The sequence below is a fragment of the Skermania sp. ID1734 genome (assembly GCF_007489285.1).
Lineage (GTDB): Bacteria > Actinomycetota > Actinomycetes > Mycobacteriales > Mycobacteriaceae > ID1734.
In genome coordinates this window covers 171,279-214,586 of record NZ_VLIY01000010.1, presented here as the reverse complement: position 1 = coordinate 214,586, position 43,308 = coordinate 171,279, and the positions used below count along the sequence as shown (strand labels likewise).

Annotated in this window: 47 protein-coding genes and 1 pseudogene (1 of these 48 cut by a window edge); 38 read left to right on the top strand and 10 right to left on the bottom strand. The window is 66.7% G+C overall.

From position 1 onward, the window contains the following. Positions 1-245, bottom strand: a pseudogene (locus tag FOS14_RS14530) (IS3 family transposase); the annotation flags it as partial. A gap of 18 nt (positions 246-263) precedes the next feature. Then, the gene (locus tag FOS14_RS14525; protein ID WP_143771518.1) at positions 264-1,055 is read right to left on the bottom strand and encodes a DUF222 domain-containing protein; all 792 of its coding nucleotides are present in this window, start codon (positions 1,053-1,055) and stop codon (positions 264-266) included. A gap of 182 nt (positions 1,056-1,237) precedes the next feature. Between FOS14_RS14525 and FOS14_RS14520 the strand changes: the two genes are divergently transcribed. From FOS14_RS14520 to FOS14_RS14480, 9 genes are all read left to right on the top strand, one after another. Next, positions 1,238-1,732 (top strand): hypothetical protein, encoded by a 495-nt coding sequence (locus FOS14_RS14520; RefSeq protein WP_143771517.1) that lies wholly within the window; start codon positions 1,238-1,240, stop codon positions 1,730-1,732. Between the two features lie 56 nt (positions 1,733-1,788). Next, positions 1,789-2,517, top strand: a complete 729-nt coding sequence (locus FOS14_RS14515) for a Clp protease N-terminal domain-containing protein (RefSeq protein ID WP_143771516.1) — start codon at positions 1,789-1,791, stop codon at positions 2,515-2,517. Then, entirely contained in the window at positions 2,518-3,663 is a 1,146-nt protein-coding gene (locus tag FOS14_RS14510) for a serine hydrolase domain-containing protein (RefSeq protein ID WP_143771515.1), read from the top strand. It abuts the gene before it with no gap. Between the two features lie 16 nt (positions 3,664-3,679). Further along, positions 3,680-4,825: an alpha/beta fold hydrolase gene (locus FOS14_RS14505; protein ID WP_143771514.1), complete on the top strand. Its 1,146-nt coding sequence runs from the start codon at positions 3,680-3,682 to the stop codon at positions 4,823-4,825. A gap of 28 nt (positions 4,826-4,853) precedes the next feature. Then, entirely contained in the window at positions 4,854-6,122 is a 1,269-nt protein-coding gene (locus FOS14_RS14500) for an adenosylmethionine--8-amino-7-oxononanoate transaminase (RefSeq protein WP_370512236.1), read from the top strand. Between the two features lie 32 nt (positions 6,123-6,154). Continuing rightward, positions 6,155-7,294, top strand: coding sequence for an 8-amino-7-oxononanoate synthase (locus FOS14_RS14495; RefSeq protein WP_143771512.1), 1,140 nt, complete (start codon positions 6,155-6,157; stop codon positions 7,292-7,294). Continuing rightward, positions 7,291-7,977 carry a dethiobiotin synthase gene (gene bioD / locus FOS14_RS14490; protein WP_143771511.1) on the top strand — a complete coding sequence of 229 codons (687 nt, stop codon included), beginning with the start codon at positions 7,291-7,293 and terminating at the stop codon, positions 7,975-7,977. Before FOS14_RS14495 ends, bioD begins: the two co-directional genes overlap by 4 nt. A gap of 32 nt (positions 7,978-8,009) precedes the next feature. Beyond that, on the top strand, positions 8,010-9,422 hold the full coding sequence (gene sthA, locus FOS14_RS14485; protein ID WP_221936719.1) for a Si-specific NAD(P)(+) transhydrogenase: 1,413 nt from the start codon (positions 8,010-8,012) through the stop codon (positions 9,420-9,422). A 121-nt stretch (positions 9,423-9,543) separates the two neighbouring features. Further along, the gene (locus FOS14_RS14480; protein ID WP_143771509.1) at positions 9,544-9,786 is read left to right on the top strand and encodes a hypothetical protein; all 243 of its coding nucleotides are present in this window, start codon (positions 9,544-9,546) and stop codon (positions 9,784-9,786) included. Between the two features lie 9 nt (positions 9,787-9,795). Here FOS14_RS14480 and FOS14_RS14475 read toward each other — a convergent pair whose 3' ends face one another. Together FOS14_RS14475 and FOS14_RS14470 are read right to left on the bottom strand one after the other, a co-directional pair. After that, the gene (locus FOS14_RS14475) at positions 9,796-10,299 is read right to left on the bottom strand and encodes a VOC family protein (protein WP_143771508.1); all 504 of its coding nucleotides are present in this window, start codon (positions 10,297-10,299) and stop codon (positions 9,796-9,798) included. Positions 10,300-10,333: 34 nt separating this feature from the next. Next, positions 10,334-10,873, bottom strand: coding sequence for a TetR family transcriptional regulator (locus FOS14_RS14470; RefSeq protein WP_143771507.1), 540 nt, complete (start codon positions 10,871-10,873; stop codon positions 10,334-10,336). A gap of 154 nt (positions 10,874-11,027) precedes the next feature. Between FOS14_RS14470 and bioB the strand changes: the two genes are divergently transcribed. The 7 genes from bioB to FOS14_RS14435 all read left to right on the top strand — a co-directional run bounded on the left by bioB (position 11,028) and on the right by FOS14_RS14435 (position 17,966). Then, a complete protein-coding gene (bioB, locus tag FOS14_RS14465) occupies positions 11,028-12,041 on the top strand; it encodes a biotin synthase BioB (protein WP_143771506.1) in 1,014 nt (337 codons plus the stop codon). Beyond that, entirely contained in the window at positions 12,038-12,247 is a 210-nt protein-coding gene (locus FOS14_RS14460; RefSeq protein ID WP_185981781.1) for a hypothetical protein, read from the top strand. Before bioB ends, FOS14_RS14460 begins: the two co-directional genes overlap by 4 nt. Then, on the top strand, positions 12,244-12,891 hold the full coding sequence (locus FOS14_RS14455) for a DUF2567 domain-containing protein (protein ID WP_255450336.1): 648 nt from the start codon (positions 12,244-12,246) through the stop codon (positions 12,889-12,891). Before FOS14_RS14460 ends, FOS14_RS14455 begins: the two co-directional genes overlap by 4 nt. Positions 12,892-12,911: 20 nt before the next feature. Next, positions 12,912-14,531: a LuxR family transcriptional regulator gene (locus FOS14_RS14450; protein ID WP_143771504.1), complete on the top strand. Its 1,620-nt coding sequence runs from the start codon at positions 12,912-12,914 to the stop codon at positions 14,529-14,531. A gap of 92 nt (positions 14,532-14,623) precedes the next feature. After that, entirely contained in the window at positions 14,624-15,718 is a 1,095-nt protein-coding gene (locus FOS14_RS14445) for an NAD(P)/FAD-dependent oxidoreductase (protein ID WP_143771503.1), read from the top strand. Between the two features lie 114 nt (positions 15,719-15,832). Then, complete coding sequence (locus FOS14_RS14440) at positions 15,833-16,384, top strand: hypothetical protein (RefSeq protein WP_143771502.1); 552 nt, start codon at positions 15,833-15,835, stop codon at positions 16,382-16,384. 10 nt (positions 16,385-16,394) lie between these two features. Continuing rightward, positions 16,395-17,966, top strand: coding sequence for an MFS transporter (locus tag FOS14_RS14435; RefSeq protein WP_255450335.1), 1,572 nt, complete (start codon positions 16,395-16,397; stop codon positions 17,964-17,966). Positions 17,967-17,989: 23 nt separating this feature from the next. On the opposite strand, the gene FOS14_RS14430 is transcribed toward FOS14_RS14435, so the two are convergent. Beyond that, positions 17,990-18,688 (bottom strand): NUDIX domain-containing protein, encoded by a 699-nt coding sequence (locus tag FOS14_RS14430; protein WP_143771500.1) that lies wholly within the window; start codon positions 18,686-18,688, stop codon positions 17,990-17,992. Positions 18,689-18,745: 57 nt separating this feature from the next. Between FOS14_RS14430 and nadA the strand changes: the two genes are divergently transcribed. The 3 genes from nadA to nadC are packed head-to-tail and all read left to right on the top strand — an operon-like array spanning position 18,746 to position 22,233. Further along, positions 18,746-19,813: a quinolinate synthase NadA gene (gene nadA, locus FOS14_RS14425; RefSeq protein WP_143771499.1), complete on the top strand. Its 1,068-nt coding sequence runs from the start codon at positions 18,746-18,748 to the stop codon at positions 19,811-19,813. Between the two features lie 5 nt (positions 19,814-19,818). Next, a complete protein-coding gene (locus FOS14_RS14420) occupies positions 19,819-21,375 on the top strand; it encodes an L-aspartate oxidase (RefSeq protein ID WP_143771498.1) in 1,557 nt (518 codons plus the stop codon). A gap of 3 nt (positions 21,376-21,378) precedes the next feature. Next, positions 21,379-22,233, top strand: coding sequence for a carboxylating nicotinate-nucleotide diphosphorylase (nadC, locus tag FOS14_RS14415; protein WP_143771497.1), 855 nt, complete (start codon positions 21,379-21,381; stop codon positions 22,231-22,233). Positions 22,234-22,239: 6 nt separating this feature from the next. Here nadC and FOS14_RS14410 read toward each other — a convergent pair whose 3' ends face one another. Further along, on the bottom strand, positions 22,240-22,848 hold the full coding sequence (locus tag FOS14_RS14410; protein WP_143771496.1) for a bifunctional 2-polyprenyl-6-hydroxyphenol methylase/3-demethylubiquinol 3-O-methyltransferase UbiG: 609 nt from the start codon (positions 22,846-22,848) through the stop codon (positions 22,240-22,242). A gap of 106 nt (positions 22,849-22,954) precedes the next feature. On the opposite strand from FOS14_RS14410, the gene FOS14_RS14405 reads away from it, so the two are divergent. From FOS14_RS14405 to FOS14_RS14350, 12 genes are all read left to right on the top strand, one after another. Beyond that, positions 22,955-24,043: a winged helix DNA-binding domain-containing protein gene (locus FOS14_RS14405; protein WP_255450334.1), complete on the top strand. Its 1,089-nt coding sequence runs from the start codon at positions 22,955-22,957 to the stop codon at positions 24,041-24,043. A gap of 56 nt (positions 24,044-24,099) precedes the next feature. Next, on the top strand, positions 24,100-25,428 hold the full coding sequence (hisD, locus tag FOS14_RS14400) for a histidinol dehydrogenase (RefSeq protein ID WP_143771494.1): 1,329 nt from the start codon (positions 24,100-24,102) through the stop codon (positions 25,426-25,428). Next, positions 25,425-26,537, top strand: coding sequence for a histidinol-phosphate transaminase (locus FOS14_RS14395; protein ID WP_143771493.1), 1,113 nt, complete (start codon positions 25,425-25,427; stop codon positions 26,535-26,537). The genes hisD and FOS14_RS14395 overlap by 4 nt, the downstream gene beginning before the upstream one ends. Beyond that, on the top strand, positions 26,534-27,175 hold the full coding sequence (hisB, locus tag FOS14_RS14390; protein ID WP_143771492.1) for an imidazoleglycerol-phosphate dehydratase HisB: 642 nt from the start codon (positions 26,534-26,536) through the stop codon (positions 27,173-27,175). Before FOS14_RS14395 ends, hisB begins: the two co-directional genes overlap by 4 nt. Positions 27,176-27,177: 2 nt before the next feature. Continuing rightward, complete coding sequence (gene hisH / locus FOS14_RS14385) at positions 27,178-27,813, top strand: imidazole glycerol phosphate synthase subunit HisH (RefSeq protein WP_143771491.1); 636 nt, start codon at positions 27,178-27,180, stop codon at positions 27,811-27,813. Further along, complete coding sequence (locus FOS14_RS14380; protein WP_143771490.1) at positions 27,810-28,061, top strand: hypothetical protein; 252 nt, start codon at positions 27,810-27,812, stop codon at positions 28,059-28,061. Before hisH ends, FOS14_RS14380 begins: the two co-directional genes overlap by 4 nt. 22 nt (positions 28,062-28,083) lie before the next feature. Beyond that, positions 28,084-28,818: a bifunctional 1-(5-phosphoribosyl)-5-((5-phosphoribosylamino)methylideneamino)imidazole-4-carboxamide isomerase/phosphoribosylanthranilate isomerase PriA gene (gene priA, locus FOS14_RS14375; RefSeq protein WP_143771489.1), complete on the top strand. Its 735-nt coding sequence runs from the start codon at positions 28,084-28,086 to the stop codon at positions 28,816-28,818. Continuing rightward, a complete protein-coding gene (locus tag FOS14_RS14370; protein WP_143771488.1) occupies positions 28,815-29,633 on the top strand; it encodes an inositol monophosphatase in 819 nt (272 codons plus the stop codon). The genes priA and FOS14_RS14370 overlap by 4 nt, the downstream gene beginning before the upstream one ends. Then, positions 29,630-30,439 (top strand): imidazole glycerol phosphate synthase subunit HisF, encoded by an 810-nt coding sequence (gene hisF, locus FOS14_RS14365; RefSeq protein WP_143771487.1) that lies wholly within the window; start codon positions 29,630-29,632, stop codon positions 30,437-30,439. Before FOS14_RS14370 ends, hisF begins: the two co-directional genes overlap by 4 nt. After that, a complete protein-coding gene (gene hisI, locus FOS14_RS14360; RefSeq protein WP_143771486.1) occupies positions 30,436-30,774 on the top strand; it encodes a phosphoribosyl-AMP cyclohydrolase in 339 nt (112 codons plus the stop codon). The genes hisF and hisI overlap by 4 nt, the downstream gene beginning before the upstream one ends. 83 nt (positions 30,775-30,857) lie before the next feature. Beyond that, a complete protein-coding gene (locus FOS14_RS14355) occupies positions 30,858-31,037 on the top strand; it encodes a tautomerase family protein (RefSeq protein ID WP_143771485.1) in 180 nt (59 codons plus the stop codon). A gap of 50 nt (positions 31,038-31,087) precedes the next feature. Further along, positions 31,088-31,867, top strand: a complete 780-nt coding sequence (locus tag FOS14_RS14350) for a dioxygenase (RefSeq protein ID WP_143771484.1) — start codon at positions 31,088-31,090, stop codon at positions 31,865-31,867. Here the strand turns inward: FOS14_RS14350 and FOS14_RS14345 are convergent. The 4 genes from FOS14_RS14345 to FOS14_RS14330 form a co-directional block, all read right to left on the bottom strand. Then, a complete protein-coding gene (locus tag FOS14_RS14345; RefSeq protein ID WP_143771483.1) occupies positions 31,851-32,315 on the bottom strand; it encodes a peroxiredoxin in 465 nt (154 codons plus the stop codon). The genes FOS14_RS14350 and FOS14_RS14345 overlap by 17 nt on opposite strands. A 20-nt stretch (positions 32,316-32,335) precedes the next feature. Further along, positions 32,336-34,561, bottom strand: coding sequence for a SulP family inorganic anion transporter (locus tag FOS14_RS14340; protein ID WP_370512235.1), 2,226 nt, complete (start codon positions 34,559-34,561; stop codon positions 32,336-32,338). A gap of 146 nt (positions 34,562-34,707) precedes the next feature. Next, complete coding sequence (locus tag FOS14_RS14335; protein WP_221936717.1) at positions 34,708-35,760, bottom strand: cell wall metabolism sensor histidine kinase WalK; 1,053 nt, start codon at positions 35,758-35,760, stop codon at positions 34,708-34,710. Between the two features lie 53 nt (positions 35,761-35,813). Next, a complete protein-coding gene (locus FOS14_RS14330; protein WP_143771480.1) occupies positions 35,814-36,515 on the bottom strand; it encodes a response regulator transcription factor in 702 nt (233 codons plus the stop codon). A gap of 43 nt (positions 36,516-36,558) precedes the next feature. Between FOS14_RS14330 and FOS14_RS14325 the strand changes: the two genes are divergently transcribed. From FOS14_RS14325 to FOS14_RS14295, 7 genes are all read left to right on the top strand, one after another. Beyond that, on the top strand, positions 36,559-38,118 hold the full coding sequence (locus FOS14_RS14325) for an anthranilate synthase component I (RefSeq protein WP_143771479.1): 1,560 nt from the start codon (positions 36,559-36,561) through the stop codon (positions 38,116-38,118). A 5-nt stretch (positions 38,119-38,123) separates the two neighbouring features. Next, positions 38,124-38,801, top strand: a complete 678-nt coding sequence (locus FOS14_RS14320) for a TIGR02234 family membrane protein (protein ID WP_143771478.1) — start codon at positions 38,124-38,126, stop codon at positions 38,799-38,801. Positions 38,802-38,952: 151 nt separating this feature from the next. Continuing rightward, a complete protein-coding gene (gene trpC, locus FOS14_RS14315; RefSeq protein ID WP_143771477.1) occupies positions 38,953-39,762 on the top strand; it encodes an indole-3-glycerol phosphate synthase TrpC in 810 nt (269 codons plus the stop codon). Next, on the top strand, positions 39,759-41,051 hold the full coding sequence (gene trpB, locus FOS14_RS14310) for a tryptophan synthase subunit beta (protein WP_143771533.1): 1,293 nt from the start codon (positions 39,759-39,761) through the stop codon (positions 41,049-41,051). Before trpC ends, trpB begins: the two co-directional genes overlap by 4 nt. Before the next feature lie 64 nt (positions 41,052-41,115). After that, the gene (trpA, locus tag FOS14_RS14305) at positions 41,116-41,910 is read left to right on the top strand and encodes a tryptophan synthase subunit alpha (protein ID WP_143771476.1); all 795 of its coding nucleotides are present in this window, start codon (positions 41,116-41,118) and stop codon (positions 41,908-41,910) included. Next, positions 41,907-42,887, top strand: coding sequence for a prolipoprotein diacylglyceryl transferase (lgt, locus tag FOS14_RS14300; protein WP_143771475.1), 981 nt, complete (start codon positions 41,907-41,909; stop codon positions 42,885-42,887). The genes trpA and lgt overlap by 4 nt, the downstream gene beginning before the upstream one ends. Before the next feature lie 24 nt (positions 42,888-42,911). Beyond that, positions 42,912-43,308, top strand: partial view of a TM2 domain-containing protein gene (locus FOS14_RS14295; RefSeq protein WP_143771474.1) — the 5' portion only. Its footprint extends 173 nt past the window's final position; the window shows 397 of its 570 coding nt (coding positions 1-397); it begins with the start codon at positions 42,912-42,914; its stop codon lies beyond the right edge, outside the window.

Below are 43,308 nucleotides of genomic sequence, written 5' to 3'. Positions count from 1 at the left end.
TCGCGGAGTTTACGGACCTCCGCCTTCAACGCCTTGATCTCGGCCTGCGCGTCGGTGCTCACTCCGGGGCGGGATCCGGCGTTGACGTCGGCCTGGACCAGCCATCGCCGGATGGTTTCCTTGCCCAGGCCGAGCTTGTTGCCGATGGCTTGACACATAGCGGTGTCGTTCGGGTAGTCCTGACGATGATCAGCGATCAACCGCAAGGCGCGTTCCTTCACGGCGGGGTCGATTATTTTGCCCATAACTGCATCCTCCTGCACTCAAACAGGAGCGGCAGAAAACCCGTGACGGTTCAGGTTCTGTATCTGGGTTTTGGGGCATTGTTCGCGGCCGCAGTGGCACAGCAGGTGGGATTCGCCGTGGAGCAGGGCCATGAGCGCGTCGGCGCGTAGCTCTTTGACGGGGCGGGGGTCGGCGGCGCAGACGGTGGCGGCGAGTTCGCTGATCAGCTGGTCGGCTTCGGCGCCTTCCAGGTCGGTCAGGCAGGCGGTGAGCCAGGTCATGCCGTTGGTGCCGCGGCGGGTGTAGGCGGTGCGGTCGCTGCGGTGTTTGGCTGCGCGTACGGTGTGGGCTTCGTCGGGGTCGTGGCGCATCCAGATCCGCCAGATCGCCGAGCGGAGTGGTTGCGGGGACAGGTGTGCGGCGGCGGCGAGGACGTCGGCTTCGATCGCGGCGACGGTGGCGGCGTTGGCGTCGGCCAGGACGGTGGCGATGACGCGGACCGTCGCGTAGTCGAGGTCGCCGGCGGCGAAGGCGTCGCGGGTCAACTCCAGGCGGGCCAGTTGTTGATCCACGCTGACCAGGGTGTCGGCGCTGGACTGGGCGATACCGAGGGCAACGGCGATCTCGGCGACCGCGGACTGGGCGGCGATCAGCCCGTCTCCGCCGGTGTCGGCGGCGATACCGAGGCGGTGTTCCCACACGCCGGTGGCCGCGCGCATCAGCCGGTAGGCGGCCCGGTTGGCCTCGACCCGGTGTTCTTCGAGGCAGGCCAGGGCGGCGTCGACGCGGTCGAACGCGTCGGGCGGCACCTCCAACAATTCCTCGAACATGTGTTCTATACTACCCGAAATGTCCGACTCGCGCCATAGTAAGTCGAGCAGATTGGGTACAGAGATCGCCGGCGCTGGCTGCCCTTATGAGGTCGCACCTGGCGCACTGCGTAACGCCCGTCGCGCCGCTGAAGAAACCCTTGTGAGGGGTCAACGGACAGTCAAGTCGGGGGGAGTCGGACATGCGCGAACTGTCGAAATGTCTTGAGATGGCGGCGCGTCGACGCCATCGCGACCGCATCGTGCAACGACTGGGCACCACGGCCCTAGGTGTCGTCGCGCTAGTTTCAGTCGCCACGCTGACGGCCTCCGCCGATCCGTTCCCGACCACTGCCCCGCCGGTTCCGACGCCGGTAAACCTGAACGACTACTGCGCGAATCCTGGCGCGATCGGCCGCTTGTCCAACGGTCGGACCGTCTACTGCACACGCGTGCGGGGCACCGATGCGTATGTCTGGTCATACACCCGCAACCTGTTGCCGAGGGACCCGCACGCGCGGCCCTACGCATGCGACCGCGACGTCTGCCGCTTGCCTGACGGATCGGTCGCGCCGAACTACATGCGGTGCGGCATCCTTTGTGGAGAACCGCCCACCAGCGGTGACGTCCAGAGCGGGCTGAGCGCCTGCTTCAACTCCGGCGTCGCATTCGAAGAATGCGAGCGGCGGACCCACTAACGCACATCCGTCAACCACCGGTTGACGCCCGCCCACCGTCAACCTATCGTTGACGCATGGACGACAAGACCCAAGTCACCAACCCAGTCCGCCTCGACGACCTCATCAACGCGATCAAGAAGGTCCACACCGACGCCCTCGACCAACTCACCGATGCCGTAATCGCCGCGGAGCACCTCGGAGAGGTCGCCGACCACCTGATCGGCCACTTCGTCGACCAGGCCCGCCGCTCGGGCGCGTCCTGGACTGAGATCGGAGCGAGCATGGGCGTCTCGAAACAAGCCGCGCAGAAGCGCTTCGTCGGCAAGGGCCCCGCCGAACCGGGCGATCTCGATCCGCAGCAGGGCTTCAGCCGATTCACCACACGGGCACGCAACGTCGTGATCGGCGCCCAGAACGCCGCGCATGAGGCCGGCAACGCGGAGATCGGCACCGCACATCTCGTGGTCGGTTTGTTCGACGACCCCGAGGCCATCGCAACCAAACTCGTTGCCGCCAAGACGGATATCGACGCAGTCAGAGAAGCGGCCAAGGCTCAGTTCGGCGCGCGAGTCGACAGCCCGCCCGCGCTCGTGCCCTTCGACGCCAACGCGCGCAAGGCGTTGGAACTGACGTTTCGCCAAGCGCTGCGCATGGGCCACAACTACATTGGGACCGAGCACATCCTGCTCGCCCTGCTCGAACAGGAGAACGGCACCGGCCTCTTGTCGGACCGCGGGCTCGACGGCGCACAACTCGAAGCCGAGATCGCGCAAGTATTGGCTTCGCTGACCAAAGGGGCCTAAATGGCGGTGGACGGGTTCTGCGATCCAGCTTTCACCCGCGTCCGAGACATCTTCGAGGCCAGCTTCGCCGACGGCCTGAACACCGGTGCGGCCGTTGCCGCGTCAGTCGATGGACGCGTCGTCGTCGATCTGTGGGGCGGGATCGCCGATCCCCGGACCGGACGCGCGTGGGAACGAGATACGCCCTGTCCCTGCTTTTCCTGCACCAAGGCCGTCACCACGACGGCGGCCCTGTTGGTCATGGACTCCCACGGCCTCTCCCTCGATCAGCCGGTCACATCGTGGTGGCCCGAATATGGCGCCAACGGCAAGCAAGACACTACGACCGAGGACCTCTTCACGCACCGCGCCGGACTACCGGCGTTCGACCGTCCGATAAGTGCTGCGGAGGCGGCTGATCCGGCGGCCATGGCCGACCAACTCGCCGGTCAGAAGCCGGAATGGGAACCGGGCGCCAAACACGGATATCACGCCTTGACGTTCGGGTGGCTCGTCGGCGAGATCGTTCGCCGTCATACCGGCACGGGCGTAGGCGAATTCGTCCGCCGCCACATCGGCGCCGACCTGGCAATCGGAGCCACACCGGACGAGATCAACCGAGCAGCACGACTCGCACTGACTCCGGCCGACAGGTCAGCATGGTCGGGATCGCCGACCATCGAACCGTCCGTCATCCGGGCGCTCGCGAACGCGTATCAGGACCCGACCTCCCTGCTGATGCGAAGTTCGGGAAATCCGGTGGCCGCCTACAACCGGCCGGAAGTTCTTGCCGGCGGCTGGCCGGCGGCGGGGCTGGTCACGACCGCGCGGGCGCTCGCTGACTTCTATGACCGCCTCCTGCGAGGGGAGATCCTTCCGGACGCCGTCCTCCGCGACGCAATTCGAGAACGTGTTCGCGGCGCTGACGAAACCCTGTTCCTGGAAAGCGCGTTCGGCCTCGGTTACATGCTGCCGTGCCAGAACTGCGAGGTGCCCGAACCGGCCCGGCGCGGGGCATTCGGCCACCCGGGCGCCGGTGGTTCCGAGGGGCTTGCCGACGTCGAGAACCGGGTGGCGTTCGCCTTCATCCCGAACCTGCGTCAAGAAGCTTTGGCCGGTGACCGCCGCGCGTACAGCCTGCTCGAGGCGGTCTACGAGGCCCTGTAACCAGTAGCCTTGCTCCATGCGACTGCGCTGGCCGATCACCCTGGCAATGGCGGTGTGCGTCGCCCTCGGCAGCGCCGGCGCCGCGCATGGGCAGAGCGCGGGCCAGTTGCTTTCCGCAACTGCCGTCACAGCCTTCGTCGATCCCGTTGCCCGCGTGTCATTCCCGGCGGGTGCGACACGAATCACATACAGCAGCACCGATATTCGTGGACACCGTACCATCGGAACGGCGACCGTCCTCGTGCCTCGCAACCAATCACGCCGCCCGATGGTCGTGTTCGCCCCTGGCACGCAAGGTGAATCGCCGCGCTGCACCGCGTCGAATGAGCTCGAAAGCGGGGACTTCTACGAGGGATTCGCGGTACTGAACCTGCTGCAGCGGGGCTGGACGGTGGTTGTTCCGGACTATCCGCAAGCGTCATATCTGATGCGCATTCCGGAGGCACATGCCGTGCTCGACGCCGCGAGCGCGGCGCAGCGCCTAGTCGGGGACGGACCGGTGGCACTCGGCGGTTACTCCCAGGGTGGCCAGGCGGTGGCTGCCGCGGCCGAACTGGCGCCCAGTTACGCACCCCAGCTCAACATTGTCGGCGTCTACGCCGGCGCGGTGCAGGCGGACCTCACCTACGGCTCCGGAGACGACAGCGTCTTCGGCGCCGAAACCGGTTATCTCCTCGACGCTCTCGGCGCGAACTACCCTCAGCTGGAGAAACCCATCGACACGATGCTGAACCCGGCCGGCCGCGCCATGCTCGTGCAGTCGCGCAACCAGTGCGAACTCGACACCCTCACCGAGCCCAGCTCGACCGACCAGTACACCGTCGACGGCCGAAGCATCGCAGCACATTTGGTGCAGCAGCCCTTCCATTCGGTGCTCGTCGAACAGCGGCTCGGCACCGTGGCGCCCCGTACGCCGGTGCTGATCGTGCAGGGCACCAACGACGACTCGGTTGCGGCGCAGCAGGCCCGTCAGCTGGCTCACGACTGGTGCGGACGCGGCGCCAACGTGAGCTACACGGAGCTCGACATCCCACCGGCACTCCCGGGCTCGGGCATCGGCCATGCGGCAGCCGCGCTGCCTGCCGATCAGCTCGGCGCCGACTTCCTCGCCCAGCGCTTCGCGCAAGCGCCCGAACCGACCGGTTGTGCGCAGATTCGCTGAGGTGTGATTGCATGCCTTGGTGAGCAAGATTCGCCTCACCAGCGGCGACGTTGAGAAGATCGACGCCGCACACGTCTGGCACCCTTACGGCGCGTTCCCGCCGAGTACCGCTGTGTTGCAGGTTGATTCGGCCGAGGGAGTCCGCCTGCACCTCGCCGACGGGCGAGTCCTCATCGACGGCATGAGCTCCTGGTGGGCGGCCGTGCACGGCTACCGGCACCCAGTGCTCGACGCCGCCGTCACCGACCAACTCGGTCGAATGAGCCACGTGATGTTCGGTGGACTGACCCATGAGCCCGCTGCCCGGTTGGCGCAGCTCCTTGTCGAGATCACCCCGTCCCCTCTCACCAAGGTCTTCTTCAGCGACTCCGGCTCGGTGTCGGTGGAGGTGGCCGTGAAGATGTGCCTGCAGTACTGGCGCGCCCAGAACCGCCCGGCCAAACACCGCCTGCTCACCTGGCGCGGCGGCTACCACGGCGACACCTTCACTGCCATGAGCGTCTGCGACCCCGAGGGTGGCATGCACGCGTTGTGGACCGACATCCTGGCCGAACAGGTTTTCATCCCGAGACCTCCGGCCGAATTCACTGCCGACTACGTCGCCGAAATCGAACGTGCCGTCGCCACCCATGCCGACGAAGTTGCCGCGGTCATCGTGGAGCCGGTCGTGCAGGGTGCCGGCGGCATGCGCTTTCACGATCCTCGGTATCTGAACGAGCTGCGGCGCATCTGCGACGAGAATGAGGTGCTGCTCGTCTTCGATGAAATCGCCACCGGTTTCGGCCGAACGGGCGAGTTGTTCGCCGCCGATCATGCCGGCGTGTCGCCGGACGTCATGTGCGTGGGCAAGGCCTTGACCGGCGGCTATCTCACGCTCGCGGCGACGCTGTGCACCGACGAGATCGCCGGGGTGATCAGCGCCGGCCACGGCGGGTTGATGCACGGGCCGACCTTCATGGGCAACCCGCTGGCGTGTTCCGTGGCGGTGGCATCCATCGAGCTGCTGTTGTCGCGGGACTGGCGCGGGGAGGTGGCCGCGATCGCCGTCCAACTTGAAGAAGGTCTTGCGCCCGCACGCGAGGTGGCGGGCGTCGCCGATGTTCGAGTGCGCGGCGCCATCGGCGTCATCGAACTCGACAACGACGTCGACATGCGCGCGGCGACCGAGGCGGCCGTCGCTAACGGCGTGTGGCTGCGGCCGTTCCGGAATCTGATCTACACGATGCCGCCGTTCATCAGCACCCCCGACGAGGTCGCCGCCATCTGTCGAGCGATGGTCGCCGCAGCCAGCTCTTGAACGCTGTTCAAGTTCGCCGTAGACTGCCACCCGTGACTTCGGACGCCCTCAGCTGGCTCGACGATCGCGAACGCGAGCGTCGCGCCTCCGGCCTGCGCCGGGAACTGCGCCCACGCACTGCTGGAGCACAGCTCATCGACTTGGCGTCCAACGACTATCTGGGCTTGGTTCGCCACCCCGACGTCATCGACGGCGCGATCACCGCGTTGCGGCGGTGGGGTGGTGGGTCGACGGGATCTCGCCTGGTCACCGGCTCCACGACCGAGCACGCGCTGCTCGAAACCGAACTCGCCGAGTTCGTCGGTGCAGAGGCCGGCCTGGTGTTCGCGAGCGGATACGCCGCGAATCTCGGTGTAGTGACCGCGCTGTCGGGCAAGGGCTCGCTGATCGTGTCCGATGCGGGCAGCCATGCCTCGCTGGTCGACGCCTGCCGGCTGTCTCGGGCGCGCGTCGTGGTCGCTCCGCACTCGGACCTGCAGTTCCTCGATCAAACCCTCGGGGCTCGCACGGAGCAGCGAGCACTGGTGGTCACCGACTCGGTGTTCAGCGCCGACGGCGACCTCGCGCCGCTGCGCCAGATGCACGCGTTGTGTCGCAAGCACGGCGCCGTGCTGGTGGTCGACGAGGCGCACGGCATCGGCGTGCGTGGTACGGGCGGGCGCGGCCTCGTGCACGAGCTCGGATTGGCCGGCGCGCCAGACATCGTCGTCACGGCAACATTGTCCAAGTCGCTGGCCAGTCAGGGCGGCGCGGTACTCGGCAGCGCCAAAGTGATTGCCCACCTGATCGATTCGGCGCGCACGTTCATCTTCGACACCGGACTCGCGCCGGCGGCCGTCGGTGCCGCGCGCGGGGCGCTGCAGGTGCTGCGGCGCGAACCCGAGCGGGCCGCGATGGTGCTCGACCGGGCCGCCGCCCTGGCCCGGATGTCTGGCATTGATGCGATCCCGGAATCCGCGGTCGTGTCGGTCATCCTGGGCGATCCGCAGCGCGCGTTCGACGCGGCGCTGCGCTGTCGCGAACTCGGTGTCCACGTCGGCTGCTTCCGGCCGCCGTCGGTTCCGGAAGGCACGTCGCGGCTGCGCCTGACCGCGCGGGCGACGCTGAGCGCGGCGGAACTCGCCGTGATCTCCGACGTGCTCGGGACCGTACTGGCGCCCGCGGCCACATGAGCATCCTGCTGGTTACCGGCACTTCCACCGACGTCGGCAAAACGATAGTGACCGCGGCACTGGCGGCGGTAGCGTCGCGCGCCGGCAGCGTCGCGGTATGTAAGCCCGCGCAAACCGGCGTCGCACCCGACGAATCAGGCGATCTCACTGTGGTGCAACGACTTTCGGGCATCGACAACACACTGGAACTCGCGCGCTATCCGGAACCGCTGGCGCCAGACACGGCCGCGCGACGCTGCGGCCAGTCCTTGCTGGAACTGGCCGACGTGGCCGCCGCGGTGCGCTCGCTCGACGCGGACCTCACCATCGTCGAGGGCGCCGGCGGCGTGCTGGTCGGGCTGGGGGAGCGCGGTTGGACGCTGCTGGATCTCGCCGCCGAGTTGGCTGCGCCCATGCTGCTCGTCGCCGCCGCCGGCCTGGGGACGCTCAACCACAGTGCGCTCACCGTCGGGGCCATGACCGCCGCAGGAGTGCAATGCGCCGGTCTGGTGATCGGCGCCTGGCCGCGCGACCCGGATCTGGCGTCACTGTGCAACCTCGACGACCTCCCGCGCGTCACCGGCGTTGACGTGGTCGGGAAGGTGCCCGAGGGCAGCGGGTCGCTTGCCCGGCAAGACTTCGTGCAGGCGGCGCCCGGATGGTTCGACGGCTGCTGGACGCGCCGGTACCTCGGGCAGCCCTAAAGCCCTGCGCGACCCCGGTCATTCTTGGAAGAATCGCCTATGTGAGCGATTTCGACGTATTGGTGATGGGCTCGGGGCCCGGTGGACAGCGTGCGGCTATCGCGGCCGCGAAGCTGGGCCGCAAGGTCGCGGTGGTGGAGCGACGCGACATGATCGGCGGCGTTTGCATCAACACCGGCACCATCCCGTCCAAGACCCTGCGTGAAGCCGTCATGTACCTGACCGGCATGAACCAGCGTGAAATGTACGGCAGCGCGTACCGGGTCAAGGAAGACATCACGCCGGAAGATCTCACGCAGCGCACCAGGCACGTCATGAGCCGGCAAATCGACGTCATCCGAAGTCAACTGTCGCGCAACCACATTCCGCTGCTCCCGGGAATCGGGCGGTTCGCCGATCCGCACACCGTGCACATCGATGACGGCAGCGATCAGGAACGCGTCGTGCACGCGAAGAAAATCATCATCGCCACCGGAACCAAGCCGGCGCGGCCGTCGTCGGTCGAGTTCGACGAGCGGACCATCATCGACTCCGACGGCATCCTGCAGTTGCAGGAACTCCCGCAATCGATGGTTGTCGTCGGCGCCGGCGTGATCGGCATCGAGTACGCGTCGATGTTCGCCGCGCTCGGCACCAAAGTGACAGTGATCGAGCGGCGCAACGAAATGCTCGAGTTTTGCGACCGCGAGGTGGTCGAAGCGCTGAAGTACCAGCTGCGAGACCTCGCGGTGACTTTCCGTTTCGGCGAATCGGTTTCCGCCGTGGAAAAGTACGAGCGCGGCGCGGTCACCATTCTCGAGTCGGGGAAGAAGATTCCCGCGGAGACCGTGTTGTATTCGGCTGGGCGGCAAGGTCTTACCGATCGACTCGATCTGGAAAAGGCCGGTCTGACCGCCGATAACCGCGGACGGATCAAGGTGGACGAGAACTTCTGCACCGAGGTCGACCACATCTACGCCGTCGGCGACGTCATCGGCTTCCCGGCGCTCGCGGCAACATCGATGGAGCAGGGACGCATTGCCGCCCACCACGCCTGTGGGGAGCCGGTGCACGACATCAGCAAGCTGCAGCCGATCGGCATCTACACGATTCCCGAGATCAGCTTCGTCGGCAAGACCGAAGACGAACTGACACAGGAGAAGACGCCGTTCGAAGTGGGGATTTCGCGCTACCGGGAGCTGGCCCGCGGGCAGATCGTTGGAGACTCCTATGGCGTGCTGAAGATTCTGGTCAATCCCGAGGACCGAAAGGTCTTGGGAGTGCACATCTTCGGCACGCAGGCCACCGAGCTGGTGCACATCGGCCAAGCCGTGATGGGCTGCGGGGGAACCGTCGACTACCTGGTCGACGCGGTGTTCAACTACCCGACCCTCGCCGAGGCGTACAAGGTGGCGGCACTGGACGCCACCAACAAGATTCGGCAACTGGCGGTACTCAGCGACTGACCCTGGGGTGGGAAACGCTCACCCCAGGAGCGCCTCGGTGCACCCTGAGATGGCTGTCCGCCGTGCCCCGTTCCGCGAAAGATCGTTCCTAACAGTCCAATACCGACCGTCAGGAGCTCCGATGCACCACCACGTTTCTCGCAGTGTCCGTTTCGCAGTCATGCTCGGTGCCGGCATCGCTGCCATCGGCATCCCGATGGCCGGTGCCGTCGGTGTGGCACACGCCGACAAGCCCTGCAAGATAAACTGTCACACGCCCAATCCGCGACCGCTGCCGCCCATCGTGGTCGACGGGCCCTCGTGCGGCGGAATCGGCCAACCGCTGTGCCCGATGCAGCCGCCACCGTTGCCCCCGGGCAAGTAGTCCGCCGCGCTATAGCACCTGTGCGCCATACATTTCGCCGAGCGGATCGGCGATCAACTCGATGCGGGCTCCGTCCGGGTCGCGGAAATACAGCGAGACCTCGCTGTGTTCGGCGAATTCGACGCCCGCGTCGATGAGCTTGGCGCGCAGGTGTTCCCAGCGCTGCGGCTCGATGCTGATGGCGATGTGGTGCAGTCCGCCGAGCACCTCCCGGTACGGCTCGAGATCGAGGCCCGGAAAGTCGAAGAACGCCAGCAGGTTTCGATTTCCGATGTCGAAGAAGAAGTGCGACGAGCCCGCATAGTCACGGTTCTCGATCAGCTCGGTGAGCGGAAACTCGAGCAGTCCTTGATAAAACTCGATCGTCCGCTCGACGTTGCCGCTGAGCAGTGCGGTGTGGTGCAAGCCCCGGGCCGAGGAGGCGGGACGAGTCTGCGGTGGTTGCAGGTAACGCTCGCGCAACAGGGCACGTTGAGCCTCGAACCGGGCCGCCTGATCCTGCACGATGCTCATATATCGAGGGTACGCCGGGTAGTTGCATTGTCAACTAGTCGCGCGGATCGCCCACCCGGGCCTGCACGCCATCGATCAGCAACTGGACCCCGAACTCGAACCGCCTTGTCGCATCATCGCTTTCGCTGCCGGCCTGCTGCTCGTCCTCGGTCTGGCCGAGTACGTAGTGCAGGAACGCGTGCGCCGCCAACTCGGCATCGTCGGCGGACAGGCCAGCCATGGAAACTGCGTCTGCGAAACGCTGGCGGGCCCGACCGGTGGTAAGCCGGGAGGCATAACTGGCGGAGACCAACTCGGCGCCGTCGCGCAGTGAGAGCAATGTGGATCGCAACCGTCGCGACAGTTCCAGCAGTTGGCCGGCCCAGTCGGCGGCCTGCAATGGCGCCTCGATGGGTTCGAGCAACCGATCCGCGATCGCGGCCAGCAGCGTCTGCTTGTTGGGGAAGTGCCAGTACAGCGCGCCGGGTTGCACGTTCAGCGAGGAAGCCAGGCGGCGCATGGTCAGGTCGGCGAGCCCGTATTCGTCGAGAATCGCCACGGCCGCATCCAGCACGTCGTTCCTGTGAAGCTGCACCGCTCTCCCGATGGTCTGTACAGATCGCTGTGAGCTACCCTATCCTGAACGGCGTTCAAGTTGCCGGGTAACCGGCGGCGTTGACGTTGCCGGGTAACCGGCGGCGTTCAAGTCGGCGATTTTGGCAGCTCCGGCAGCGAGGGAAGGACTCTTCGTGACTCAGGCACCCGTGCGGACCGACATTCTGGCCATTGCCCGCGAGCAGGTGCTCGAACGCGGTGAGGGTCTGCGTCAAGACCAGATCCTCGAGGTGCTGCAGCTCAACGACGACCGGCTCGAAGAGCTCCTCGGCCTCGCGCACGAGGTTCGGATGCGCTGGTGCGGGCCCGAGGTCGAAGTCGAGGGCATCATCAGCCTCAAGACCGGTGGCTGCCCCGAGGACTGCCACTTCTGTTCGCAGTCCGGCCTGTTCCAGTCTCCGGTGCGGGCGGCGTGGCTGGACATCCCGAGCCTCGTCGAGGCGGCCAAGCAGACCGCCAAAACGGGTGCCACCGAGTTCTGCATCGTCGCGGCCGTGCGCGGTCCCGACGCCCGGTTGATGGCCCAGGTCGCCGCCGGTGTGGAGGCCATCCGCAACGAGGTCGACATTCAGGTTGCGTGCTCGCTGGGCATGCTCGATCAGGAACAGGTGGACCAGCTTGCCGCCATGGGCGTGCACCGCTACAACCACAACCTGGAGACCTCGCGCTCGTACTTCCCGAATGTCGTCACCACTCACACCTGGGAAGAGCGCTGGAACACCCTCACCATGGTGCGCAAAGCCGGCATGGAGGTGTGCTGCGGCGGCATCCTCGGCATGGGCGAAACGCTCGACCAGCGGGCCGAATTCGCCGCCAACCTCGCCGAACTCGAACCTGACGAGGTGCCGCTGAACTTCCTCAATCCGCGCCCCGGCACCCCGTTCGGTGACCTCGAGGTCCTGCCCGCGAGCGAGGCGCTCAAGGCCGTGGCTGCATTCCGCCTTGCGCTGCCGCGCACCATCCTGCGTTTCGCGGGCGGCCGCGAGATCACCCTCGGCGACCTGGGTGCCAAGAAGGGCATTCTCGGCGGCATCAATGCCGTCATCGTCGGCAACTACCTGACCACGCTGGGCCGGCCCGCCGAGCAGGACCTCGACTTGCTCGGCGAGGTGCAGATGCCCATCAAGGCGCTCAACCAGACGCTGTGAGCATCGCCGTGGCCGACCGGTACAACCCCTACACCGGCAAGCAGGACGACTCCGTTCCCGCCGCCGCAGCGCTGGGCCTCGAACCGCCGCGGTACTGCACCGAATGCGGCCGCCGAATGATCGTCCAGGTCAGCCCGGACGGCTGGTGGGCGCGCTGCTCGCGGCACGGTCAGATCGATTCCGCCGACCTCGAACACCGCAAGTGAACCAGCAGTCCACTGCGCCGGAGGCGCTCCCCGAACCCGCTCAACCGCCATCGCGACGGTCCCAGATTCGTGCTGCCGCCAGGATTGTGCTCGGATGCGTCGCCGTAGCAGTCCTGGGCGGCGTCGCGTGGGGACTGCTTGCTCCCGCCGAGCACGTACTTGTCGTCACCACCGATAGCGGGTTGCCGCTGACCGGCGAGTCGAACCACCAGTTCGACGCCGCGGCCATCTTCGTCTGTATCGCGGCGATGATCGGGGTGCTCACCGCTGCCGGTAGCTGGTTCTGGGTACGGATGCGGGGGCCGATTCAGTTCATCGGCCTGCTGATCGGCTCGGCCACCGGCACGGCCGCCATGGCGCTGGTCGGGGAAGGTGTTGCGCACCTGCGCTATCCACACGTCGATGACCCGCACATCCACCAGATCATCGCGCTCGCGCCCGGGATCGCCACGCCACTGGTGCTGTTGACCCAGCCGTTCCTGGCGAGCCTCACCATCTTGATCGCGACCTCGATCAACCCGCGCGAGGACCTCGGCATCGGCGGAAGATCGGAACCAGCAGAGCCTGTCAACCCAGCAGAGCCTGTCAACCCAGCAGAGCCTGTCAACCCAGCAGAGTCGGCCAACACTGTGGAAACCGATTAGCTGCCCATTACGCTGAGTAGATGCTGGCCGGGCAGGGGCTGCAACGCGGTCGAGCCGCCGTCGACGACGCGTCCTGGGAGGTCGCGTACTCGCAGTTGGGTGCGGCAGATGCGCAACACCCGCTCGACGCGCCGGATCTGGAGTTGCTTGCCACCGCGGCCTACCTGACCGGCCGCTATGAGGCGTCGACAAATGCCTGGTCGCGCGCGTTCGACGAGCATCTGCGTGCGGGGTCGGTGTGCGACGCGGCCGGGTGCGCCTTCTGGCTGGCGTTCGGGCTGGTGAACCGCGGCGAGTCAGCGCGCGCCGGCGGCTGGATCGCCCGAGCGCTACGGTTGCTCGACCAGCGCGTCGGCGACTGTGTGCAGCGCGGCTACTTCCACACCATCGTCGCTGTGCAGCAGTTGTGGCAGGGAAACGTTGATGCGGCGCTCGATGATTCGGACAGGGCGGCGGCCGTGGCCGACCGCTTCGACGATGCCGATCTGCGCACGCTTGCGACGCTGGTCCAAGGCCAGGTTCTCGTCGCCCGCGGAGACGTGCGAGCAGGCGTGGCGCGCCTCGACGAAATGATGGTTGTGGTCACGACGGGCGGAGTGTCACCCACCGTGGCGGGGCTCGCGTACTGCGCGGTCATCGGTGTCTGCCACCAGTTGTTCGACCTGCGCCGGGCGCGGGAGTGGTCCGGCGCCCTGTCGTCCTTTTGTGATCGCCAGCCCGAGCTCGTGCCGTATTCCGGTGCGTGCCAGCTGCATCGGGCGGAAATCCTTCGGCTGCACGGGGACTGGGATTTTGCCGAGACTGCGCTCGATGATGCCCGGCGGCGTGGTGAACGCGCGGGCGATCTTCCGGTCACCGGTCAAGCGTGGTATGAGAGTGCCGAATTGCACAGGGCGCGCGGCGATCTCGCGAGAGCCGAACAAGATTATCGCCGGGCCAGCGAGTGCGGCTGGGAGCCGCAACCGGGGATGGCGCTGCTGCGGTTGGCGCAGGGCCGGGTCGATGTAGCCGAAGCGTCAATCCGCCGGCTCTACGACGAGCCGACGTCTGTACCCAGGGCATCGATCGTGGTTGCCTACGTTCAGATCATGCTCGCTACCGGCGACCACGTCGCCGCCGCGGCGGCCATCGACGAACTCGACCACCTGGCCGAGCAACTCGATTCGCAGTTTCTGCGCACCGTTGCCGGGCAGCGGCGCGCCGAGGTCCTCGTTGCCGGCGGGAACCATCGTGCGGCGCTGCCGTTGTTGCGCACGGCGCTTGTCGGTTGGCGGGACCTCGGCGTCGGCTACGACGCGGCCCGCGTTCGGGAACTGATCGGCCGGTGCTGCGCCGCCCTTGGCGACGCCGACACTGCGCAACTGGAATTCGACGCGGCCCGGGCCGTGTACCGCGAGTTGGGGGCGGCGCCGGACCTGGCTCGGATAACCGACCACAGACCTGACGGGTGTCCGCTGAGCCCGCGCGAACTCGAGGTGCTGCGCGCCGTTGCGTCCGGCAAGACCAATCGCGCCATTGCCGCAGAGTTGGTACTCAGCGAGAAAACCGTTGCGCGCCATATCAGCAACATCTTCAGCAAGCTCGGCCTGTCGTCGCGAGCCGCGGCGACGGCATACGCCTACGAACGCAATCTCACCTGAGGCACTACACATAATTACCCACGTCCGCGCACCGGTGAATTGCACATTCTGCCCGATGCGACCACGTGCCGGGCATTCGTAGCGTCACCGGTATGACCACCACACGTGATATCGACACACTCATCATCGGAGCCGGCCAGGCCGGACTCGCTACCGCTTACCACTTGGCCGAGCGCGGGGTGGAGTTCGCGGTACTGGAAGCCGACGCACGCGTCGGCGACATCTGGCGTCGCCGTTACGATTCGCTGCGTCTGTACAGCCCGGCCAAGTACGACTCGCTACCCGGATGGGACATGCCGGGTCTTGCTTGGTCGTGGCCGACCAAAGATGACATGGCCGATTACCTCGAGGCGTATGCCCAGCGATTTCAACTGCCGGTGCACACCGGGGTCCGGGTGCAGCGACTGCAACCCAGCGGCGATGACTACCTCGTGATAACCGACAGCGGCAGTTTTGCTGCGCGGAATGTGGTTGTCGCAACCGGTGGTTGGCGCACCCCGCACATTCCGACGTTTGCCGCCGAACTCGACCCGGGAATCCGGCAGCTGCACTCGAGCCGCTACCGCAATCCCGGCCAACTGCTGCCGGGCCCGGTGCTGGTGGTCGGCATGTCGCACAGCGGCGCCGACATCGCGCTCGAGGTCGCCGCCACCCACCCCACCATGGCGGCCGGACCCATCCGCGGCGAGTTGCCCTTCGACATCGAGGGCGGCGCGGCGCGAGTGATGCTGCCGATCATGTGGTTCGCTGCCAATCACTTACTGACCGAACGCACTCCGATGGGCCGCGCCTTGCGCACACAGGTCCGCACCGGCGGCGGGCCGCTGCTGCGGGTCAAGTCGGCGCACCTCGCGGCCGCAGGCGTGACCCATGTCGGGGACAAAGTGGTCGGTGTGTACGGCGGGCTGCCGGTCCTGGCCGACGATTCCGTGCTGGAGCCGCGAAACATTATCTGGTGCACAGGTTTCCGCAACGACACGTCGTGGATCGACTTCCCGGTGTGCGGACCCGACGGCTGGCCGGAGCAGTCGCACGGCGCCGTCGACGGCCACGCCGGCCTGTACTTCGTTGGCCTGCCATTCCAGTACGCGTTCGCATCGATGCTCGTCGGCGGCGTGGGCCGGGACGCGGCCGAGGTAGCCCGTCGGGTGGCAAAGCGGCAGGTCGGGACGCGCAGCCGGGCATGAGCGCATCTTTGATCAGGTAAATCCACAATTTGTTTGCCGGGACAAGTAAAAATGGAAGGGGAAACGGGTATCCAAGCGCCGCCACACGCCGTCGGCGCTGAAAGGGGACCGGCAATGCGCGACAACTATCTGCACCGCATTCGGCTCGCGGGGTACGTGACCGCAGCCACCGCTTTGGTGCTGTTCGGTGGGACAGCATGCTCGAGCTCGAACAACTCATCCGGCGCAGCCAGCAGCACCACGGCCGCGGCCCAGACGACCAGCGCCATCGCGGGGTCTCCCGCCGACGAGGCCACCGTCAAGAAGGTGACCGACGCGTACGTGACTTTCTTCGACGGCAACACTCCGGCGGACAAGAAGATCGAACTGCTCGAGAACGGGCAGGCGTTCGCGCCGACCATCAACGCCCAGGCGAACTCGCCGATGGCGAAGGGCACGACCGCGACGGTGTCGAAGGTGACCATCACCGCGCCCGACCATGCCAACGTGGTCTACACGGTGTCGCTGAACGGCACCCCGGCGCTGCAGAACCAGCAGGGGGCCGCGGTGCAGGTAGACGGCCAGTGGAAGGTCGCGCAGGCGAGCTTCTGTGCGCTGATGGCGCTCGAGCAGAACCCCCAGCCGGCGTGCAGCGCCAGCACGTCCGTTACGCCGACCACGCGCTGAGTTGTCCGAGGTGAGCGCGGAAACGGCCGAGGAGGCCGCGCATCCGCGAATAGCACTCGCCGCGGTCACGGCGGTCCTGTTTCTGACGTTCCTCGACACGACGATCGTCAGCGTCGCACTCGGCGACATCCAGTCCGACTTGCATGCCGGCGTGGTGTCGCTGCAATGGGTGGTCAATGCCTACACGCTCGTGTTCGCGAGCCTGATGCTCACCGCGGGGACGATGGGGGACCGGTTCGGGCGCAAGCGAATCATGATCGGCGGAATCGTCGTCTTCTGTATCGGTTCCGTGCTGGCGGCGGTTGCCGGCACGTCGGCGTGGCTGATCGCCGGGCGCGCGGTCATGGGCATCGGCGCCGCGGCCTCCGAGCCGGGGACGCTGTCGGTGATCCGGCACATCTTCCCCGACCGCGGCACCCGGGCCAAGGCGCTGGGCGCATGGGCGGCGGTGTCGGGCCTGGCGTTGGCATTAGGTCCGGTGATCGGTGGTCTGCTCGTCGGTGCGTTCGATTGGCGGGCGGTCTTCTGGTTCAACCTGATCATCGGTGTCGTGGTGCTGGTGGCGGCCTGGGTCTATGTGCCCGAGAGCGCCGACCCGCAGTCGGGTCGCAGCGACTTCGCCGGATTCGTCCTAGGCGCAACGGGTCTCGCTTGCGTCATATATGCGGCGATTTCCGGTGAGGAGATCGGTTACGACGCGACGTCGGTGTTGGTGCTGTTCGCCGTCGGTGCGGTGGCGCTGGCCGGGTTCGTCTTCGTCGAACTGCGAGCGACCAACCCGCTGTTGAATTTTCGCTACCTGCGCCCGCCGCTGGTGCGCAGCGCACTGATCGTCGCGTTCACCGTGTACTTCGGCATCTTTTCCATCTTCTTTTTCACGGCGCTGTATCTGCAGGAGGTAGTGGGTTACTCCGGCTGGCGTACCGCGGCGATTTTCGCGCCGATGGCGGCCGCCATCATCTTGGGCTCGCTCGCGTCCGGTTTCTGGGTGGCGCTGAGCAGTTCGGTGGTGCCGATGGTGACCGGCTGTGTGCTCGGTGGCCTGGGCATTTTGCTGAGCCGCGATTGTCTGGGCGTCACACCGGAATTCGTCCCACTGATGCTGGCCCTCATCGTGGCCGGTGCCGGTTTCGGCATCGCCGTGGTGCCGCTGACCTCGGCGGTGCTGTCGGGGGTACCGGCGGCGCACTCGGGGATGGCTGCCGCGGCCACCAACACGATGCGTCAGGTCGGTGCCGTCGTCGGCGTGGCGGCGCTCGGATCGATGGTCAACGCGCAGTTGAACTCCGATCTGGTCGCCCGTCTCAACCAACTCGGCATCCCGGCCAACTTCCAGGCGATCGTGATCGACGCCATCGAGACCGGCAAGGTGCCGCAGGGCGGTGATCAGGCCGCATCGCAGGCCTACGGCCCGATCGTCGACAAGGTCATCAACGCCACCTACGCCGCGTTCCATTCCGGACTGCAGATCGCGCTGCTGGTGTCGGGCATCATGCTGCTGGCCGCTGGGGTGATCGCGGCGATCGCCGGCTACCGCGCCGCCGGAAGGCGGGGATACGACTACGAGCTCGATGCGGCCTAGCTCCCTGGCGGGCGCAGTGCTGATCAGCTCCCTGGTGGTCGCAGTGCGGCGAATTCGTCTGTCACCCGCAGCGCCGAATCGGTAAATCGATAGAGCGCCGCGGGACGCCCCCCGGCGCGGCCGGGCGAAGCGGTGGTGCCGGTCGGAGTGAGTACCTTCCGACGGCCAAGCACGCGTTGCAGATTCGTCGTGTCCACGTCGTAACCCAAGGCAGCGCAATAAATTTCCCGCAGCGTCGACATGGTGAACTCCGCCGGCGCCAGTGCGAACGCGATGTTTGTGTAGGAAAGCTTCGCCGCCAAGCGGGCGTGCGCGTGTGCGACGACGACTCCGTGGTCGAACGACATGGTCGGCAAATCGTCCACCGGATGCCAGGCGGTGTCCGACGGAAGCTGCGGGTCGGCGGTCAATGGGACCAGCCCCAGAAAGGCCAACGCGATGCGCCGTGGCCCGGGCACCCGATGCGGGTCGCTGAACACCGACAACTGCTCGAGGTGCGCGACCTCGCGCACATCGACCTTCTCGGCCAACTGCCGCAGCGCTGACGTCGTCAGGTCCTCGTCGTCACCCAATCGGCCGCCCGGAAGCGACCAGGTGCCCTGTTGCGGGTCCAGCGCGCGCTGCCAGAGCAGGACGGCAAGTTGGGGGTGCGGGCGGGCATCGAGGCGCCGAACTTGGAACACCGCGGTGAGCGATTCATGGATGGTGCTACGATGGGGCATGTTTTCGATCATAAGTCGAAAACCAGAAGGGCGCAGCAACCGGCGAAGGAGCCGACCATGACAACAGCGATCCTGCGCGGAGAGTACGGCAAAATCGCAGATGGCCCGGCCGGATACACCGGCGTGGAACCCACCGCCGAGTGGGCCGATGAGGTCAAACGGCTCGCACGCGAGCGCAACGCGACGATCCTGGCGCACAACTACCAGCTCCCGGAAATCCAGGACGTCGCCGATCATGTGGGCGACTCGCTGGCGCTGTCGAGGATCGCCGCCGACGCCACGGAGGACACCATCGTCTTCTGCGGCGTGCACTTCATGGCCGAGACGGCCAAGATTCTGAGCCCAGACAAGACTGTGCTGATTCCGGATCAGCGAGCTGGGTGCTCGCTGGCGGATTCGATCAGCGCCGACGAATTGCGTCAATGGCGGGCCGACTATCCCGATGCGGTCGTGGTGTCCTATGTCAACACCACCGCCGAGGTGAAGGCGCTCACCGACATCTGCTGCACGTCGTCGAACGCCGTGGACGTCGTCGCCTCGATCGACCCCGACCGCGAAGTGCTGTTCCTGCCGGATCAGTTCCTCGGCGCCCACGTCAAACGCGTCACCGGGCGCGAAAACATGCACATCTGGGCAGGCGAATGCCACGTCCACGCGGGCATCAACGGTGACGAACTCACCGAGCAGGCCCGCACGCACCCCGACGCCGAGTTGTTCGTGCACCCCGAATGCGGTTGCGCCACTTCGGCGTTGTATCTCGCGGGTGAGGGCGCGTTCCCGGCCGAGCGGGTGCACATTCTGTCGACGGGCGGGATGATCGACGCGGCCAAGAGTGTGCGGGAGCGGAGCCTGCGGCGCGACCCGAAGGCGCCGCCGCGGGAAGTGCTGGTGGCGACCGAGATCGGGATGCTGCACCAGTTGCGTAAGGCCGCGCCCGGTATCGACTTCCAGGCCGTCAACGACCGTGCGTCGTGCAAGTACATGAAGATGATCACCCCGGCGGCATTACTGCGTAGCCTCGTCGAAGTCCGTGACGAGGTGCACGTGGATCCGGAGGTCGGCCGCCGCGCCCGCTCCTCGGTGCAGCGGATGATCGAGATCGGTAACCCCGGCGGCGGGGAGTAACCGTGATGACCGGCGCGGCCTGGGAAGCCAGCGCTGATCTCGTGGTGGTCGGCGGCGGCGTCGCCGGCCTGACCGCGGCGCGTGCCGCCTCGGTGCGCGGGCTGCGGGTCCTGACCGTCAGCAAAGGCGGCCCCACCGACACTTCCACGCAGTACGCGCAGGGCGGCATCGCTGTCGTTGCGCCGCGCGGTGATTCGGTTGGCTCACACGTGGCCGACACGGTCGCGGCGGGAGCTGGGTTGTGCGACGAGGTGGCCGTGGAATCGATAGTTGCCGCCGGTCGGCAGGCGGTGGCGTCGCTTCGGGATTTGGGCGCGGTGTTCGACCGCGGCGGTGACGGGCAGGTGTCGCGAACTCGCGAGGGCGGACACAGCACCAGGCGGATCATTCACGCCGGTGGCGATGCGACGGGCGCCGAGGTGCAGCGGGCCTTGAATGCGGCCGGTCTGCCGGTGCTGTTCGGTGCGGCCGCCACCCGAGTGGTGACCGATTCCGGCGGTGTGGTCGGTCTGCAGTTGTTGTCCGACAAGGGCGCCGGGGTGATTCATGCGCCCGCGGTGTTGCTTGCGACGGGCGGACTGGGGCAGCTCTACGCCTGCAGCACCAATCCTGCGGGTGCGACCGCCGACGGCGTGGCATTGGCGCTGCGGGCGGGCGCCGCGGTGGCCGACATCGAGTTCGTGCAGTTCCATCCGACGGTGTTGTTCTCGCCCGGCGGCGTGGGGCGCCGGCCACTGATCAGCGAGGCGGTCCGCGGCGAGGGCGCGAGACTTGTTGACGGGAACGGTGATTCGATTACCGCGGGCGTGCATCCGCGCGGTGATTTGGCGCCTCGTGACGTGGTCTCCAAGGCGATCGCCGCCCGGATGCGCGAGCTCGGCGCCGATTATGTTTATCTCGATGCGCGCTCGATTCCGCAATTCGCTCAACGATTCCCGACGATCACCGCGTCGTGTCTGGCCGCGGGCATCGACCCGGCCGCACAACTCATCCCGGTCGCTCCGGCCGCGCACTACCAATGCGGCGGGGTGGTGACCGACCTGCAGGGGCGCACCGAGGTGCCCGGCTTGTATGCGGCGGGCGAGGTCGCGCGGACCGGGCTGCATGGAGCAAATCGATTGGCGTCCAACAGCTTGCTAGAAGGGCTGGTGATGGGGGAACGGGCGGGCGCCGCCGCTGCCGAGCGTAGCGATGTGCGCGCCGAGGTTCGGGCGGCGGATTCTCCGGCGCTTCGCCGTGCTCCGCGCGGACTGGTTCAGCGGCTCATGACCGAGCACGCGTCGGTGGTGCGCGACGGCGGTGGGCTCGCCGGTGCCGCTGGCGAGCTGGGTGCCGCACGGCCGATCACGGCCAGTAGTGTTGGGGAGCTGGAGGATTCGGCACTGACCCTGACGGCCCGGGTCTTGATTGCCGCGGCGCTGAAACGGACCGAGAGCCGCGGTTGTCATACCCGCTCGGACTATCCGGATACTGATCGCGCTGCAAGGCACAGCATTTCGATCCGGATGGATGCCGACGGTCAATTACGCAGTGACGCCCTGGAATTGGCGGGAGTGGATTAGAACATGGACTCCGGACTTGACGTCGGCGAGGTAGTACGGGTCATCCTAACCGCGCTCGACGAGGACCTGCGGTACGGGCCGGACGTGACCAGCGTCGCGACGGTACCCGAGGACGCCCGCGCGAAAGCAGCTGTGGTCGCGCGGGAATCCGGGGTGGTCGCGGGTATCGACGTGGCGTTGCTGGTGCTCGACGAGGTGATCGGCGCGGGCAACTACGCGGTGCTCGACCGCGTCGACGATGGCAGCGCAGTTTCGCCGGGTGAGTCGGTGCTGACCGTTCAGGCGCCGACCCGCGCGCTGCTGACCGCCGAGCGCACCATGCTGAACCTGATGTGCCACCTGTCCGGCATCGCGACCGCTACCGCGGCCTGGGTACGAGCGGTCGAGGGCACCGACTGCCGGATCCGTGACACTCGGAAGACGTTGCCGGGGCTGCGATCTCTGGAAAAGTATGCGGTGCGGGCCGGGGGCGGGGTGAACCACCGCATGGGTCTCGGCGATGCGGCGCTGATCAAGGACAACCACGTCGTCGCCGCCGGATCGGTGGTGGCGGCGCTGGAAGCGGTGCGGACGATGGCGCCTGATTTGCCATGCGAGGTCGAGGTAGACAGCCTCGAGCAGCTCGACGCGGTGCTGGACGCGGGCGTGGAACTGGTGCTGCTCGACAACTTTCCGCTGTGGCAGACGCAGTCGGCCGTGCAGCGGCGCAACGCGAAATCGCCAGGCACAAAGCTGGAGTCGTCGGGCGGGCTGACCCTCGACGTGGCCGGCGACTACGCCCGCACCGGCGTCGACTACCTCGCGGTGGGCGCGTTGACGCACTCGGTGCGGGTGTTGGATCTCGGTTTGGACATGTAGCGGATCTCAGCCGCGGTGCAGGAGGTACCAGGTTGGCTTGGCCTTCTTCAGTGGGGCCGGCATGCGGTCGGTCGGCGCGGGATGGCTCTCGACAACACTCCAGCCGGCGAACGCGCCTTCCACGTCGGCGCGCACCGCTCCGCGCGGCAGTGGCCGAGGTAGGCCGGGCTGGAAGGAGAACAGGATGAAATCCGCCGTCGGCGCGGCCAGCGCGGTCACACAGCGGCCGTAGTCGGCGCGTTCGGCGTCGGTGAGACTGTGGAAACAGCCGCGGTCGACGAAAAGTTCGAACCCGCTACCGACGTCGGCGGCGGTCAGTTTCGTGACGTCGGCACGGACGAAATCCACGCTCACGCCCGCGTCGACCGCACGCTTGCGGGCTCGTTCGAGCGCGCGATCGACCTGATCGACGCCCGTAGCGAGCCATCCACGCTGGGCGAGATGGACCGTGTAGGGGCCGGATCCGCAGCCGAGGTCGAGCGCACGACCGGTGCGGCCCTCCCGTTCGGCTTCGACCTTGTCGAGCATGCGGTCGGTCTCGGACTCCGCAATTCCGCCGCCGCGTTCCCACGGCGTGAATCCGACCCGGTAGGCGATCGAGTAGAACAGGCTCATCGTGAACCTCCTTTACCGAGATCCTTCAAGCATTGCCCCGATGGCCGACGTGTCAACAGCTTCGACAGCGGGGCACGTGTCGGACCTATCGCGTAGAACTTCAGGGGTGAAGCTATCGGCGACGGAGGCCCTCGGACTGCGGATGCGCAGCCTGCTGCTCGACGGTTCAGCGCCGCGATTCGATTCGGTCGCCGGCGTCGTCGAGTGGTTCGGCGCCATGCAGGCGCAGGACCTCGGTAGTGGATTGTGGTCGCTCGGCGTCCGGCTGCCGGATTTCACCATCGCCGACGTGCGCGCCGGCCTCGAGAGGCGAGAGGCTCTGCGCACCTGGCCGATGCGCGGAACCGTTCATTTCGTTCCGGCGCGAGACGCGCGCTGGATGCTCGAACTCACCGGCGTCAAAGCGCTCGCCGGGGCCGAATATCGACGCCGGAACAACGGGCTCGACGAGGCGACCGCCAACCGTGCAGTGGATGCGCTCGCGGCCGCACTTACCGGCGGCAACCAACTGACGCGAGCGAAGTGCCTGGCGGCCATCGAACAGGCCGGGATCACCACCACCGCGCAGCGGGGCTACCACTTGCTCTGGTACGCAAGCCAATTGGGCGTGACCTGTATCGGTCCGAACATCGGCACCGAGCAGACCTTCGTTCTCCTCGACGAATGGGCGCCGAATCCGAATCGGCCCGATCGAGAAGAGGCCATGGCGACGCTGGCGACGCGCTACTTCCGCAGTCACGGCCCGGCCACGCTCAAGGACTTCGCGGGGTGGACAGGTTTCGGACTGGGGGAGGCGCGCACGGCGATCGCGGCAGCCGGTCCGGACGTGGTCCCGGTGGAGGTCGACGGCACCGAGATGTTCGCCGGGCCGCAGGCTGCCGGTATCGGACCCGCCACCGGCGTGCTCGTGCTGCCGGGATTCGACGAGTACCTGCTGGGCTACAAGGATCGCTCGCTCATGGTCGCCGACGACCACGTGCAGGCCATCGTGCCCGGCGGCAACGGCATGTTCCGCGCGACCATCGTCCGCGACGGCCGGGTGGTCGGCACCTGGAAGCGGAAGTCGGCATCGAAAACCAAGACGGTTCTGGACGTGATGCCGCTGGTGACGCTGCGCAAACGCGACCATGCGGCGATCGCGAAAGCGTTCGAAGGCTACGAGCGTTACCTCGGTCAGCGGGTGGAATTCGGATAACGACTTGCCCATCCGGGATAATCGGTACTGATCACCGTCGACCCGAAGGAATCGCTGTGCCCGTCCGCACCGAGCTGGCCCGCATCGACTTGCGCGGCCGCACGCCGTCCACTGCCGAACTTCGCGCGGCGCTGCCGCGTGGCGGCGTCGATGTGGACAGCGTGCTGCATCAGGTGCGCCCGGTGGTCGAGGCGGTGCGCGACCGCGGCGCGGAGGCGGCGCTCGAGTTCGGCGAGAAGTTCGACGGCGTCCGGCCCGCGCAGATCCGGGTGCCTGCCCAACAGCTGCGCGACGCGCTGGAAAGCCTCGATCCGCAGGTGCGGGCCGCCCTCGAAGTCGCGATCGAACGCACCCGCGCCGTGCACGCCGACCAGCGGCGAACCGACACGACCACCCAGGTGGTCGACGGCGGCACGGTCACCGAGCGGTGGGTGCCGGTGGAACGGGTCGGCCTCTACGTTCCAGGCGGCAACGCGGTATACCCGTCCAGTGTCGTCATGAATGTGGTGCCCGCACAGACCGCGGGCGTCGAATCGCTGGTGGTTGCGTCGCCGCCGCAACGACAGTTCGGCGGGCTGCCGCACCCGACCATCCTGGCAGCCGCCGAGCTGCTCGGCGTCAAAGAGGTCTGGGCCGTCGGTGGAGCCCAGGCCGTGGCGTTGCTCGCCTACGGCGACGAACAAGCAGGACTCGAGCCGGTCGACCTCATCACCGGTCCGGGCAACATCTATGTCACCGCCGCCAAGCGGCTGTGCCGCGGTCTGGTTGGCATCGACGCGGAGGCCGGGCCCACCGAGATCGCGATCCTCGCCGATGAAACGGCAGATCCCGTCCACGTCGCGGCAGACCTGATCAGCCAGGCCGAACACGACGTGCTGGCCGCCAGCGTGCTGGTCACCACCAGCACCGAACTGGCCGACGCGGTCGACGACGCCGTCAACGCGCAACTCGAACTGACCAAGCACCGCGAGCGCGTCACCACCGCGCTGAGCGGCAAGCAGTCCGGCATCGTCCTGGTCGACGACGTCGCGCAGGGCCTACGGGTGGTCGACGCGTATGCCGCCGAGCACCTCGAGATCCAGACCGCCGACGCGTCCGAGGTTGCCGCGAAGGTTCGCTCGGCGGGTGCGATCTTTGTCGGCGCCTACTCGCCGGTGAGCCTCGGTGACTATTGCGCCGGCTCCAACCACGTGCTGCCCACCGCCGGATGTGCCCGGCACTCGTCGGGATTGAGCGTGCAGACGTTCCTGCGCGGCATACACGTCGTCTCCTACACCGAGGCCGCGCTCAAAGAGGTGTCCGGCCACGTGATTGCATTGGCAAACGCCGAGGACCTGCCCGCCCACGGCGAGGCGGTTCGGCTGCGGTTCGAGGCACTCAAATGATTGGTGCCGCGATCACTCTCGACGACCTGCCGCTTAGGGAGTCGTTGCGTGGCAAAACGCCCTACGGCGCACCGCAATTGACGGTGCCGGTGCAGCTGAACACCAACGAGAACCCGCATCCGCCCTCGCAGGCCCTGATCGACGACGTGGCCGAATCGATCCGCGCCGCCGCCGCGGACCTGCACCGCTATCCGGACCGCGACGCCGTCGCCCTGCGCGCCGATCTCGCCGCCTATCTGACCAGGCAGACCGGGGTAGTGGTGGACGCGGCCAATGTGTGGGCGGCCAACGGCTCCAACGAGATCCTGCAACAGCTGCTGCAGGCGTTCGGCGGGTCCGGGCGCAGCGCACTCGGATTCGTGCCGTCGTATTCGATGCACCCGATCATCGCGACCGGTATCGACACCGAGTGGCTGGAAGCCAAACGCAGCGCGGACTTTTCCCTCGACGTCGACTACGCGGTAACGGCAATCCACGAGCGCCGTCCCGACGTGGTGTTCGTGACCAGCCCGAACAACCCCACCGGGCACAGCATTCCGATCGATGATCTCGCGGCCATCGTCGATGCCGTGCCCGGGATCGTGGTGGTGGACGAGGCCTACGCCGAATTTTCCAGCGCGCCAAGCGCTATCACGCTGTTGGAGCGATTCCCGGCCAAGCTGATCGTCAGTCGGACGATGAGCAAGGCGTTCGCGTTTGCGGGCGGCCGACTCGGGTATCTGGTGGCCGCGCCTGCCGTGATTGACGCAATGTTGTTGGTGCGCCTGCCGTATCACCTATCAGTGGTTACTCAGGCAGCGGCCCGCGCCGCGCTGCGGCATGCGGACGAAACCCTGGCCAGCGTGCACGAACTTGCCGCGCAACGCGACCGCGTGGTCGCCGAGCTCGAGTCCCAGGGTTTCGAGGTGATCCCGTCGGATGCGAACTTCGTGCTGTTCGGCAGGTTCATCGATGCGCCCCGGGCCTGGCAGCGCTACCTCGACGAGGGCGTGTTGATCCGTGATGTCGGCATTCCCGGGTATCTCCGTGCGACCATCGGATTGGCCGCGGAAAACGACGAACTGCTGCGGGTCAGCGAGAAACTGGTGGCAACCGAGGTGACGACATGACAGAGCAAGGTAGGCACGCGCGGGTCGAGCGCACCACCAAAGAATCTTCCATCGTCGTCGAGATCGACCTCGACGGCACCGGGCGTACCGACATCGACACGGGCGTACCGTTTTTCGATCACATGCTGACCGCGCTCGGTGCCCACGCCAGCTTCGACCTGACCGTGCAAGCCAAGGGCGACACCGAAATCGAGGCGCACCACGTCGTCGAAGACACCGCGATCGTGCTCGGGCAGGCGCTCGGCAAGGCCCTCGGCGACAAGGTAGGCATCCGCCGCTTCGGCGACGCGTACATCCCGATGGACGAGACGCTCGTGCATGCGGCCGTGGACGTGTCGGGCCGGCCCTACTGCGTGCACACCGGCGAGCCGGACCACCTGCTGCATGCGGTGATACCCGGTCGCGCCACCCGCGACGGCGGGGCGAGCGGAGCGCCGTATTCGACCGTCATCAACCGGCATGTCTTCGAGTCGATCGCGTCGAATGCGCGCATTGCCCTGCACGTTCGGGTGCTCTACGGCCGTGATCAGCACCACATCACCGAGGCCGAATACAAGGCCGTGGCGCGGGCACTGCGCACCGCGGTCGAGCGCGACCCGCGGGTCACTGGGGTGCCGTCGACGAAGGGCGCGCTGTAACCGTGGCTTCCAAGTCCGTCGCGCTACTCGATTACGGTTCGGGCAACCTGCATTCGGCGAGCCGGGCCTTGGCCCGCGTCGGCGCGGATGTCACCGTCACCTCCGACCCGCACATTGCGCTGGAGGCCGACGGCCTGGTGGTTCCGGGCGTCGGCGCTTTCGAGGCGTGCATGTCGGGACTGCGGGCCGTGAAGGGGGAGCGGATCATCGGTAAGCGGCTTGCCGGTTCGCGTCCGGTGCTGGGCATCTGCGTCGGGATGCAGATCCTGTTCGAGCGCGGCGTCGAATTCGGCGTCGAAACGCAGGGCTGCGGTGAGTGGCCGGGCACCGTGGACCGCCTGAACGCGTCGGTGCTGCCGCACATGGGCTGGAACACGGTCGAGGCGCCACCAGACAGCATGCTGTTCGCCGGCATCGACGCGGACACCCGCTTCTACTTCGTGCACAGCTATGCGGCACAGAGTTGGGACATGCTGCCTTCCGAAACATTCGCTCCGGCCAAGCTGACCTGGGCCGAGCACGGCGGAAAGTTCCTGGCCGCGGTTGAGAACGGGCCTCTCTCAGCGACCCAGTTCCACCCGGAGAAGTCGGGCGACGCCGGGGCAGAACTGCTGCGAAATTGGGTGCAGAGCTTATGAACACGCCCAATATTCCGCCGCGTTTCTCCTACGGCAAACTTGCGGTTCTTTCGATCGGCGCGGCCATGATCGTGCTGTTGATCACCGCAATCATCATCGGCATCGTCCGGCCGGGACCCGACGTCGGCCTCGGCATCGCAGTGGCCGGGGTGATCGCCGCCATCGTCGCCATGGGCACCGTTGCGACACGGATCACTAATCGTGCCTTCAAGGACGTCGACGGGAGTGACCAGCGTCCACACGAATAGCGGTGCAGTAGGCTCTGACCGCGTGAGCCTCGTCCTTTTGCCTGCTGTTGACGTTGCCAATGGAGAGGCCGTGCGCCTCGTCCAAGGCGAAGCCGGCAGCGAAACCCACTACGGATCTCCCCGCGACGCCGCCTTGGCGTGGCAACACGACGGCGCCGAGTGGGTGCATCTGGTGGACCTCGACGCCGCGTTCGGGCGGGGTTCCAACCGCGAACTGCTGGCCGAGGTGGTTGGCGAGCTGGACGTCAAGGTCGAACTCTCCGGCGGTATCCGCGACGACGACTCGCTGGCCGCGGCCCTGGCCACCGGATGCGCGCGGGTGAATCTGGGCACGGCCGCGATCGAGAATCCCGAATGGTGCGCACGGGCCATCGCCGAACACGGCGAGCGCATCGCCGTCGGACTCGACGTCAAGCTGATCGACGGGCAGTGGCGCCTGCGCGGCCGCGGCTGGGTCAGCGACGGCGGTGACCTGTGGGAGGTGCTGGAGCGGCTCGACAAAGACGGATGCGCCCGTTACGTCGTCACCGACGTCACCAAGGACGGCACGCTCACTGGCCCGAACCTCGAACTGCTGCGGCAGGTTTGCGCCGCTACCAGCGCACCCGTGATCGCTTCCGGGGGCGTGTCGACACTGGACGACCTGCGCGCGATCGCCGGTCTGGTCGGCAACGGTGTCGAGGGATCGATCGTCGGGAAGGCGCTGTATGCGGGACGATTCACACTTCCCGAGGCGCTGGACGCAGTATCCCGGTGAGCTTGCCCGACGATCCGGCGGTCCTGCTCGAGGTCGCCAGTAGCGCGCTCGACGGTGCGGCCGAGCGGTTCATCGCCGGCGTCGGCGCGCCCAGTGCGGTTGCCAAGGGCGCGGGCGATTTTGCCACCGAACTCGACCTCGAGCTCGAACGCCGGCTGTCGGGGGAACTGTTCGACCGCACCGGAATCGAGGTGCACGGCGAGGAATTCGGTGGGCCGGAACTGGCCACTGGCACCACCTGGGTGCTCGACCCTATCGACGGTACCTACAACTACTCGGCCGGACTTCCGTTGTCCGGCATGCTGCTTGCGTTGGTCGATGACGGTGTACCGGTACTCGGACTGACCTGGCTGCCGTTTCTGGGCGAACGCTACGCCGCGACCATGGACGGCCCGTTGCTGCGCGACGGAGAGCCGCTGCCGCGGTTGACCCCCGGCAAGGTGGAGACGTCGATGATCGGGTTCGGCGCGTTCAACGTCGACAGCCGCGGCCGCATCCCCGGCAAGCTGCGCTTCGATCTGCTCGGCGAGCTGAGCCGCGTGTGCGCGCGGCTGCGCATGCACGGGTCCACCGGAGTAGATCTGGCTTACACGGCGGCCGGAGTGCTCGGCGGCGCAGTCGTTTTCGGGCATCACCCGTGGGACAACGCGGCGGGTGTGGCGCTGGTGCGTGCCGCAGGTGGTGTGGTCACCGATCTTGTTGGGCGCGAATGGAACATTTCGTCTGGGTCGGTGCTCGCGGCGGCGCCGGGCGTGCACGAAGAACTCGTCGAAATCATTGCGCGCGTGGACGATCAAGGAGGGTTCGGCGCATGACTCTTGCGGTGCGCGTGATTCCGTGTCTGGACGTCGACGCCGGCCGAGTGGTCAAGGGCGTCAACTTCGAAAACCTGCGCGATGCGGGCGATCCCGTCGAGCTCGCCGCCCGTTACGACGCCGAAGGCGCGGACGAACTGACTTTTCTCGACGTGACCGCGTCGTCGGGCGGCCGGGAAACGATGTTCGACGTAGTGACCCGCACGGCCGAGCAGGTCTTCATTCCGCTGACCGTCGGCGGCGGGGTCCGCAGCGTCGAAGACGTCGACCGACTGCTGCGGGCGGGCGCGGACAAGGTGTCGGTGAACACCGCCGCAATCGCCCGGCCGGAGTTGCTGCGTGAGTTGAGCCAGCGGTTCGGGTCGCAGTGCATTGTGCTGTCGGTGGATGCGCGCACGGTTCCGGTGTTTTCTGGTCGCTCCGCAGGCTCCGCTCCTGCCGGGGAAAGCCGGGCCACCCCGAGTGGCTGGGAAGTCACCACCCACGGCGGCCGCCGCGGCACCGGAATCGACGCGGTCGAATGGGCGACTCGTGGCGCCGAACTCGGCGTGGGGGAGATCCTGCTCAACTCCATGGACGCCGACGGCACCAAGGCCGGATTCGACCTGCCCATGATTCGGGCCGTGCGCGCCGCCGTCGGCATTCCCGTCATCGCCAGCGGGGGAGCGGGTGCGGTGGAGCACTTTGCCCCAGCGGTGCAGGCCGGCGCCGATGCGGTGCTCGCGGCGAGCGTCTTCCACTTCGGCGACATGAGCATCGGAGACGTCAAGGACGCGATGCGTGCTGAAGGTATAACGGTCAGGTGAGTCTCGATCCCGCCATCGCCGCACGGCTGAAGCGCAACGACGCCGGTCTGTTCACCGCGGTCGCCCAAGAGCGCGGCACCGGCAATGTGTTGATGGTGGCGTGGATGGACGACGAGGCGCTGGCCCGCACGCTGCAAACCCGCAAGGCCACCTACTTTTCGCGCTCGCGCCAGCAGCACTGGGTCAAGGGCGAGACCTCCGGACACACCCAGTACGTGCACGAGGTGCGGTTGGACTGCGACGGCGATGCGGTGCTGTTGGTCGTGGACCAGGAAGGGCCGGCCTGTCACACAGGTACCCACACCTGCTTCGACTCCGACGTGCTGTTGGCTTAACCCGCGCGGGACGCCAGGTGCCATTTTGCCGCTCGATCTGACACCTCATGTCCCGCGCGAGCCCACTCAAGCAGAATCAACCCATGCCACTGATCCAAATCAGCCAAACCCCCGGACTCACGGTCGACCAGAAGCGCGCCGCCATCGAAGCCGTCACCAAGGCCTACGCCGAGGCGACCGGCAAGAACCCGCAAGCCGTCTGGGTGACCATCACCGACATACCGCGTGAACAATGGGGGGTGGGCGGCAAGCCGCTGGGCTGACCGGAGTGCGCGACGGAATGCGTCGACTGGCTCCAGGCGTTAACGCAGGTATGCCCGACCGCATGCCTGCCTTGTTCCTCAGCCACGGCGCACCCCCACTGGTCGACGACCCGACATGGGTGGCGCAACTCAAACAGTGGGCCCGCGATCTCCCTCGGCCCCGCGCCATCCTCATGATTTCCGCGCACTGGGAATCTGCGCCGCTGACCATCGGCTCGACCACCACCGGCACACCGCTGACCTATGACTTCGGCGGCTTCGCGCCCAAGTACTACCAGGTCGAATACCGCTCACCAGGCGCCCCGGAGCTTGGGCAACGGGTTGCGGCGTTGATGCCGGACAACGAGTCGGTCGCGTATCAACCCAACCGCGGCCTCGACCACGGCGCCTACGTGCCGCTGACGGTCATGTACCCCGACGCCGACATTCCGGTGCTTCAGATTTCGATGCCCACGTTGGATCCGCAGCGGCTGCTGCACCTCGGCGAGCGTCTGCGCCCGCTGCGCGATGAGGGCGTGCTGATCATCGGCTCCGGCTTCACCACGCACGGCCTGCCGTTCCTGCGGGATCCATCCCCGACCGCGGAGGCTCCCGGCTGGTCGAAGGAGTTCGACGCGTGGGCGCACGAACGATTCGCCACCGGCGACGTCGAGGGCCTCATCGACTTTCAGGCGACGGCGCCCGGCATGCCGTACGCCCATCCGACCACCGAACATTTCGCGCCGCTGTTCGTGGCGCTCGGCGCGTCGGATGACCCGGAACAGGTGCCGACCGAAACCGTCGACGGTTTCTGGATCGGCCTGGCCAAGCGGTCTATCCAGCTCGTTTAGCGCGCAACACCGCAAGCGCCTTGTCGGCGTGCACGTTGGCGTTGAGTTCGCCGGAGATGACCTCGAGAATGGTGCGGTCGGTGTCGATGACGAATGTCTTGCGCTTGACCGGCGCCACCTTGCCGAGCAGGCCCCGCTTGACGCCGAACTGCTCGGCCACCGCCCCGCCCTTGTCCGACAGCAACGGATAGTCGAAGTGCTTGTTGTCGGCGAACCCGGCAAGCGTCTGCACCGGATCCACGCTGATCCCGACCCGAGTAGCTCCGACCTCTGCAAATTCGGCAGCCAGATCGCGGAAGTGGCAGGCCTCCGCGGTGCAGACCGGCGTGTTGGCGGCCGGGTAGAAGAACAGAACGACGGCGCCATCGGCCAACAGGTCATCGAGCGAGCGTTGCGTTCCGGTGTGGTCGGGCAGGGTGAATTCAGGGGCGCGGTCGCCGGGCTTCATGGCGTCGATAGTACGGATCATTAACCTGTCCGTAGATCGGCGAAGCCTGTGGTGGTGACGCGCAGGACCTGTCCAGAGGCGATATCGAAGAACAGGCCGACTATTTCGAGACGGCCTTCGGCGTACGCTGGGCCCACCAAAGGGTGTTGACGCAGGGTATGTATCTGCTGGGCGACGTTGACCATGGCCAGTTGGTCTTGACGGTCGAAGCCGGCCTCGGCGGCCGCTTTCGCAACCGGATGCCCGTCGCGGAAACTTCGCCAGCTGGGTTCCGCGTGGACGAGCCAGGAGTTCACCGCAGTTGGAACGTTCCGCTCGTCCAGGAGCGCGCGCATGGCGGCGCAACCAGAGTGCCCGCACACGACCACGGAGGTGAGTGCCTGGTCTTCCAGGGCCATTGCGAGCGCGGCCTCGATGGAGGGGTCCGTTTCGCCGCGAGGCAGCAGGTTTCCGAGATTGCGAATCGTGACGAGGTCCCCGGGACCACTGCTGGTGATCAGGTTCGGAACCACACCGGAATCCACGCAGGTCAAAAACAGCGCGTGCGGGCCCCGACCAGTATCAGGATCGTGCTGCCAGTGCGTCCTCAGCAGAGGCGCGTGGCGACGGTGATAGTGCTCGATCCCGTCGAGAACCGGACGCAACGCGTCATCGTCCTGGTCACGCCGCTGCTGTGTGGCGCCCCACGGCGCCAGTCCGCGGGCCACGGCAGCGAAGGCGCGCCGCCTGGGCGGCGCGGCAGCCGCGGCCGCCATCGCGGACAAGCCAATTTTGTCTATTACGACGGTGCCTCCAGTGGCCCGCTGCTGCGAGGCCCATTCTTCGATCACTTCATAGGCGGCGTGGTCGAGAAAATCGACGGTCAGCTCGACGTCGACATCGGCTCCCGGCGGCACTGCGCGCAAGACGCGCGTCAGCCGCGGCGACGAGAGGAACGTACATGTTCCGTCGATCGTCACGCGCCAATGCCTGGAGTCTGCACCGACCGGCTCACTGTGAATGCTGACCCGTACCGCACGCCAAAGCACCAGCACGATGGCGACGACCAGCCCGATGGCCACACCCTCGAGCAAATTCAGGAACACGACGCTGGCCACGGTAACGACGTAGACCACCAAATCGCCGGTGCGGTGGGCCATTCGGATATGGCCCAGCTTGACCAACTGAATACCGATCACGATCAAAAGCCCGGCGAGCGCCGACATCGGGATCTGCTCAACCACGCCCACAAGGAAGACCGAAAACAGCAGCAACCAAATGCCGTGCAAAATTGTCGACGCGCGACTGCGCGCGCCCGAGGCAACGTTTGTGGCGCTGCGCACGATCACTCCAGTCACGGGCAGCCCGCCCAAGAGTCCGGAAAGCGTGTTCGCCGCGCCTTGGCCGACAAGCTCCCGGTTCAGATCCGATCTGCGACCCGTGTGCATTTTGTCGACTGCGACGGCCGAGAGCAGACTCTCGACGCTGGCGATCAGCGCGACGGTGAGGACGCCGGTCGCGAACGCTAACCACTGACCGTCCGGCATGGCCGGCAGCGCGATCGCGTCGAGAATCGAACCGTTCAACGCGATACGGGCGACATCCAACGGCAGCACAAGTGAGGCCGCCGTGGCCAGCACGATTGCGACCAGTGGACCGGGGATGCGTGCGAGCACACCGGGTACCCGCTTCCAGATCAGCATGGTCGCGATCACGATCCCACCGACGATTACCGTGGCCGGCTTCGCAGACAGGATCTGAGCGGGCAGGTCGGCAATGTTCTGCCACGCGGTGCTTTTCGATGCGCCGCCAAGCAGCACATGGACTTGCTGCAGTGCGATGGTCAGACCGATCCCGGCCAGCATCGCATGCACGACGATCGGTGAAATGGCCAGCGCCGCACGGGCAATGCGGCTGAGTCCGAACAGAATTTGCAGAATCCCGGCGCAGACGGTGATGGCGGTGGTCAACTTCCAACCGAACTGGGCAACGAGTTCGGCTACGACGACAGTCAGGCCGGCGGCCGGCCCGCTCGCCAACAACGGCGACCCGCCGAGAGCGCCCGCCACGATGCCGCCGACCACAGCGGCAATCAGTCCTGCCATGATCGGGGCGTCGGATGCCACAGCGATGCCTAGCGACAACGGCAGTGCGACCAGAAAAACCACGATCGACGCTGGAACGTCGTGGCGAAGCACGCTCTTCCAATAGTCCCGGTGCGCGTCGGGTTCGGTATTCGGTGATTCTGTCGTCGGTGTTGCGGTCATCGTCGCCACCAGCATTTCTCCTTCCGCGATCGCCCATGGCGACCGACTTCGCTCCCCGCCACGATCCCGGGCGTTTATGGAGGTCTGCCGTGGGCGCAGATGAAGATTTCGTGAAGACGACCTCGCGCAGAAGGACGACGTGAGGATCAGGACGGCAGAACGACGGTGAAGACCGCGCCGTGACCTTCGCCGGACGAGTGCGCGGCGATGAGTCCGCCGTGCGCCTCGACAATCGCCTTGCTGATCGCCAAGCCAATCCCGGTGCCGCCGTGGCCGCGATCGCGCGCGCTGTCGACTCGATAAAACCGATCGAAGATGTGCGCCAAGTGTTCTTCGGCGATCCCGTCGCCGCCATCAATGACCGCAATTTCGAGTGTGTGTCGCTCACCGCGGCGTGCGGTCACTGTGACCGAGCCGCCTTGCTCGCTGTGCCGTACCGCATTGGCGAGCAGGTTGGCCAGCACCTGCGCAATTCGTTGCCGGTCCACCCGTACGGTCGGCAGTCCGCGCGCAACATCCGCGCTTAACTCGACGCCATGATCGGTGAAGGACTTCGACGCCGCGGCGATCGCCTCCGCGACGATGTCGGCGGGCGCAACCGGCTCGAGGTGCAGATCGAGCTGGCCTTCCTCGGCCTTGGAGATGGCGCCGATGTCCTCGCTCAATCGGGCGAGCCTCGCTGTCTGGTTACGCAGCAGCTCGAGATTCGCCTGATCCGGCGCGACGACACCATCCTGAATGGCTTCGAGGTATCCGTCGATGACCGAGATCGGGGTGCGCACTTCATGCGCCAAGTCGGCGAGCAGGCGTCGGCGGGTTGCCTCGACGGTCTGCAGTTGTCCGGCCATGCGGTTGAGCGCCTCCGCGAGTGTGTCGAATTCGCTACCCAGCCGGGGCGGGTCCACCCAGGTGTCGTAACGGCCGCTTGCGACCCGCGTCGCGGCAGCCGAAAGCGCGGCTGTCGATCGTCCGATTCGCCGGGTTACCACCACGATCACCGTCAGTGAAACAACGAATGCGACGAAGAACCCAAGGACCAACGCCAGCAGATTGGCGGATCGGAATGCTTGCTCCGCATGGGCCGCGATCGACGGCGGCAGTGGCTGACCGGCAAGAACGAAATGAGAGCGGAACAGCCGCGGCCCCACAACGGCGGCGATTAGCCAAGTCGACGTTGCGGTGATCAGTTCCACGCCCACGAGCGCTCCCCACAGGCGCGCAGCGAGTCCAGACGCGTGTGGTTGCGGCATTCTCATTCGCCAGTACCCATCCGGTAGCCGACGCCGCGGATCGTTCGTACAAACCGCGGCGCTCCCGCATCGTCGCCCAGCTTGCGGCGCAGATGGCCGATGTGCACGTCAACCAGCCGCTCGTCGCCGATCCATTCGTCGCTCCATACCGCCTCGACGAGTTGGCGGCGGGTGAGGGCCACGTTCGGCTGCCGGGCAAGAACCGCAAGTAGGTTGAATTCGGTGACGGTCAGTTCCCGAATCTGCCCGTCGATGCGTGCCTCCCGCGCTGCAAGATCTATTTCGAGTGGACCGAAACGCAGACTCGTCCCAGCATGCGTCGCCGGGATTTGGCGCGGGCGTCGGAGCATCACCTTGACCCTGGCGACCAACTCCCGGGGGCTGAACGGCTTGGTCAGGTAGTCGTCGGCGCCGACCGACAGGCCGACCAAGGTGTCGACCTCGTCGGTACGTGCCGTGAGCATGATTACGTAGCAGTCGGAGAATCGGCGCAGTTCTCGACACACCTCGATGCCGTCGAGCAGCGGCAGCCCGAGGTCCAGAATCGTCACATCCGGGACGAACCGCCGGGCTGTGTCGAGTGCCGTCGGCCCGTCTGATGCGGTTCGGACTTCGAAGCCGTCGTGCTCTAGATAGCCGCGAACCAGTTCGACCAGCGCGGGTTCGTCATCGACCACCAGCGCGCGTCTCGGTTGTTGCGTCATGAGTCAATGATTGCGGCAACCGGCGACTTGCGATGATGGAGACATGCAACCGTCGGCCCATCTCGCCACCGACCCCTTGGCGGATTCGACCACTACCCGCGAGCAGTTCCGTCAGCTCGCCGCCGAGCATCGGGTGGTTCCGGTGACGCGCAAGCTGCTCGCGGATTCGGAGACGCCGCTGTCGACGTATCGAAAGCTCGGCGCGAACCGGCCCGGAACCTTCCTGTTCGAGTCGGCCGAGAACGGCCGGTCCTGGTCGCGGTGGTCGTTCATCGGCGCTGGTAGCCCCACGGTGCTGACGGTTGTCGACGGCGAAGCGGCCTGGCAAGGGGCCACTCCGGCGGACGCACCCTCGGGCGGGAACCCGTTGCACGCCCTGCGGCAGACGTTGCAGCTCTTGCAGACCGAGCGCTTCCCGGATCTTCCGCCGTTGACCGGAGGCATGGTCGGCTACCTCGGTTACGACGCGGTCCGCCGTATCGAGCGCCTGCCCAACCATGCCGTCGACGACCTTGAGGTCCCGGAGATGGTGATGATGCTGGCCACCGACCTGGCGGCCTTCGACCATCACGAGGGCGCGATCACGCTCATCGCAAACGCCGTGAACTGGAACGGCACCGACGAGCACGTGGACGAGGCCTACGAGGACGCGGTTGCCCGTCTCGACCGGATGACCCAGGACCTTGCCGCACCCGCCGCGTCAACGGTGTCGACATTTCACTCCGTCGACCCGGATTACCGGCGCCAGCGCACGTCCGCGGAATTCGGCGCCGACGTGCGGCGACTGGTCGGTGAGATTGAAGCGGGCGAGGCGTTTCAGGTGGTGCTGTCGCAGCGGTTCGAGATGGACTACGACGGCGCGCCGATCGACGTCTACCGGATGCTGCGGGCCTCCAATCCAAGTCCGTACATGTATCTGCTGCACATCCCGGACGGATCGGGTGGCACGGCGTTCTCCATCGTCGGTTCGAGTCCGGAGTCGCTGGTCACCGTGCACGACGGGGTCGCCACCACCCACCCGATCGCCGGTACGCGCTGGCGTGGGGCCAGCGAGGAAGACGACATCCTGCTGGAGAAGGACCTGCTGGCCGACGAGAAAGAAAACGCCGAGCACCTGATGCTCGTCGACCTCGGCCGCAACGATCTGGGTCGGGTCTGCGAGCCGGGCACCGTGAAGGTCACCGAGTACCGCCACATCGAGCGGTACAGCCACGTGATGCACCTGGTGTCGACCGTGCACGGACGACTGGCTCCCGGCAAGCAAGCCATCGACGCCGTCGCCGCCTGCTTCCCGGCCGGCACCCTGTCGGGCGCACCGAAGGTCCGGGCGATGGAACTGATCGACGAGCTCGAACCGACCCGCCGCGGCATCTACGGCGGCATCGTGGGTTATCTCGATTTTGCGGGCGACGCCGACACCGCGATCACCATCCGGACGGCATTGATCAAGAACGGCACCGCCTATGTGCAGGCAGGTGCGGGTGTGGTGGCGGATTCGGACCCGCAGTACGAGGACGTCGAGAGTAAGAACAAGGCCATGGCGGTGCTCAAGGCCGTCGCCGCTGCTAAGACCGTGCGCGCCTACGAAGGCCGACAACCGTGAGTCCAATGATTCCCCGTCGCCGCTACCCGGTGTTCTGCGCGATCCTGCTGGTGCTCGCCGCGGCGGCGTTGTGGGGCTCCGCGCAGCTCGACTGGGTGCGCGTCGCCTCCGCCGATGGTTTGGGCAAGCCGCGAACCACCGACCTCAACGGCACAGTGTGGGTGTCGATCCTGACCCCGTTGGCCCTGGTGTTCATCGCCGCGATAGCCGCTGTGTTTGCGCTCAAGGGCTGGGCGCGGCGGGTGTTGGGGGTCGTCGTCGCGACCGTGGCCGCAATCGCTGCCGTGCCAGCGTTGGCGTCGCTGTTTACGAGCTTGTCCGCCGTGCGGGCCAAACAGCTGGCTGATCTGCCGGCCCGGGCCACGGTCACCAGCGTGCAGGCCCACCCGCTGCCCGCGGTTCTGGTGCTGGTCGGCGCAGTCATCGCTTTCGCCGCCGGGATGCTGTTGGTTCGTAAGCCGCTGCCGGATGCCGGACTATCGGCGAAGTACGCCAACCCGGCGACCCGGCGGGCCGCGGCCGTGCGGGCCACGTCCATGCAGGAAAGGTCACCGCGGGAACGGGTGGCCCCGGACCGAACCGGTGATCGCACACCGCCGTCGGAGCGCACGCTGTGGGACGCGATCGACGCCGGCGAAGACCCGACAATCGGCCCGGACACCGACCCCGATACCCGAATCTAGGCGCGGTGGGTCTGCCCTCTAGGCTAGGCAGCACCAGGGAGTTGGCCGCGGTGTCTCGGGAGAAATCGGACAGGCACCTGACAGGCAGTGTGACGCTCGCTACATGCTCCTGCGGTTGCGGCAGGGACATCCAGAAAGGATTCGGGCCAGGATGACCGTACTCGAGTCGATTCTTGATGGGGTCCGCGCCGACGTCGCGGCACGCGAGGCGACTATCGATTTCGCGGCGATCAAGAAGGCGGCCACCGCGGCTCCACCGGCGTTGGACGCCGTCGCGGCACTGCGGGAACCCGGCATCGGCGTGATAGCGGAGGTCAAGCGCTCCAGCCCGTCCAAGGGGCACCTTGCCGAGATCGGTGATCCCGCGCAGCTGGCCACCGCTTATGAAGAGGGCGGCGCGCGGATGATCAGCGTGCTCACCGAGGGGCGCCGGTTCGGTGGATCGCTCGCGGACCTCGACGCGGTGCGCAAGGCGGTCAGCATTCCGATCTTGCGCAAGGACTTCATCATCGGTCCGTACCAGATTCACGAGGCCCGTGCTCACGGTGCCGACGTCATCTTGCTCATCGTTGCCGCGCTCGAGCAGCAGACATTGTCCGGACTGCTGGACCGCACGGAATCTCTCGGCATGACCGCACTGGTCGAGGTGCATACGGAAGAAGAGGCCGACCGCGCGCTCGACGCCGGGGCCACCGTCATCGGTGTGAACGCTCGCAACCTGAAGACGCTTGAGGTAGATCGGGATGTGTTCGCCCGCATCGCGCCGGGGCTGCCCACCGACATCATCAAGGTCGCCGAGTCGGGTGTCCGCGGTACCGCCGATCTGCATGCCTACGCCGGCGCCGGGGCCGACGCGGTGCTGGTCGGCGAGGGCTTGGTGACCAGCGGTAGTCCGCGCACCGCGGTCGCGGACCTGGTCGCCGCAGGTACTCACCCATCGTGTCCGAAGCCGGCCCGATGACGGACCCGATTCTCGACGCGAAGGCGCTCGACGCCAGGGGCCGATCGCTGCCGCGCACCAGCGCGGGCATCGCCGAACTCAGCGGGCATGAGCCGGACACCGGTGGCCACTTCGGCCGCTACGGCGGCCGGCACGTGCCGGAGGCGTTGATGGCGGTCATCGAGGAGGTCACCGCCGAGTACGAGAAGGCGCGCGTCGACGACGGTTTCCTCAACGAACTCGACCGGTTACAGCGCGACTACACCGGCCGGCCCTCGCCGGTTTTCGAGACGACGCGATTGTGGGAAGACGCCGGCGGCGCCCGGATTCTGCTCAAGCGCGAAGATCTCAACCACACCGGTTCGCACAAAATCAACAATGTGCTCGGGCAAGCGCTGCTCGCCAAGCGCATGGGTAAGTCGCGGATCATCGCCGAGACCGGCGCTGGCCAGCACGGCGTCGCGACCGCCACGGCATGTGCGCTGCTCGGGCTCGAGTGCATCATCTATATGGGCGCCGTCGACACGGTCCGCCAGGCACTCAATGTGGCCCGCATGCGACTGCTGGGTGCGGAGGTCATTTCGGTGGAATCCGGATCCCGCACGCTCAAGGACGCGATCAACGAGGCGTTGCGCGACTGGGTCACCAACGCGCACAACACCTACTACTGCTTCGGCACGGCGGCGGGCCCGCACCCGTTTCCGATGCTGGTGCGCGACTTCCAGCGCATCATCGGGTTGGAGGCGCGGCAACAAGTTTTGGCGCAGACCGGGCGGCTGCCCGATGCGGTGACCGCCTGCGTCGGCGGGGGTTCCAACGCGATCGGCATCTTCCACGCGTTCATCGATGACCCGGAGGTGCGGCTCGTCGGGTTCGAGGCCGGCGGCGATGGTGTATATACCGGGCGGCACGCGGCGACCTTCACTGGCGGCACGCCGGGCGCATTCCAAGGCGCGTACTCGTACCTGTTGCAGGATTCCGACGGACAGACCATCGAATCGCATTCGATTTCAGCTGGACTGGACTATCCGGGCGTGGGCCCGGAACACGCCTACCTCAAGGACATTGGGCGCGCCGAGTACCGCCCGATCACCGACACCGAAGCGATGGACGCGCTGCTGCTGCTCAGCCGCAAGGAGGGCATCATCCCGGCGATCGAGTCGGCGCACGCGGTGGCGGGCGCGCTGCAGCTCGGTAAGGAACTGGGTGAGGGCGCGATCATTCTGGTGAACCTGTCCGGCCGAGGGGACAAGGACATGGACACTGCGGCGAAATGGTTCGGGCTGATCGACAGCGAGGAGGCACGATGAACGAGAATCGTTCGTTCATTGGTGCCGACCGGGTGCGGGTGTCCCGCAAGACACAGGAGGCGCAGTGACCTCCCGCCTTGCCCCCACTTTTGCCGCTGCCCGCGCCGAGCACCGGGCTGCCCTCATCGGCTACCTGCCCGCCGGCTACCCGACGCTCGAAGGTTCGATCGACGCGGTTCGGGCGATGGTCGAATCAGGTTGCGACATCATTGAAGTCGGCATCGCCTACTCCGACCCGGTGATGGACGGCCCCACCATCCAGGCGGCCGCTGAAGAGGCATTGCGCAACGGCGTCCGGGTCCGTGACGTGTTCACCGTGGTCGAGGCGATCGCGGCAGCGGGCGGCAAGTCCGTGGTCATGACCTACTGGAACCCGGTGCTGCAGTACGGCGTTGACGCATTTTCCCGCGATCTTGCCAACGCGGGCGGGCTTGGCCTGATCACGCCGAACCTCATCCCGGAGGAAGCCGACGAGTGGTTCGCGGCGTCCGAAGGACACGATCTGGACCGGATCTTTCTGGTGGCGCCGTCCTCGACCGAGGAGCGGCTGGTCAAAACCATCCACGCCAGTCGGGGTTTCGTCTACGCGGCGTCGACGATGGGCGTTACCGGTGCCCGCGATGCGGTGTCGAGCGCTGCGCCAGAACTGACCGCCCGAGTTCGTGCGCACTCCGATATCCCGGTCGGTGTCGGTCTCGGCGTGCGCTCGGGTGCGCAGGCTGCGGAGATCGCTGGCTTTGCCGACGGCGTCATCGTCGGGTCTGCACTGGTCACTGCGGCGGGGCAGGGCATAGCAGCGGTACGCGCGCTGACCTCCGAACTCGCCAGCGGTGTGCGCTCGGCTACCGTTGCTTCGTGACCACGACGCAGTTTCTCGCCTACATCCCCAGCCCGCCGCAGGGGGTGTGGTATCTCGGCCCGATTCCGGTGCGCGCGTATGCGCTGTGCATCATCGTCGGGATCATCGTCGCCATCTACTGGGGTGAGAAACGCTGGAAGGCGCGCGGCGGCGAGGAAGGCACGGTTCTCGACATCGCGATCTGGGCCGTTCCGTTCGGCCTGATCGGTGGTCGGCTCTATCACGTGATCACCGACTGGTCGACGTACTTCGGCGCGAACGGCCGGCCGATCGACGCGTTGAAGATCTGGGAGGGCGGTCTCGGCATCTGGGGTGCGGTGCTACTCGGTGCCCTCGGTGCGTGGATCGGATGCCGGGTTCGCGGTATCCCGCTCGCGGCCCTCGGCGATGCGATCGCTCCGCCGATCTTGCTGGCCCAGGCCATCGGCCGGTTGGGCAACTACTTCAACCAGGAACTGTACGGTCGCCAGACGGACCTGCCGTGGGGCCTGAAAATCTACGAGCGCGTGAACTCCAGCGGCTCGGCCGACGCGCTCAACGGCGTGTCCACCGGTGTGGTGGAAAAGATCGTGCACCCCACGTTCCTGTACGAGCTGCTGTGGAACCTGCTGATCGTCGCGCTGTTGGTGCTGGTGGACAAGAGGTTCAAAATCGGCCACGGCCGGCTCTTCGCGCTGTACGTCGCGGGCTACTGCTTTGGCAGGTTCTGGATCGAGTTGATGCGCGACGACTACGCCACCCACATCTTCGGCATCCGGGTGAACTCGTATGTTTCGGCGATCGTGTTCGTGCTGGCGATGGCCTATTTTATCTTCGCCAAGAAGGGCCGGGAGGCTCCCGAGGAGTTGCGCCCGAAGCCGCGGACCCCGGACGCGGTAGACGGTGCTGACGTCGCACTCGACTCCGAGAAGGACGAACCTGATTCCACCGGAGATCCCGAGAATGCTGCCGAAGTTCAGACGGCGAACACCGACTAGCCAGCCGTCGCGAACGGAGCTGCGATGACCGATCATTCAGATAAATACGACAATTCGCGTCCCGTCGACCCGACCGCCGACACCACGGGAACTCCGTTCGACTACGACTCGACCGCGCCGTCCTCTCCGACCGAGGCGTATCCGACCGCTGGGCCGTACACCCCGTACAACCCCACCCAGCCCTATCCGACCAGTCAGGGCTACGACGCACCCCAGTACGGGCAGCCTTCCTACGGCGCGCCGGGCACCGGGCCCAACTATCAGAGTTACGGCACCTCGGCACAACCGCAATACCCGTACGGCTACCCGCAATACGGCTACCAGCCGAACGATCCCACCGCGCCGTACGGACGTCACCCACTGACGGGTGAACCGCTCTCGGACAAGCAGAAGGTCACCGCCGGCCTGCTCGAGATCTTCC

Coding starts and splice junctions, on each gene's coding strand:
- FOS14_RS14525 (WP_143771518.1), bottom strand. CDS start 1,055: ATGTTCGAGGAATTGTTGGAGGTGCCGCCCGACGCGTTCGACCGCGTC.
- FOS14_RS14520 (WP_143771517.1), top strand. CDS start 1,238: ATGCGCGAACTGTCGAAATGTCTTGAGATGGCGGCGCGTCGACGCCAT.
- FOS14_RS14515 (WP_143771516.1), top strand. CDS start 1,789: ATGGACGACAAGACCCAAGTCACCAACCCAGTCCGCCTCGACGACCTC.
- FOS14_RS14510 (WP_143771515.1), top strand. CDS start 2,518: ATGGCGGTGGACGGGTTCTGCGATCCAGCTTTCACCCGCGTCCGAGAC.
- FOS14_RS14505 (WP_143771514.1), top strand. CDS start 3,680: ATGCGACTGCGCTGGCCGATCACCCTGGCAATGGCGGTGTGCGTCGCC.
- bioD (WP_143771511.1), top strand. CDS start 7,291: ATGAGCATCCTGCTGGTTACCGGCACTTCCACCGACGTCGGCAAAACG.
- FOS14_RS14480 (WP_143771509.1), top strand. CDS start 9,544: ATGCACCACCACGTTTCTCGCAGTGTCCGTTTCGCAGTCATGCTCGGT.
- FOS14_RS14475 (WP_143771508.1), bottom strand. CDS start 10,299: ATGAGCATCGTGCAGGATCAGGCGGCCCGGTTCGAGGCTCAACGTGCC.
- FOS14_RS14450 (WP_143771504.1), top strand. CDS start 12,912: ATGCTGGCCGGGCAGGGGCTGCAACGCGGTCGAGCCGCCGTCGACGAC.
- FOS14_RS14445 (WP_143771503.1), top strand. CDS start 14,624: ATGACCACCACACGTGATATCGACACACTCATCATCGGAGCCGGCCAG.
- FOS14_RS14440 (WP_143771502.1), top strand. CDS start 15,833: ATGCGCGACAACTATCTGCACCGCATTCGGCTCGCGGGGTACGTGACC.
- FOS14_RS14430 (WP_143771500.1), bottom strand. CDS start 18,688: ATGCCCCATCGTAGCACCATCCATGAATCGCTCACCGCGGTGTTCCAA.
- nadA (WP_143771499.1), top strand. CDS start 18,746: ATGACAACAGCGATCCTGCGCGGAGAGTACGGCAAAATCGCAGATGGC.
- FOS14_RS14420 (WP_143771498.1), top strand. CDS start 19,819: ATGACCGGCGCGGCCTGGGAAGCCAGCGCTGATCTCGTGGTGGTCGGC.
- nadC (WP_143771497.1), top strand. CDS start 21,379: ATGGACTCCGGACTTGACGTCGGCGAGGTAGTACGGGTCATCCTAACC.
- FOS14_RS14410 (WP_143771496.1), bottom strand. CDS start 22,848: ATGAGCCTGTTCTACTCGATCGCCTACCGGGTCGGATTCACGCCGTGG.
- FOS14_RS14395 (WP_143771493.1), top strand. CDS start 25,425: ATGATTGGTGCCGCGATCACTCTCGACGACCTGCCGCTTAGGGAGTCG.
- hisB (WP_143771492.1), top strand. CDS start 26,534: ATGACAGAGCAAGGTAGGCACGCGCGGGTCGAGCGCACCACCAAAGAA.
- FOS14_RS14380 (WP_143771490.1), top strand. CDS start 27,810: ATGAACACGCCCAATATTCCGCCGCGTTTCTCCTACGGCAAACTTGCG.
- hisF (WP_143771487.1), top strand. CDS start 29,630: ATGACTCTTGCGGTGCGCGTGATTCCGTGTCTGGACGTCGACGCCGGC.
- FOS14_RS14355 (WP_143771485.1), top strand. CDS start 30,858: ATGCCACTGATCCAAATCAGCCAAACCCCCGGACTCACGGTCGACCAG.
- FOS14_RS14350 (WP_143771484.1), top strand. CDS start 31,088: ATGCCCGACCGCATGCCTGCCTTGTTCCTCAGCCACGGCGCACCCCCA.
- FOS14_RS14345 (WP_143771483.1), bottom strand. CDS start 32,315: ATGAAGCCCGGCGACCGCGCCCCTGAATTCACCCTGCCCGACCACACC.
- FOS14_RS14340 (WP_370512235.1), bottom strand. CDS start 34,561: ATGACCGCAACACCGACGACAGAATCACCGAATACCGAACCCGACGCG.
- FOS14_RS14330 (WP_143771480.1), bottom strand. CDS start 36,515: ATGACGCAACAACCGAGACGCGCGCTGGTGGTCGATGACGAACCCGCG.
- FOS14_RS14325 (WP_143771479.1), top strand. CDS start 36,559: ATGCAACCGTCGGCCCATCTCGCCACCGACCCCTTGGCGGATTCGACC.
- FOS14_RS14320 (WP_143771478.1), top strand. CDS start 38,124: ATGATTCCCCGTCGCCGCTACCCGGTGTTCTGCGCGATCCTGCTGGTG.
- trpC (WP_143771477.1), top strand. CDS start 38,953: ATGACCGTACTCGAGTCGATTCTTGATGGGGTCCGCGCCGACGTCGCG.
- trpB (WP_143771533.1), top strand. CDS start 39,759: ATGACGGACCCGATTCTCGACGCGAAGGCGCTCGACGCCAGGGGCCGA.